The sequence below is a fragment of the Kitasatospora sp. HPM-01-4 genome (genome assembly GCF_051374625.1).
In the GTDB taxonomy this organism is placed as follows: domain Bacteria; phylum Actinomycetota; class Actinomycetes; order Streptomycetales; family Streptomycetaceae; genus Kitasatospora.
Map to the genome: position 1 here is coordinate 7888632 of NZ_JBPQGP010000005.1, position 56863 is coordinate 7945494.

Annotated in this window: 49 protein-coding genes and 1 pseudogene (2 of these 50 only partly in view); 31 read left to right on the forward strand and 19 right to left on the reverse strand. The window is 72.1% G+C overall.

All coding sequences use genetic code 11. From position 1 onward, the window contains the following. The 3 genes from ACSMTC_RS34095 to ACSMTC_RS34105 form a co-directional block, all read left to right on the forward strand. Window positions 1-302, forward strand: the final stretch of a protein-coding gene (locus tag ACSMTC_RS34095; RefSeq protein ID WP_436563599.1) for a polyketide synthase dehydratase domain-containing protein. Its footprint begins 1252 nt before the window's first position; the window shows 302 of its 1554 coding nt (coding positions 1253-1554); its start codon lies beyond the left edge, outside the window; its stop codon occupies window positions 300-302. Then, window positions 223-1299 carry an SDR family oxidoreductase gene (locus tag ACSMTC_RS34100; protein ID WP_436563600.1) on the forward strand — a complete coding sequence of 359 codons (1077 nt, stop codon included), beginning with the start codon at window positions 223-225 and terminating at the stop codon, window positions 1297-1299. Before ACSMTC_RS34095 ends, ACSMTC_RS34100 begins: the two co-directional genes overlap by 80 nt. Window positions 1300-1511: 212 nt before the next feature. After that, window positions 1512-2561, forward strand: coding sequence for a beta family protein (locus ACSMTC_RS34105; protein ID WP_436563601.1), 1050 nt, complete (start codon window positions 1512-1514; stop codon window positions 2559-2561). A 94-nt stretch (window positions 2562-2655) separates the two neighbouring features. Here the strand turns inward: ACSMTC_RS34105 and ACSMTC_RS34110 are convergent. After that, a pseudogene (locus ACSMTC_RS34110) lies at window positions 2656-2865 on the reverse strand (hypothetical protein); the annotation flags it as partial. Between the two features lie 219 nt (window positions 2866-3084). Beyond that, a complete protein-coding gene (locus ACSMTC_RS34115) occupies window positions 3085-3888 on the reverse strand; it encodes an exodeoxyribonuclease III (protein ID WP_436563602.1) in 804 nt (267 codons plus the stop codon). Between the two features lie 266 nt (window positions 3889-4154). Between ACSMTC_RS34115 and ACSMTC_RS34120 the strand changes: the two genes are divergently transcribed. Continuing rightward, entirely contained in the window at window positions 4155-4952 is a 798-nt protein-coding gene (locus ACSMTC_RS34120) for a GntR family transcriptional regulator (protein ID WP_436563603.1), read from the forward strand. Window positions 4953-5009: 57 nt separating this feature from the next. On the opposite strand, the gene ACSMTC_RS34125 is transcribed toward ACSMTC_RS34120, so the two are convergent. Beyond that, window positions 5010-6182, reverse strand: a complete 1173-nt coding sequence (locus ACSMTC_RS34125; RefSeq protein ID WP_436563604.1) for an ROK family protein — start codon at window positions 6180-6182, stop codon at window positions 5010-5012. Between the two features lie 318 nt (window positions 6183-6500). Between ACSMTC_RS34125 and ACSMTC_RS34130 the strand changes: the two genes are divergently transcribed. Together ACSMTC_RS34130 and ACSMTC_RS34135 are read left to right on the forward strand one after the other, a co-directional pair. Continuing rightward, on the forward strand, window positions 6501-7196 hold the full coding sequence (locus tag ACSMTC_RS34130; RefSeq protein WP_436563605.1) for a class I SAM-dependent methyltransferase: 696 nt from the start codon (window positions 6501-6503) through the stop codon (window positions 7194-7196). Between the two features lie 63 nt (window positions 7197-7259). Next, window positions 7260-7685 (forward strand): GNAT family N-acetyltransferase, encoded by a 426-nt coding sequence (locus ACSMTC_RS34135; protein ID WP_436563606.1) that lies wholly within the window; start codon window positions 7260-7262, stop codon window positions 7683-7685. Window positions 7686-7761: 76 nt separating this feature from the next. Here the strand turns inward: ACSMTC_RS34135 and bioD are convergent, their stop codons facing one another. From bioD to bioB, 3 genes are read right to left on the reverse strand one after another with little or no spacing between them, the layout of a single operon-like run. Continuing rightward, entirely contained in the window at window positions 7762-8523 is a 762-nt protein-coding gene (bioD, locus tag ACSMTC_RS34140; protein ID WP_436563607.1) for a dethiobiotin synthase, read from the reverse strand. Then, window positions 8520-9839 carry an adenosylmethionine--8-amino-7-oxononanoate transaminase gene (locus ACSMTC_RS34145; RefSeq protein ID WP_436563608.1) on the reverse strand — a complete coding sequence of 440 codons (1320 nt, stop codon included), beginning with the start codon at window positions 9837-9839 and terminating at the stop codon, window positions 8520-8522. The genes bioD and ACSMTC_RS34145 overlap by 4 nt, the downstream gene beginning before the upstream one ends. Before the next feature lie 14 nt (window positions 9840-9853). Further along, window positions 9854-11062, reverse strand: coding sequence for a biotin synthase BioB (gene bioB, locus ACSMTC_RS34150; protein ID WP_436563609.1), 1209 nt, complete (start codon window positions 11060-11062; stop codon window positions 9854-9856). 189 nt (window positions 11063-11251) lie between these two features. On the opposite strand from bioB, the gene ACSMTC_RS34155 reads away from it, so the two are divergent. Continuing rightward, window positions 11252-12133, forward strand: coding sequence for a hypothetical protein (locus ACSMTC_RS34155; protein WP_436563610.1), 882 nt, complete (start codon window positions 11252-11254; stop codon window positions 12131-12133). Between the two features lie 99 nt (window positions 12134-12232). Here the strand turns inward: ACSMTC_RS34155 and ACSMTC_RS34160 are convergent, their stop codons facing one another. Beyond that, window positions 12233-14731, reverse strand: coding sequence for a DEAD/DEAH box helicase (locus ACSMTC_RS34160; RefSeq protein WP_436564893.1), 2499 nt, complete (start codon window positions 14729-14731; stop codon window positions 12233-12235). 322 nt (window positions 14732-15053) lie between these two features. Here ACSMTC_RS34160 and ACSMTC_RS34165 point away from each other — a divergent pair, with 322 nt between their 5' ends. From ACSMTC_RS34165 to ACSMTC_RS34190, 6 genes are all read left to right on the forward strand, one after another. Then, window positions 15054-16115, forward strand: a complete 1062-nt coding sequence (locus ACSMTC_RS34165; protein WP_436563611.1) for an aldo/keto reductase — start codon at window positions 15054-15056, stop codon at window positions 16113-16115. After that, window positions 16112-16399, forward strand: a complete 288-nt coding sequence (locus tag ACSMTC_RS34170) for a putative quinol monooxygenase (RefSeq protein ID WP_436563612.1) — start codon at window positions 16112-16114, stop codon at window positions 16397-16399. The genes ACSMTC_RS34165 and ACSMTC_RS34170 overlap by 4 nt, the downstream gene beginning before the upstream one ends. A 133-nt stretch (window positions 16400-16532) precedes the next feature. Continuing rightward, window positions 16533-17375, forward strand: a complete 843-nt coding sequence (locus tag ACSMTC_RS34175) for a nitrilase-related carbon-nitrogen hydrolase (protein WP_436563613.1) — start codon at window positions 16533-16535, stop codon at window positions 17373-17375. 12 nt (window positions 17376-17387) lie between these two features. Continuing rightward, complete coding sequence (hydA, locus tag ACSMTC_RS34180; protein ID WP_436563614.1) at window positions 17388-18788, forward strand: dihydropyrimidinase; 1401 nt, start codon at window positions 17388-17390, stop codon at window positions 18786-18788. A gap of 8 nt (window positions 18789-18796) precedes the next feature. Beyond that, window positions 18797-19813: a TIGR03842 family LLM class F420-dependent oxidoreductase gene (locus tag ACSMTC_RS34185; protein ID WP_436563615.1), complete on the forward strand. Its 1017-nt coding sequence runs from the start codon at window positions 18797-18799 to the stop codon at window positions 19811-19813. Between the two features lie 305 nt (window positions 19814-20118). Then, complete coding sequence (locus ACSMTC_RS34190; RefSeq protein ID WP_436563616.1) at window positions 20119-21021, forward strand: ABC transporter substrate-binding protein; 903 nt, start codon at window positions 20119-20121, stop codon at window positions 21019-21021. Between the two features lie 92 nt (window positions 21022-21113). Here ACSMTC_RS34190 and ACSMTC_RS34195 read toward each other — a convergent pair whose 3' ends face one another. Beyond that, window positions 21114-22046: a cyclase family protein gene (locus ACSMTC_RS34195; RefSeq protein WP_436563617.1), complete on the reverse strand. Its 933-nt coding sequence runs from the start codon at window positions 22044-22046 to the stop codon at window positions 21114-21116. 239 nt (window positions 22047-22285) lie between these two features. Between ACSMTC_RS34195 and ACSMTC_RS34200 the strand changes: the two genes are divergently transcribed. The 6 genes from ACSMTC_RS34200 (at window position 22286) to ACSMTC_RS34225 (ending at window position 30615) form a co-directional block, all read left to right on the forward strand. Further along, entirely contained in the window at window positions 22286-25108 is a 2823-nt protein-coding gene (locus tag ACSMTC_RS34200) for a SpoIIE family protein phosphatase (RefSeq protein WP_436563618.1), read from the forward strand. A gap of 125 nt (window positions 25109-25233) precedes the next feature. Then, complete coding sequence (locus tag ACSMTC_RS34205; protein ID WP_436563619.1) at window positions 25234-26772, forward strand: sugar ABC transporter ATP-binding protein; 1539 nt, start codon at window positions 25234-25236, stop codon at window positions 26770-26772. Beyond that, window positions 26769-27836 (forward strand): ABC transporter permease, encoded by a 1068-nt coding sequence (locus ACSMTC_RS34210; protein ID WP_436563620.1) that lies wholly within the window; start codon window positions 26769-26771, stop codon window positions 27834-27836. The genes ACSMTC_RS34205 and ACSMTC_RS34210 overlap by 4 nt, the downstream gene beginning before the upstream one ends. After that, a complete protein-coding gene (locus tag ACSMTC_RS34215) occupies window positions 27833-28975 on the forward strand; it encodes a substrate-binding domain-containing protein (protein ID WP_436563621.1) in 1143 nt (380 codons plus the stop codon). The genes ACSMTC_RS34210 and ACSMTC_RS34215 overlap by 4 nt, the downstream gene beginning before the upstream one ends. A gap of 141 nt (window positions 28976-29116) precedes the next feature. Then, on the forward strand, window positions 29117-29710 hold the full coding sequence (locus ACSMTC_RS34220) for an isochorismatase family protein (protein ID WP_436563622.1): 594 nt from the start codon (window positions 29117-29119) through the stop codon (window positions 29708-29710). A gap of 239 nt (window positions 29711-29949) precedes the next feature. Beyond that, window positions 29950-30615 carry a TNT domain-containing protein gene (locus ACSMTC_RS34225; protein WP_436563623.1) on the forward strand — a complete coding sequence of 222 codons (666 nt, stop codon included), beginning with the start codon at window positions 29950-29952 and terminating at the stop codon, window positions 30613-30615. A gap of 90 nt (window positions 30616-30705) precedes the next feature. Here the strand turns inward: ACSMTC_RS34225 and ACSMTC_RS34230 are convergent, their stop codons facing one another. After that, window positions 30706-32325, reverse strand: a complete 1620-nt coding sequence (locus ACSMTC_RS34230; protein ID WP_436563624.1) for a purple acid phosphatase family protein — start codon at window positions 32323-32325, stop codon at window positions 30706-30708. Between the two features lie 531 nt (window positions 32326-32856). On the opposite strand from ACSMTC_RS34230, the gene ACSMTC_RS34235 reads away from it, so the two are divergent. From ACSMTC_RS34235 to ACSMTC_RS34250, 4 genes are all read left to right on the forward strand, one after another. Next, a complete protein-coding gene (locus tag ACSMTC_RS34235) occupies window positions 32857-34758 on the forward strand; it encodes a PEP/pyruvate-binding domain-containing protein (protein WP_436563625.1) in 1902 nt (633 codons plus the stop codon). Window positions 34759-34795: 37 nt separating this feature from the next. Next, entirely contained in the window at window positions 34796-36151 is a 1356-nt protein-coding gene (locus ACSMTC_RS34240; RefSeq protein ID WP_436563626.1) for an ATP-grasp domain-containing protein, read from the forward strand. 29 nt (window positions 36152-36180) lie between these two features. After that, on the forward strand, window positions 36181-37311 hold the full coding sequence (locus ACSMTC_RS34245; protein WP_436563627.1) for a nucleotide disphospho-sugar-binding domain-containing protein: 1131 nt from the start codon (window positions 36181-36183) through the stop codon (window positions 37309-37311). A gap of 227 nt (window positions 37312-37538) precedes the next feature. Then, the gene (locus ACSMTC_RS34250) at window positions 37539-38873 is read left to right on the forward strand and encodes a DUF418 domain-containing protein (protein ID WP_436563628.1); all 1335 of its coding nucleotides are present in this window, start codon (window positions 37539-37541) and stop codon (window positions 38871-38873) included. A 105-nt stretch (window positions 38874-38978) separates the two neighbouring features. Here ACSMTC_RS34250 and ACSMTC_RS34255 read toward each other — a convergent pair whose 3' ends face one another. From ACSMTC_RS34255 to ACSMTC_RS34265, 3 genes are read right to left on the reverse strand one after another with little or no spacing between them, the layout of a single operon-like run. After that, window positions 38979-39464 carry a GerMN domain-containing protein gene (locus tag ACSMTC_RS34255; RefSeq protein ID WP_436563629.1) on the reverse strand — a complete coding sequence of 162 codons (486 nt, stop codon included), beginning with the start codon at window positions 39462-39464 and terminating at the stop codon, window positions 38979-38981. Continuing rightward, window positions 39461-40999 (reverse strand): HAMP domain-containing sensor histidine kinase, encoded by a 1539-nt coding sequence (locus ACSMTC_RS34260; RefSeq protein ID WP_436563630.1) that lies wholly within the window; start codon window positions 40997-40999, stop codon window positions 39461-39463. Before ACSMTC_RS34260 ends, ACSMTC_RS34255 begins: the two co-directional genes overlap by 4 nt. Beyond that, window positions 40996-41691 (reverse strand): response regulator transcription factor, encoded by a 696-nt coding sequence (locus ACSMTC_RS34265; protein ID WP_436563631.1) that lies wholly within the window; start codon window positions 41689-41691, stop codon window positions 40996-40998. Before ACSMTC_RS34265 ends, ACSMTC_RS34260 begins: the two co-directional genes overlap by 4 nt. Before the next feature lie 184 nt (window positions 41692-41875). Between ACSMTC_RS34265 and ACSMTC_RS34270 the strand changes: the two genes are divergently transcribed. Next, complete coding sequence (locus ACSMTC_RS34270; protein ID WP_436563632.1) at window positions 41876-42757, forward strand: polysaccharide deacetylase family protein; 882 nt, start codon at window positions 41876-41878, stop codon at window positions 42755-42757. On the opposite strand, the gene ACSMTC_RS34275 is transcribed toward ACSMTC_RS34270, so the two are convergent. Then, a complete protein-coding gene (locus tag ACSMTC_RS34275) occupies window positions 42730-43065 on the reverse strand; it encodes a hypothetical protein (protein ID WP_436563633.1) in 336 nt (111 codons plus the stop codon). The genes ACSMTC_RS34270 and ACSMTC_RS34275 overlap by 28 nt on opposite strands. A gap of 7 nt (window positions 43066-43072) precedes the next feature. Further along, complete coding sequence (locus ACSMTC_RS34280; protein WP_436563634.1) at window positions 43073-44560, reverse strand: hypothetical protein; 1488 nt, start codon at window positions 44558-44560, stop codon at window positions 43073-43075. A 400-nt stretch (window positions 44561-44960) separates the two neighbouring features. On the opposite strand from ACSMTC_RS34280, the gene ACSMTC_RS34285 reads away from it, so the two are divergent. The 3 genes from ACSMTC_RS34285 (at window position 44961) to ACSMTC_RS34295 (ending at window position 48626) form a co-directional block, all read left to right on the forward strand. Next, window positions 44961-45746, forward strand: coding sequence for a hypothetical protein (locus ACSMTC_RS34285; protein WP_436563635.1), 786 nt, complete (start codon window positions 44961-44963; stop codon window positions 45744-45746). Between the two features lie 209 nt (window positions 45747-45955). Further along, window positions 45956-47140 carry an 8-amino-7-oxononanoate synthase gene (locus ACSMTC_RS34290; RefSeq protein ID WP_436563636.1) on the forward strand — a complete coding sequence of 395 codons (1185 nt, stop codon included), beginning with the start codon at window positions 45956-45958 and terminating at the stop codon, window positions 47138-47140. 148 nt (window positions 47141-47288) lie between these two features. After that, window positions 47289-48626, forward strand: coding sequence for an alpha/beta hydrolase family protein (locus tag ACSMTC_RS34295; protein ID WP_436563637.1), 1338 nt, complete (start codon window positions 47289-47291; stop codon window positions 48624-48626). Window positions 48627-48791: 165 nt separating this feature from the next. Here the strand turns inward: ACSMTC_RS34295 and ACSMTC_RS34300 are convergent, their stop codons facing one another. Next, window positions 48792-49430, reverse strand: a complete 639-nt coding sequence (locus tag ACSMTC_RS34300; RefSeq protein ID WP_436563638.1) for a GNAT family N-acetyltransferase — start codon at window positions 49428-49430, stop codon at window positions 48792-48794. A 193-nt stretch (window positions 49431-49623) separates the two neighbouring features. On the opposite strand from ACSMTC_RS34300, the gene ACSMTC_RS34305 reads away from it, so the two are divergent. Continuing rightward, the gene (locus ACSMTC_RS34305; RefSeq protein ID WP_436563639.1) at window positions 49624-50136 is read left to right on the forward strand and encodes a GNAT family N-acetyltransferase; all 513 of its coding nucleotides are present in this window, start codon (window positions 49624-49626) and stop codon (window positions 50134-50136) included. A 202-nt stretch (window positions 50137-50338) separates the two neighbouring features. On the opposite strand, the gene ACSMTC_RS34310 is transcribed toward ACSMTC_RS34305, so the two are convergent. Both ACSMTC_RS34310 and ACSMTC_RS34315 read right to left on the reverse strand, forming a co-directional pair. Beyond that, complete coding sequence (locus ACSMTC_RS34310) at window positions 50339-51472, reverse strand: IS630 family transposase (protein WP_436559288.1); 1134 nt, start codon at window positions 51470-51472, stop codon at window positions 50339-50341. Between the two features lie 86 nt (window positions 51473-51558). Continuing rightward, window positions 51559-52071 carry a DinB family protein gene (locus tag ACSMTC_RS34315; protein WP_436559289.1) on the reverse strand — a complete coding sequence of 171 codons (513 nt, stop codon included), beginning with the start codon at window positions 52069-52071 and terminating at the stop codon, window positions 51559-51561. A 195-nt stretch (window positions 52072-52266) separates the two neighbouring features. Between ACSMTC_RS34315 and ACSMTC_RS34320 the strand changes: the two genes are divergently transcribed. Continuing rightward, window positions 52267-53220: an IS481 family transposase gene (locus ACSMTC_RS34320; protein ID WP_436561805.1), complete on the forward strand. Its 954-nt coding sequence runs from the start codon at window positions 52267-52269 to the stop codon at window positions 53218-53220. Here ACSMTC_RS34320 and ligD read toward each other — a convergent pair. Then, window positions 53217-54239 (reverse strand): non-homologous end-joining DNA ligase, encoded by a 1023-nt coding sequence (ligD, locus tag ACSMTC_RS34325; protein ID WP_436563640.1) that lies wholly within the window; start codon window positions 54237-54239, stop codon window positions 53217-53219. The two genes, ACSMTC_RS34320 and ligD, sit on opposite strands and share 4 nt — an antisense overlap. A gap of 78 nt (window positions 54240-54317) precedes the next feature. Between ligD and ACSMTC_RS34330 the strand changes: the two genes are divergently transcribed. Then, a complete protein-coding gene (locus tag ACSMTC_RS34330) occupies window positions 54318-55379 on the forward strand; it encodes an ATP-dependent DNA ligase (RefSeq protein WP_436563641.1) in 1062 nt (353 codons plus the stop codon). On the opposite strand, the gene ACSMTC_RS34335 is transcribed toward ACSMTC_RS34330, so the two are convergent. Then, window positions 55349-56401 (reverse strand): helix-turn-helix transcriptional regulator, encoded by a 1053-nt coding sequence (locus ACSMTC_RS34335; RefSeq protein ID WP_436563642.1) that lies wholly within the window; start codon window positions 56399-56401, stop codon window positions 55349-55351. The genes ACSMTC_RS34330 and ACSMTC_RS34335 overlap by 31 nt on opposite strands. A 188-nt stretch (window positions 56402-56589) precedes the next feature. Here ACSMTC_RS34335 and ACSMTC_RS34340 point away from each other — a divergent pair, with 188 nt between their 5' ends. After that, window positions 56590-56863, forward strand: partial view of a DUF3224 domain-containing protein gene (locus ACSMTC_RS34340; RefSeq protein ID WP_436563643.1) — the 5' portion only. 131 nt of this gene lie beyond the right edge of the window; only the first 274 of its 405 coding nucleotides appear in the window; the start codon lies at window positions 56590-56592; the stop codon falls past the right edge of the window.

Consider the following 56863-nt stretch of genomic DNA (forward strand, 5'->3'; position numbering starts at 1 on the left):
CAGGCCCACCCGGGCGCGACCGGCTGGCCCGCATCGCGGCGAAGGAGCACGTGGCCCGCCGCCTGGCCGTGCACCCCGGCCACGTCGAGATCGACAACGAGCTGCGCACCGCCCGCACACCGGCCGACCCCGCCGGCTCCATCCCGGCCAGCACCATTCCGCTGGACGTTCGCTGGGACCGCGACACCGCCACCGTCACCGACGGACCGAGGAGAAACGCGCGTGAACGGACCGACGATCCTGCTGACCGGCGGCTCCGGCGTTGTCGGCTCCGCTCTGCTCCAGCACCTCCAACACCGTGACGTCGTCACTCTGACCCACCGCAAACCCCTCACCGGTGACACTGTCCGCGGCGACATCACCCGTCCCTGGCTCGGACTGGACCCCACCGACTACCGGGCGCTGGCCTCCCGCGTGGACGTCATCGTCCACAGCGCCGGCTCCGTCGACTTCGGCGCGGCCCCTGACCGGCTGCACGACCTCAACGTCCGCGGCACCGGTCACGCCCTGCACTTCGCCGCCGACGCCGGCGCCCGGCTGCTGTACGTCTCCTCGGCCTTCGTCGCCCGCACGGACGCCTTCGCCCGCATCGAGCAGCAGTCCAACGGCCGGACCATCACCCTGGGCGCCTACGCACGCTCCAAGACCACCGCCGAGACGATGGTCCGCGAGTCCGGCCTGCCCACCACCATCGCCCGCCTCTCCACCGTCATCGGGGACTCCGTCACCGGCCGCATCGCCCGCCTCCAGGCCTTCCACTACCTGGTCGGCCTGGCCATGAACGGCATGCTTCCCTTCCTGCCCGCCGAGCCCGGCACCTGCGCCGACCTCATCCCCCAGGACACCGCCGCCGCATCCCTCGCCGCCCTGGCGACGAGCGATACCGGCACCGACACGGGAGCCGACGAGCACTGGATCACCGCGGGCCCCGCCGCCCTGCCGATCAGCCGCGTCATCGACATCGGCCTCCAGGTCGCCGATGAACGGCTGCGCCGCGACCCGACCCGGACCCAGATGACCGCCGAGGTGTTCAAGCCCCTCCTGGTCAGCCCGCAGGCCAGCGCCGCCGTCATCGACATGGTGCTCGCCCAGACCGGGCCCCAGGCCCAGCCGAGCCTGATCAGCCACCTCACCGGTCTGATGGCCGCCTTCAACGGAGCCGACCCCTTCCCCACCTCCCTCGGCGCCATCCCCGGCGGACCACCCGCCCCGACCGAGACCACCGCTGAATCCGCCCTGACCGCCATGTGCCACCACCTGGCCGGCCTGCCGAAGGAAATCTGGAACCCGTCCTTCTGACCTGGCACCACATCCCTCGAAGGAATAGGGCGGCTGTTCCGGTGTCCCGTCTCCACCGATCTGGTTCGCATCAAGGGGCGTGACCTTGGTGGTGCACGCAGACCCCGCTGCGCCGTTTGCGCGCCCTGGTGTGACGGCGGCGATCGCCGCACACTGGCGAGGCGACAGCAACCACGGGTAGCGCACGCACGACCGTCAGCAGGGGGATGCCGATGGAGTACGTACCGATCCTGCGCGGCAAAGCGGGCGAATTCATCGCCCTACGCAACACCAGTGCCGACGTGCAAGCACACATCCGCCCGCTCCTCGAAGTCCACCCCGACCAGCGCCTGGCCGACGTTGTGCGGACCTTCGCCAGACACGCCGGCGAGCACCTTCCCGCAGACCTCACCGTGACCGTCGACTGTGGGCAACTCTGGCAGCACGGCGCCGTGGGGACCGGCTTCCGCGGCCACGCCATGCTGTGGCTCAGCGACTTCTTCAAGGACTGGCTCCACACGCTCATCCCTGCCTTCCGTACCACCGACCCGGCCGGCTCCCTCGACGAGATCCGTCAGACCCAGCTCGCACATGGCGCAGGAGGTTGCCTGCGCATCGACCTGTACCACCTGCCCGACGGCCCCAGGGCACTGACCGAAGACGTGCTCGGCGCCCTCAATTCCGTAGCGCTCAAGCCGCAGGACACCGACCTTCTCCTCGACGCCGGCTACCTCCCCGACGGCGACACGGTCACCGCCCTCGTCCCACGAGCAGTCGAGGTCCTGACCTGGGCACGCACCCTGCCCTGGCGCCACATCGCCCTCGCCGGCGGGGCGTTCCCCCCGACACTGCGCCGCGTCGCACCCCACGTCCTCACCGCTCTGCGCCGCTACGACCTGGACCTGTGGGAGCACGTCGCCCGACGAGCCGCAGGCCCGCCGCCCGACTTCGGCGACCACGGCGTCACCCACCCCGACCCGCCGGCCCCCACCCGCGTGCGAGCCGCACCCGCCAACCTGCGCTACACCAGCGGACGCCACTGGCACGTCGTGCGAGCCGTCGGCGCGGCAGGTGTCGACACGCTTCGGGTGTGCCGCCAACTCGCCCAGGCCGACGTCTGGTGCAACACTCACACCAACCTGTCCTGGGGAGACGGTGAGATCCGCATCCGCGCCAGCGGCCTCGCGGACGGCCCCGGTGGCCCCAGTCAGCGACGCGCCTGGGAGACCTCCCATCACCTCGCCGCCGTCACCCGATCCATCGCCGAGCGGGGCAGGCCTTGACCCTGCCGCCGGCACCTGGGGGCCGACGACAGCGCGGCCATGGCCGCGCTGCTCAGCCGCGGACCTGTTGGCGCCCGGCAAGTGTGGTGGTGAGTTAGACCGTTGCCAGGTACCACCAGAAGATCCAGTCGAGGAACGCCGGGTCGTAGTCCTCCTGCTGGGTGGCGTCGTGGTGACGGATCTCGAACTTGTTGGCGATCATGAACAAGACGCCGTCGTCGGGCTTTCCGAGCTCTGTGCGGATCAGGTCGCGTCGCTCTTCCAGGATGCCGGCCAGGGCGATGATCGCTGAGCTGTCGGGCTCCCACAACTCAGGGCAGGAGTGGCGTGCCGGTGTCGAGCCGAACGCCGTTTTCCGTAGCTCCAGCGCGATCGTTTCAGCGGCCGGGGGCGGCGCTACCGCAGTCGGATGACCGGCGTCAGCCGGTTTGTGAACGAAGGCGCTGACCGCTGCGCGCGGGCATGGCGCTGATCGGCGGCCGAGCTGTCGGGCATGAGAGCAGCTCGGCCGGCGCAGCCGGCGTCAGACCTTGAGGTCGTAAGCCACGGTGACGGGAGCGTGGTCCGACCAGCGCTCAGCATGCGTCGCAGCCTTCTCCGTCACAGCCCAGAGTGCCCGCTCGGCCAGCCCCGGCGTTGTACAATGCAGGTCGATTCGCCAGCCGGAGTCGTTGTCGAAGGCGCGGCCGCGGTAGGACCACCAGCTGTACGGGCCGTCCTGGTCGGGGTGCAGGCGGCGGACCACGTCCACGTAGCCGGCCTCGTCGAGGACCCGGGTCAGCCAGGCGCGCTCCTCCGGGAGGAAGCCGGCGTTCTTCTGGTTGGCCTTCCAGTTCTTCAGGTCGGCGGGCTGGTGGGCGATGTTCCAGTCGCCGCAGACCACGACCTCGCGGCCCTCCGCCGCCGCCCGCTCGCGCAGCCGGACCAGGTGCACCAGGAACTCCGCCATGAAGCGTTCCTTCTCGTCCTGGCGCTCGGTGCCGACCTCGCCGGACGGGAGGTAGAGGCTGGCCACCGTCAGGCCCGGCAGGTCGATCTCCGCGTACCGGCCCGAGCTGTCGAACTCCGCCGAGTCGAAACCGATCTTCGTACGCTCAGGGGCCCGGCGGGAGAGCACGGCCACCCCGGCCCGGCCCTTGGCGGCGGCCGGTGCCCAGACGGCGTGCCAGCCGGGCAGGTCGCGCAGTTCGGCAGGCAGCTGCTCCGGCTCGGAGCGCACCTCCTGCAGGCAGACCACGTCCGCCTCGGTGGCCGCCAGCCACTCCAGGAAGCCCTTCTTGGCGGCGGCCCGGACGCCGTTCACATTCACACTAGTCACCACGATCACCGGGGAAGGGTATCCGTCCGGTTGGTGTACGGGCGAACCGTCGCCCCCGCTCCGACCTGCCGGAATCCCGCTTCGAACGGCCCGGATGAAGGTCTGATGAGAAGGACGTGTGCGGTGTCATTGGTCTTGACCATCTCCTCGGGAACCCCCTAGGGTCGCTTACTGCAAAGACCTTTAATAAAGAAGGACTGATAAAGCCTGCCCCTCCCACCTGCCACGACACCGGGCACGGGGCCGCTGTGACGTCCTTCAGGGCGGAGGACACGGTGGGGCAAGGACAGCCGACGGCAGTACCGGAGCCCAAGTACTGGCACCTGCGCACGGTGCTGCTCCGCACCATCGACGCGGAGTTCTCCACCGGTCAGGTCATCCCGAACGAGCGTGAGCTGTCCGCCCGCTTCGGCGTGGCCCGGGCCACCCTCCGGCAGGCGCTGGACCAGCTGGAGATGGAGGGCCGCCTGGTCCGCCGCCGCGGCATCGGCACCCTGATCGCCGCTCCCCGCGTCGGCATCCCGGTCGCCACTCCGGTCGGCGGCCCCGGCGAGAGCGGCCCCGGTGCGGTGAGCGGTCTCACCTGGCGCACCGTGGACTGTGTGAGCGCCCCCGCCTCCGCCCGGCTCGCCGCGGCGCTCGGCATCCCGGAGGGCGAGACCGTGCACACCGTGCGCCGGTTGCGGCTGGTGCAGGGGCAGATCATGGCCACCGAGTCGCTGCACGTGCCGGAGTCGGCCGTGCCGCACCTGCCCGCCGTCCCGCATGTCGTCGGCGGCGCCGCCGAGCAGGACCGGGCGAAGTCGGTGCTCCGGCAGCTGGAGCGGCTCGGCGCGGACGGCCAGTCCCGCTCGGTCGAGCTCGGTGTCGCGGAGGCCGAGGAGGCCGCGCTGCTGGAGCGTCCGCCCGGCACCCCGGTCCTGGTCGTCACCACCCAGTACGCGGCGGCGGACCGCCTGGTCGCCCTCGCGGTCTCCACCTACCGGGCCGACACCTGCAGGCTCACCTTCGGCGAGACCGGCAAGGTCGAGGTCACCCCGGTCCGGGCGGGTGCGGTCCGCAGCGCCTCCTGAGAGCCGGAAGGACGGACGGGGGCGGGGCTCCGCCTGATCGCCGGCGTGCGCCGCCCGTCAGCGTGAAGCCGCCCCCGGCGGGTCGACCGCGAAGAGCTGCTCCTCGGCGTGGTCGAGGGCGACTCGCAGCGCCCCCATGGCGACCACCTCCTCGCCCAGCGCCGCCAGTGCCACCTCCGGTGCGCGCAGGCAGTAGAGCGCCAACTGCTCGCGCAGCGGCTCCAGTACACCGCCGAGGCCCGCCGCCCAGCCGCCGACGACCACCAGCTCCGGGTCGAGTGCCAGCACCAGCGCCGCGACGTCGTGCACCAGCCGCCGCAGGAACCGGTCCATCGCCACCCGGGCGACCTCGTCGCCCTCGCGCGCCAGCCGGAGCACCCGGGCCACCGCCGCCTCGTCCAGCGGATCCAGCGGCTTGCCGGTGGTGGACAGCAGCCGCTCGGGCGTGGCCTCCTGGCCGAGCAGGTGCAGTGCGCCGATCTCCCCGGCCGCGCCGCCGAAGCCCCGGTGCAGTCTGCCGTTGATCAGCGAACCCGCGCCCGGGCTGAGTCCGGCCATCACGAAGACCACATCGCCCTTGCCGACGGCGGCTCCCTGCCAGTGTTCGGCGATGGTGGCCAGGTTGGCGTCGTTCTCGATGATCACCGGGCAGCGGAAGGAGCGGCGCAGCCGGGCGCCGAGGTCCAGCCCGGTCCAGCCGGGCATGGCGGTGCCGAGCCGGATGACGCCCTCGCGGTCCACGATGCCGGGGGTGCCGACGGCGACCGCCCAGAGGCTGTCGCGCAAGACGCCGTTGTCGCGCAGGATGTCGGCGACGGGCGCACGGACCGCGGCGAGGCGGTCATCGGCCTCCAGGGTCTCGTCGATCTTCCTGGCCCTGCTGTCGAGCACCTGGCCGGCCAGGTCGGCGAGCACCACCCGGACGGCGTGCACGCCGATCTCGATGCCCAGCACGTGTCCGGCCTCGGCGCGGAAGCGGAACCAGCGGGCCGGGCGTCCGCGCTGCCGGGTGCCCGGGGGCCGGTTGGCGGGGGAGCGGTCGACCTCGGCGACCAGGCCGGACACCATCAGGCCCTCGATCACGCCTTCGACGGTCGGCCGGGACAGACCGGTGTCGCCGACGAGTTGGGTGAGCGTGACCGACCGGCCGCCCCGCAGTGTGCGCAGCGTGACCGCCGCATTGATCCGTCGCAGCAGGGAGGAGTCCCCTCCGGTGAGCCGATCCGCCAAGTCCCTGCCCTTTCGCGTACGCGCGACAGCTCTGGCGCGCGGTGCCGAGTGCCGCGCGGACCCCCGGCCGTCCCGTGAGCATCAGCCGACCGGACGGCGCGACACGGGGCTACGACGCCGGAGGGCGTGAGCCGGATGCTACTCGGCAGGCACCGCTCTGGCGAGCGTTTCCGCAGCTCATGGCGGCTTCGGTATCGAACCGGTACGTACCGGGTGAGGATCGGGTGTGCGACGGGAGCAGGCGCCCGCGCTCCGGCCGTGCAGGCCGCTCGGGCGGTAAGGTCTCTCCACTTGCCGTTGCGAGCAGATGGGAGCGCCATGTCAGGCGTCACCGCGACCACCCGGGCCGGTACGGCTTTTGTGCTGGAGCAGACCAGTCTCGGTCCCGTGCCGTTCGTGCCGGAGATCCGGCTGCACCAGGCCGAGGAGGCCATCGAGCTGTGGGAGCGGACCGAGGCCGCCAAGGGCGAGGCCGGACTGCCGCCCCCGTTCTGGGCGTTCGCGTGGGCCGGGGGAGTCGCGGTCGCCCGCTATGTCCTGGACCACCCGGAGGCGGTGGCGGGGAAGCGGGTCCTGGACGTGGCCGCCGGATCGGGCGTGGTCGCGATCGCGGCGGCACTGTGCGGGGCAACCGCCGTACGGGCCGCGGAGATCGACGACTACGCGGTGGCCGCGATCGCGGTGAACGCCGGGGTGAACGGCGTCTCGGTGACCGCCGAGTGCGCCGACCTGCTGGACGGCGACGGCGGCGAGGCCGAAGTCGTGCTCGCCGGGGACGTGTTCTACGAGCGGGCGATGGCCGCCCGCTTCCTGCCGTTCCTGGAGCGCGCGCACGCCAGGGGTGCGCTGGTGCTGGTCGGCGACCCGGGTCGGGCGTATCTGCCGCGGGAACGGTTCACGGCCCTCGCCTCCTACCAGGTGCCCGTGATGGCGGATCTGGAGGACAGGGCGGTGAAGGCGACCACGGTGTGGCGGCTCGGCGGTGCGGTGCCGCTGCCCGCGCAGGCCGAGTGAACGGCCTGTCCGCCCAGCGGAATTCACCGCGCCCGAACGGCCTCCACTGCTAGACCGGGTGCCATGACCGACATCGAGATCCGCTGTGCCACCATCGACCGGATACCCGAACTGCTGGCCTTCTGGGCACGTGCGGCGGAGGGCCGGAGCATCAGCGACGACCCGGACGGCGTGGCCCGCCTGATCACCCGTGACCCCGGGGCCCTGCTGGTGGCTGAGCGGGACGGAGCCGTGGTCGGCACCGTCATCGCCGGGTACGACGGCTGGCGCTGCCACCTCTACCGCCTCGCCGTCGACCCCGGGCAGCGCAGGCAGGGCATCGCCACCGCGCTGCTGGCGGCGGCCGAGGAGCGCTTCACCGCGCTGGGCGGGCGCCGCGCCGACGCGATGGTGCTGCTGGCCAACGAACGGGCGCAGCACGCCTGGAAGTCGGCCGGTTACGGCCCCGAGAAGCACTGGCGGCGCTGGGTCAAGCCGCTCGTCGACTGACGCATCGCCCGGCACGCCGGAAGCCGTCCGCTGTCCCGCCACCCGAAGACCGGGTGACGGGACAGCGGACGGAGCGTCAGAAATCCACCCGGTGCCTGGCGGTGAACTCCGCCGCGTCCCAGCTGCCGCCGAGGGCGGGGGCGAGCGCGAGCCGCGCGTGGTGGCGGAAGGGGGTGCCGCCGCCGTCGGCGATGCCCTGGGGGAGCGCGCCGAGCAGCGGGGCCCCGGCGGATGCGGGCAGGTCGGCGAGGTTGCAGCAGCAGGCCAGGTCCGGCTCGGCGGGCCAGGCGCCGACCACCACGCCGGCCGGTTCCAGGTCGCGGGCACGCATCGCCTCGGCGCTGAGCGCGGTGGTGTTCAGGGTGCCGAGACCGGCGGAGGCCACCAGCAACACCCTTGGATCCAGGCCGAGTTCGGCCGTGGCGACGGCCATGTCGGCAAGGGTGCGGCCCTCCTCGTCGTAGCGGACGAGCAGGCCGCCCGCGCCCTCGACGAGCACCAGGTCGTACCGCTTCGCGAGATCGGCCACCGACTCGGCGACCTGCTTCGGGCCCACCGTGGGCATCCCGGCCCGCCTGGCGGCGGTGTCGGGGGCCAACGGCTCGGGGTAGCGGGCGAGTTCGACCCCGTGGACCGGTCCGGCCAGGCGGCGGACCTCGGCCACGTCCCCGGGCTCGTCCGGGCCGACCCCGGTCTGGCCGGGCTTGAGCACCGCGACGGTGCGTCCCGCGGCCAGCGCCAGTGCGGCCACCGCCGCGGTGGTGACGGTCTTACCGACCTCGGTCCCGGTGCCGGTGACGAACAGGACCCCGTCGATGGCATTCACGTCGTCGCTCACCCCGCCACCGCCGCGGCGGTCACTGCGGCGCAGATCCGCGCCAGGTCGTCGTCCCCGGTGATGTACGGGGGCATGGTGTAGATCAGGTCGCGGAACGGCCGGAGCCAGACGCCCTCGCGGGCGGCGGCCTCGGTGGCCGCGGGCAGGTCGACCGGGTGGTCCAGCTGCACCACGCCGATCGCGCCGAGCACCCGTACGTCGCGTACGCCGGGCAGCTCGGCCGCGCCCGCGAGGCCGCCCCGCAGTCCCGTCTCGATTCGCTTGACCTCCTGCCGCCAGTCCTGGCGCAGCAGCAGGTCGATCGAGGCGCCCGCGACCGCGGCGGCCAGCGGGTTGCCCATGAAGGTCGGCCCGTGGGCCAGGACCGGCATCTCGCCCTTGCTGATGCCGCTGGCGACCTCGCTGGTGCACAGGGTGGCGGCCAGCGTCAGGTACCCGCCGGTGATGGCCTTGCCCAGGCACATCACGTCGGGGGAGATCCCGGCGTGCTCGGCGGCGAACAGCGCGCCGGTCCGGCCGAAGCCGGTGGCGATCTCGTCGAAGACCAGCAACACGCCGTGCCGGTCGCACAGTTCGCGCAGCAGGCGCAGGTACTCGGGGGAGTGGAAGCGCATCCCGCCCGCGCCCTGCACCACGGGCTCCACGATCACCGCGGCCAGTTCACCGGCCTCGCGCTCGATCAGCTCGGCGAGCCGCGCGGCGTAGCCGGCGTCCAGCGGGGCGTCGAACCCGGCCGGCGGCTCGTCGGCGAAGACCTGGCGCGGGAGTACCCCGCCCCACAGGTGGTGCATCCCGCCCTCGGGGTCGCAGACCGACATGGGGTGGAAGGTGTCGCCGTGGTAGCCGCCGCGCCAGGTGAGCAGCCGGCGCTTGGCCGGGCGGCCGAGCGACTGCCAGTACTGCAGGCACATCTTCATCGCGACCTCGACGGACACCGAGCCCGAGTCGGCCAGGAAGACGTGCTGCAGCGGTTCGGGGGTGATCTCGACCAGTCTGGCGGCCAGCCGGACGGCGGGCTCATGGGTGAGCCCGCCGAACATCACGTGGCTCATCCGGCCGAGCTGGTCGCGGGCGGCCCGGTCCAGCTCGGGGTGGCCGTAGCCGTGGATCGCGGACCACCAGGAGGACATGCCGTCGATCAGCTCGCGGTGCCCGCCGGCCGGTTCGGCGAGCCGGAGCCGCACCCCGGACGCGGACTCGACCACGTACGGGGTGGAGCTGCCGGGCATCGGCGAGTACGGGTGCCAGACGTGCTCCCGGTCCAGGGCGATGAGCCGGTCGACCGGGAGCGGGGTGTCGGGGGAGAGTGGTGCCATGGGGGTTCCGGTCCTCAGGCGTTCGGCGCCAGCTCGGTACCGGCACCGCGGCGCCGCACCCGGACCAGGTCGGTACGGGTCTCGTCGGCCGTCTCCTCGGCCGTCTCCTCGGCGGTGGCGTCGCCGCACGGGGCGCAACCCTCGGCCGCCTCGGCGGTGGTGTCGCCGCACGGGGCGCAACCGCCGCCCGAGCCGCAGGAGTTGCCCTCCGCGACGTCCGCGCGGTGGCGGGGCAGCGTCATCTCACCGGTGCCCTCGACCACGAAGCCGGCGTCCTTGATCATGTCGAGGTCGGACTGTCCGGCCTGTCCCTCGCTGGTCAGGTAGTCGCCGAGGAAGATCGAGTTGGCGATGTGCAGGCCGAGCGGCTGCAGCGTACGCAGGTGCACCTCGCGGCCGCCGGCGATCCGGACCTCGATGTCCGGGCAGACGAAGCGGACCATGGCGAGGATCCGCAGGCAGCGCTGCGGGGTGAGGTTCCACGTCTTGGCCAGCGGCGTGCCCTCGAACGGGATCAGGAAGTTGACCGGCACCGAGTCGGAGCCCAGCTCGCGCAGGGCGAAGACCACGTCCACCAGGTCCTCGTCGCTCTCGCCCATGCCCGCGATCAGGCCGGAGCAGGCGGAGAGACCGGCGCCGTGCGCCTTTTTGACGGTGTCCACCCGGTCCGCGTAGGTGTGGGTGGTGGCGATGTCGCCGTAGGTGCCCTCGGAGGTGTTCAGGTTGTGGTTGTAGGCGTCCGCGCCGGCCGCGCGCAGCCGCTCCGCCTGGTTGTCGGAGAGCAGGCCGAGACAGACGCAGACCTCGACGTTCTCGTTGGCCTCCTTGACCGCGGAGATGGTGGTGGCCACCCGCTCGATGTCACGGTCCGTCGGACCGCGCCCGCTGGCCACCAGGCAGACCCGCTTCGCGCCACCGGCCAGTCCGGCGGCGGCGGCCTCGGCGGCCTGCTCCGGCTTCAGCCAGGTGTACTTGAGGATCTCGGACTTGGAGCCGATCCGCTGCGAGCAGTAGCTGCAGTCCTCCGGGCAGAGCCCGCTCTTCATGTTCACCAGGTAGTTGAGTTTGACCCGGCGTCCGAACCACTGCCGGCGTACCCGGCCGGCTGCCGCGACCACGTCCAGCAACTCGTCGTCGGTGGTGGAGAGAACTGCGAGCGCCTCCTCCCGGGTGGGGAGTTCCCGGCGCAGGCCCTTGGCGGTGAGGGTGTCGAGCAGATCCATGGCCCTGATCCTGCCTGGACGACCTGCGCTCGCGCTACAGGAAACCCACCAAGATGGCCCGCCGGGCGTGTGCGAGTTGTCACAATGCCGTCAGTCCTCGCTCCCGGACGAACCGGGCAGGTCGGCGGGGGCGGGCAGGCCGGCGGGCGGATCAGGCGATTGAAGGTCCGTCTGCTTAGAATCGGCGCCATGACCACGCAGGGGGAGCGCGATCCGCGTCCGGTAGGCCAGCAGGACGGTAAAGCCGTCCACACCCATCGGGGTGGAGGACGCCGGCCCGTACTGGTGTGGTGCGCGCTGGTGGCCGTGGCGGCCACCGGAGCGGGCTGGATGGCGACCAGTTCGAGCAAGGGCGACCTGATACCCGGCCTCGGCCGGACCAACTCGGACGTCGGCAAGACGCTCCCGGCCGGCGCGGCCGCCTCCGGTGAGCCGTTGACGGAGGCCCAGGCGTTCACCGCGGACCACTACTTCCCGCCGCAGCGCGTGGTCGAGCAGGACGGGTACAAGGCCCGCCGCAGCGCCGACCGGGACGGCGACGACTGCGCCGAGACGCTTCTGGACGCCAGCCACGACGTGCTCCGTGACACCGGCTGCCAGGGCTACCTCGCGGTCGGCCTCAACCAGGTGGACCAGCCGGTGATCACCAGTCTGACGGTGCTGCGGTTCGCCGACGAGGCCTCCGCCCGCAAGGCGCTCGACGCCCTGAAGGACGACCCGGACACGATCGCCTTCCTCACCCCGGAGACCGCGGACGGGTTTGCTCCCGCGCCCTCTCCCAGCGCCCCGGCCGCCACCCAGTCCCCGAACCCGAGCGGATCGCCGTCGTCCGCACCGTCGCAGAGCCCGCAGCCGTCCCAGAGTGCGCTGCCGCCCCAGAGCCCGGCCGGCGGCCCCGCCGCGCCCAAGCCGCTGACGGACAGCCGGATCGAGGTCGTCGGCCACTACCTGACCGTCACCAGCTCGCGCTACGCCGACCTCCGCACCACCGGCACCACTCCCGACCCGGCGCTCGACCGGGCCACCCGAGCCGCCTCCTTCACGGCGGGCTCGGCCTTCCTCTGGATGTGAGCCCGTCCCGACGGGCGAGCCCCAGGACAGGGGCCACGCCGGCCGGCGGGTACCCCCGCCCGGGGCGGCGCAGCCCCCCGCGCCCCCGCAGGACGCCGCTCAGCCGCCCAGACGGTCCACGGCGGTGACCCGCAGGACCGCGCGGCCCTCCTCGTCCGAGCCGTACAGGTCGACCTCGGCGCTGATGCCCCAGTCGTGGTCCCCGTTCGGGTCGTCGAAGATCTGCCGGACCCGCCAGGCGCCCTCGTCCTCGTCCTCCTCGATCAGGAGCATCCGGGGCCCGCGCGCGTCCGGTCCGGTACCGAGGTCGTCGTACTCGTCCCAGTACCCGTCCATCGCGTCCGCCCAGCGGTCCGCGTTCCAGCCGTACTCGCCGTCCAGCTCCCCGAGTTCCTCGTAGTGCTCCAGCGCGCAGAGCTCCACCCGGCGGAACATCTCGTTGCGCACCAGCACCCGGAAGGCCCGGGCGTTGGCGGTGACCGGCGCGGGCTTCTCGTCCAGCCTGACCTCGGCGGCCTGCGGCGTGGTGGGGTTGGCCAGCTGCTCCCACTCGTCCAGCAGGCTGGAGTCGACCTGGCGGACCAGCTCGCCGAGCCAGGCGATGACGTCCTTGAGGTCGTCGGTCTTGAGGTCCTCGGGGACGGTCTGCTCCAGCGCCTTGTAGGCCCCGGCCAGGTACCGCAGCACGATGCCCTCGGTACGGGCGAGCTCGTAGAAGCCGACGTAGTCGGAGAAGGTCATCGCGCGCTCGTACAGGTCGCGGATCACCGACTTGGGCTGCAGCGGGTGGTCGCCGATCCACGGGTGCGCCCGGCGGTAGACGTCGTACGCGTGGCCGAGCAGTTCCTCCAGCGGCTTGGGGTAGGTGATCTCCTGCAGCCGCTCCATCCGCTCCTCGTACTCGATGCCGTCGCGCTTCATCTCGGCGACGGCCTCGCCGCGCGCCTTGTTCTCCTGCGAGGCGAGGATCTGGCGCGGGTCGTCGAGGGTGGCCTCGACCACCGAGACCACGTCCATCGCGTACGAGGGCGAGGTGGGGTCGAGCAGTTCGAAGGCGGCCAGCGCGAAGGTGGAGAGCGGCTGGTTGAGCGCGAAGTTCTCCTGCAGGTCCAGGGTGAGGCGGACGGTCCGGCCCTCGGCGTCGGGCTCCTCCAGCCGCTCGATCACACCGCCCTCCAGCAGCGAGCGGTAGACGGCGATGGCGTTGCGGATGTGGCGGCGCTGCGCGGGGCGGTCCTCGTGGTTGTCGGTGAGCAGCTTGCGCATCGCCTCGAAGGCGTTGCCCGGGCGGCCGATCACCGAGAGCAGCATGGCGTGGCTGATCTTGAAGCGGGAGACCAGCGGCTCGGGGTCGGCGGCGATCAGCCGCTCGAAGGTCTCCTCGCTCCAGCCGACGAAGCCCTCCGGCGCCTTCTTGCGCACCACCTTGCGGCGCTTCTTGGGGTCCTCGCCGGCCTTGGCGAGCAGCTTCTCGTTCTCCACCACGTGCTCGGGTGCCTGCGCGACCACCTGGCCCACGGTGTCGAAACCGGCCCGGCCGGCGCGTCCGGCGATCTGGTGGAACTCCCGGGCGCGCAGCACCCGCACCCGCTGGCCGTCGTACTTGGACAGGGCGGTGAACAGCACGGTGCGGATCGGCACGTTGACGCCCACGCCGAGCGTGTCGGTACCGCAGATGACCTTCAACAGGCCGGCCTGGGCGAGGCGTTCGACCAGGCGGCGGTACTTGGGCAGCATGCCCGCGTGGTGCACGCCGATGCCGTGCCGGACGTAACGGGACAGGTTGCGGCCGAACTTGGTGGTGAAGCGGAAGTTGCCGATCAGGTCGGCGATGGCGTCCTTCTCCGCCTTGGAGCACATGTTGATGCTCATCAGCGACTGGGCCCGCTCGACGGCCTCCTTCTGCGTGAAGTGCACCACGTAGACCGGCGCCTGGCCGGTCTTCAGCAGCTCCTCCAGGGTGTCGTGCAGGGTGGTGCGCCGGTACTCGTAGAAGAGCGGCACCGGGCGGGTGGCGGAGCGGACCACGGCGGTCGCGCGGCCGGTACGGCGGGTCAGGTCCTCCTCGAAGCGGCGCACGTCGCCGAGGGTGGCGGAGATCAGCAGGAACTGCGCCTGCGGGAGTTCCAGGATCGGGATCTGCCAGGCCCAGCCGCGGTCCGGCTCGGCGTAGAAGTGGAACTCGTCCATCACGACCTGGCCGATGTCGGCCCGCTCGCCGTCGCGCAGCGCGATCTGCGCCAGCACCTCGGCGGTGCAGCAGATGATCGGCGCGGTCGGGTTGACGCTGGCGTCGCCGGTCATCATGCCGACCTGCTCGGTGCCGAACATCTTCACCAGGTCGAAGAACTTCTCCGACACCAGCGCCTTGATCGGCGCGGTGTAGAAGGTCCGCTTGCCCTCGGCCAGCGCGGCGAAGTGCGCGCCCGCCGCGACCAGGCTCTTCCCTGAGCCGGTCGGGGTGGCGAGGATCACGTTGTTCCCGGAGAGCAGCTCGATCAGCGCCTCCTCCTGGGCCGGGTAGAGGGTGATGCCCCGCTCCTGCACCCACTCGACGAAGGTCTCGTACAGCGCATCGGGAGTGGCAGGGCTCGGCATCAGGTCCAGGAGGGTCACGTCGCTATCTTGCCTGCTGGTGATCCTCCCGGGCAAAGCGTTCGGCGCAGCCGACCGGCGGGAGCGGGGCGGCCCCGCCCGGGCCGCCCGGTTCCACGGCGTACGCGATCAGTGCCCGGCCGGGGTCGCCCGGCGGCCGCGGCGTCCCGCACGCCGGCCCCGGCCGGCCCGTGCGGACCGTCAGCGCGGACGGCGCGGCATTCGGCCTGGCCCTGCCGGATCCGGGTAAAGAACGGACCTGGAACAGCCGATCCGGCAGAGGCAGGCTTGTTGCCGTGAGCCCACCGAACGCGAATGGAGCGACATGACCGACACACCCCTCGTCCCGCTCGGCAGCACCGATATGACGATCAGTCGGATCGGCTTCGGTGCCTGGGCCATCGGCGGCGCCGACTGGCGCTACAGCTGGGGCGCCCAGGACGACAGCGAGTCGATCGCCGCCATCCACCGCGCCGCCGACCTCGGGGTCAACTGGATCGACACCGCCGCCGTCTACGGCCTCGGCCACTCCGAGCAGGTGGTCGGCCGGGCGGTGGCCGGGCTGCCCGAGAGCCGCCGCCCGTACGTGTTCACCAAGTGCGGCCTGGTCTGGGACGAGAACGACCGGCTCGCCTCGCCGCGCAAGATCATGAAGCCCGCGAGCGTCCGCCGCGAGCTGGAGGACTCGCTGCGCCGGCTGGGCGTCGAGCGGATCGACCTCTACCAGGTGCACTGGCCCGGGGACGGGCAGCCGCTGGAGTGGGGTGCCGGGGGCGGTGCCGACCAGGGCGGCGGAACTCCGCTGGAGGAGTACTGGCAGCTGATGGCCGACCTGAGGGCCGAGGGCAAGGTCCGCGCCATCGGGCTCTCCAACCACAGCCCCGAACAGCTCGCCGTCGCCGAGAAGACCGCCCACGTCGACTCGATCCAGCCGCAGTTCTCCCTGCTCAGCCGGGACGCGGCGGCCGAACTGCGCTGGGCGGCCGACCACCGGACGGGCGGCATCGTCTACCAGCCGCTCGGCTCCGGGCTGCTCACCGGCGCCTTCTCCGCCGAGCGGGTCGCCGCTCTGGACCCGGCCGACTGGCGGCGCGGCCACCCCGACTTCACCACCCACCTCGACCGCAACCTCGCCCTGGTGGCCGCGCTGCGCCCGATCGCCGAGCGGCACGGCACCACCGTCCCCGCCGTGGCCATCGCCTGGACCCTGGCCTGGCCGGGCGTCACCGGCGCCATCGTCGGCGCCCGGCGCCCCGCCCAGCTGGACGACTGGGCCTCGGCCACCACCCTGAACCTCACCGCCGACGACCTGTCGGAGATCGCGGCCGCTCTCGACCGCACCGGAGCCGGCAGTGGCCCCGTCCACCCGGAGGAAACCACCCGATGATCCTGATCGCCGAACTGACCACCAGGCCGGACCAGGCCGAGCGCCTGCGCACCATGCTGGAAGGCATGATCGAGCCCTCGCTGGACGAACCGGGATGCATCGGCTACCAGCCGCTGGTCGACCCGAACCACCCCGAGCGGATGGTGGTCCTGGAGGAGTGGCGGGACGAGGAGGCGCTCCAGGAGCACTTCGCCACCCCGCACTACCGGCACGCCAAGGCGGTCCTGGACGAGATCCTCGCGGAGCCCGCCGTGCTGCGCCGGCTGGCTCCGACGGAGGTCTGAGCCCACCGGATTCCGCGGCCGGAGCAGTACCGAAGGGAAACGGCTTCCCGGCGTTACAGCGTGGCACTACACGTGGCGCCGGGAAGCTCCTAGTCTCAACGGTCTACAGCACCTTCGTCGAAGGAGTAGACCGATGAGCCGAGTCGTTCGAGCAGCTCTCTTCCAGACGGCCTGGACGGGAGACTCGGAAACGATGATCGCGGCCCATGAGCGGGCGGCCCGGGACGCGGCCGCGCAGGGCGCCCAGATCATCGGCTTCCAGGAGGTCTTCAACGCCCCGTACTTCTGCCAGGTGCAGGAGCCGGAGCACTACCGCTGGGCCGAGCCCGTCCCGGACGGTCCGACCGTGCGCCGGATGCGGGACCTGGCGCGGGAGCTGGGGATGGTGATCGTCGTCCCGGTGTACGAGATCGAGCAGTCCGGCTTCTACTACAACACCGCCGCCGTGATCGACGCCGACGGCAGCTACCTCGGCAAGTACCGCAAGCACCACATCCCGCAGGTCAAGGGCTTCTGGGAGAAGTACTACTTCAAGCCCGGCAACCTCGGCTGGCCGGTCTTCGACACCGCCGTCGGCAAGGTCGGGGTCTACATCTGCTACGACCGGCACTTCCCCGAGGGCTGGCGGGCGCTCGGCCTGGCCGGCGCCGAGATCGTGTACAACCCCTCCGCGACCAGCCGGAGCCTGTCCTCCTACCTCTGGCAGCTGGAACAGCCCGCCGCCGCCGTCGCCAACGAGTACTACATCGCCGCGATCAACCGGGTCGGCGTGGAGGAGTACGGCGACAACGACTTCTACGGCACCTCGTACTTCGTCGACCCGCGCGGCCAGTTCGTCGGGGAGACCGCCTCCGACAAGGACGAGGAGCTCCTGGTCCGCGACCTCGACCTGGACCTGATCGAGCAGGTCCGCCAGCAGTGGGCCTTCTACCGGGACCGCCGCCCCGACGCCTACGGCCCGCTCACCGAGGCCTGAGAGGAGCGGACCGTGAACCGCACCGTGATCCGCGGCGGCCTGGTGGTCACCGCCGCCGAGGAACTGCACGCCGACGTCCTGATCGAGGGCGAGAAGGTGGTCGCGCTGGCCTCCTACGGCAGCGCCGCCGCCGAGAGCTGGACGGCCGAGAAGGTGCTCGACGCCCGCGGGCTGTACGTCATCCCCGGCGGCGTGGACGCCCACACCCACATGGAGCTGCCGTTCGGCGGCACCTTCGCCTCCGACACCTTCGAGACCGGCACCAGGGCCGCAGCCTGGGGCGGCACCACCACCATCGTGGACTTCGCCGTCCAGTCGGTCGGCTCCTCGCTGCGCGAGGGCCTGGACGCCTGGCACGAGAAGGCCCAGGGCAACTGCGCGATCGACTACGGCTTCCACATGATCCTGGCCGACGTCACCGAGCACAGCCTGGCGGAGATGGACCTGCTGGTCGCCGAGGGCGTCACCTCGTTCAAACTCTTCATGGCCTACCCCGGCGTCTTCTACAGCGACGACGGGAAGATCCTGCGCGCCATGCAGCGCGGCGCCGACAACGGCGGCCTGATCATGATGCACGCCGAGAACGGCATCGCCATCGACGTCCTGGTGGAACAGGCCCTCGCGGCGGGCAGAACCGACCCCCGCTACCACGGCGAGGTCCGCCGCGAGCTCCTGGAGGCGGAGGCCACCCACCGCGCGGTCAAGCTGGCCCAGGTGGCCGGCGCCCCCCTCTACGTCGTACACGTCTCCGCCGCCTCGGCGGTCGCCGAGATCGCCGCGGCCCGCCGCCAGGGCCTCGACGTGTTCGGCGAGACCTGTCCGCAGTACCTCTTCCTGTCCACCGACAACCTGGCCGAACCCGGCTTCGAGGGCGCCAAGTACGTCTGCTCCACCCCGCTGCGCCCGCGCGAGCACCAGGCCGAACTGTGGAAGGCGCTGCGCACGGGCGACCTCCAGGTGGTCTCCACCGACCACTGCCCGTTCTGCTTCAGCGGCCAGAAGGAGCTCGGCCGCGGCGACTTCTCCAAGATCCCCAACGGCCTGCCCGGCGTGGAGAACCGGATGGACCTGCTCCACCAGGCGGTCGTCGAGGGCCGGATCTCCCGCCGCCGCTGGATCGACATCGCCTGCGCCACCCCCGCCCGGATGTTCGGCCTCTACCCGCGCAAGGGCACCATCGCCCCCGGTGCCGACGCCGACGTCGTCCTCTACGACCCCGCGGCCCGGCAGACCATCTCCGCCGAAACCCACCACATGAACGTCGACTACTCCGCGTACGAGGGGAAAGAGATCACCGGCAAGGTCCGCACCGTGCTCTCCCGGGGCACCGTCGTCATCGACGGCGACGCCTACCTCGGCCGGGCGGGACACGGACGCTACCAACCGCGCGCCACCTGTCAGTACCTCGCCTAAGGAGACCAGTGGACATCGGACTCGTGCTCCAGACCGACCCGCCCGCGCAGCTGCTCGTCGAGCGGATGAAGCGGGCCGAGGCGGCGGGCTTCACCCATGGCTGGACCTTCGACTCGGTGGTGCTCTGGCAGGAGCCATTCGTCATCTACAGCCGGATCCTCGCGGAGACCAGCCGCCTGACCGTCGGCCCGATGGTCACCAACCCCGCCACCCGCACCTGGGAGGTGACCGCCTCCCTGTTCGCCACCCTCAACGACATGTACGGCAACCGCACCGTCTGCGGCATCGGTCGCGGCGACTCCGCGCAGCGGGTGGCCGGCCGCCGCCCCGCGACCCTGGACCTGCTCTCGCACGCCATGCACGCCATCAAGGAGCTCGCCGAGGGCCGTGAGGCCCGGGTGGACGGCACCGTCGTCCACCTGCCGTGGGTCAAGCCCGGCTCCCGGCTCCCGGTCTGGATGGCCGCGTACGGTCCGAAGGCCCTCGCCCTGACCGGTCGCCAGGCCGACGGCTTCATCCTCCAGCTCGCCGACCCCTTCCTCACCGAGTGGATGGTCAAGGCCGTCCGAGAAGCCGCCGCCGAAGCCGGCCGGGACCCTGCCTCGATCACCGTCTGCGTCGCCGCCCCCGCGTACGTCACCGAGGACGACTCGCCCGCCGCGCTGGCCCATGCCCGGGAGCAGTGCCGCTGGTTCGGCGGCATGGTCGGCAACCACGTCGCCGACCTGGTCGCCCGCTACGGCGAGCACTCCGGCCTGGTCCCCGACGCCCTCACCGACTACATCAAGAACCGCCACGGCTACGACTACGCCCACCACGGCCGGGCCGGGAACCCCGACACCGCCTTCGTCCCCGACGAGATCGTCGACCGCTTCTGCCTGATCGGCCCGCCCCGGGCCCACCTGGAGCGCCTCGCCGAACTGCGCGCCCTCGGCGTCGACCAGTTCGCCGTCTACGCCATGCACGACGCTGTGGAGTCCACCATCGACGCCTACGGCGAGAGCATCATCCCCGCGCTCGGCTGACATGGACCGGGCGGCCCATCCGGCGCGGGGTGGGCCGCCCGACCGCCGGCCGGTCCGGGAGCAGCGGCCGGCCGGGTCCGGCCGGGCATGACGAAGTAACCGCCGGGCTGCGAACATTTGCTGAACGTCTGTCGGGCACGGTCGCTATAGTCTGACCGGCTCCGCCTTCGGACGCTGCCGGGGCCCGCCCCCGGCCGCCTCGGTGGGCGGGATGCCGTTTCACCGGAACGGGGCCGGTGGGTGCGGTCGACGAGGCCGGTGGTCACCATGCCCCGACGTGCCTCCACCACCCGGGAGTATCGAAGATGACCGCCTTCACCAGCCGCTGCTGCGGTGCCGTAGCCGCCGTCAGCGCCGGAGCCCTGCTGCTGAGCGCCTGTGGTTCGAGCAGCAGCAGCGTCTCACTGCACGACCAGCTGCCCGAGGCGATCCGGAAGGCCGGGGCGATCGAGGTGGGCGCGTCGCTCACCGCCGCCCCGGTGGTCTTCAAGAGCCCGGACGGACTGCCGGACGGCCTCGATCCCGATCTCGCCGCCGCCCTGGGGCAGGTGCTCGGCGTCAAAGTCGACTTCCAGGACGTCGGTCCCTTCGCGAACGTGCTCCCCGGGCTGCTGAGCAAGAAGTACGACATCGCGATGTCCGGGATCACCGACACCCGCGACCGCGAGCAGGGCGTCGACAACAACAACAAGCACATCAACGACGGTGTGGACTTCGTCGACTACTTCATGGCCGGCTTCGGGACGGTGGTCCGGAAGGGCAACCCCAAGAAGATCTCCACCCTGGACGACCTGTGCGGCAGGACGCTGGCGGTGAAGAAGGGCACCATCCACGACGACTTCGCGGCCAACCAGCAGAAGGCGTGCGAACACTCCGGCAAGCCGCTGAAGGTCGTGGAGGCGGACGCCGACGAGAAGGCGCTGGCCGCCCTGCGCGACGACGAGGCGGACGCGTACCTCACCGACTACCCGAAGGCGCAGTACAGCGCCCAGACCGTCGACGGAGGCCAGACCTTCGAGCTCGCCGGTTCCCAACTGCAGCCCCGCCCCTACGGGATAGCCGTCCGCAAGGACGAAAGCCAGCTGCGGGACATCCTGGTGAAGGCGATGAACACGATCGTCAGGAACGGCACCTATGACGGCCTGCTCGCGAAGCGGCAGCTCTCGGCCGGTGCGGTCCAGGACTCCGTGGTCAACGGCAGCAGCTGAGCAGATCCGGCAACTGGCCCTTCTTAAAGGATGATTGACGTTCAGTCAGTTCTCCTTCGGTGCTGGGGGAAGCGGGCTGCGGGCCTCGACCGTCAGAAGACGGCGAGCGGATTGACCGGAGAGCCCGTGCCCCCGGGGATGTTCAGCGGGGCGGCGACGAAGAGGAACTCCCAGCGGGAGAGACGGGCGCAGGTCTCGGCCAGCGGCTCCAGGTCCATGTTGTCGATCAGGGGCAGCCCCATGGTGGTGACGGCCAGCACATGGACCGGGGAGTGGACGCCGGGGACGGGGCTCGGACGCACGTCGCTGTCGCCGTCGCCGCCCAGCACCGAGGCCCGCGACCCGTCCAGGACGGACATCGCACCGGGGTGCAGCCCCGCGCTGAGGCCGTCCGGATCCCAGGGGCCCAGCCGCCGTCTCCGGGCGAGGTGGCCCGTGCGCACCAGGACGGCGTCCCCGGGACGGAGCGGGCTGCCCTGCCGCTCGGCGCAGGCGGTCAGCTCCGGGCCGCCGATCGCCGTCCCCGGCTCCAGCCAGTCGAGGCCGCGCAGCCGAGCCACGTCCAGCAGCACGCCCCGACCCACCAGCCCGGGCAGCAGGTCGGTCACCGCGCCGTAGGAGGCACCCCGCGAGGAGAGCACCTCCCGGGCCGGCACTCCCGCGAAGAGCAGTCCGCGGTAGGCGATGTGGCAGAGCGCGTCCAGGTGCGTCTGTGCCTTCCCGTGGTAGTCGGCGGCGATGAAGTCCTTGTGCACGGTCGGCTCGGGCGGCGTGACGTCCGCCAGTTCGGTCATCAGGTGCAGAGCGGGCCGGCGGTTGTCGGGCCCCGCGACGCAGTCCCACGGCCGCCCCATGGCGACGACCTCGCCGGTGCGCACCAGGCGGGCCGCCGCCGCACGCGCGGACCGGGGCGGAGCGGGGAGGCGGTCGCGGCGCAGCCGCTCGAAGAGCGCGTCGAACTCCGCGCGTTCCATCGCCGGACCGCCATCGGCGGGCCGCTCGGGTGGGAAGGCAGAACCACTCATGGCGCTCCTTGGACCGACCGGCCATAGGCCCCGCGTCCCCCGTACAGCCGATGATGCGGTGGCGGTCGGCAGGGTGCCACCGAGGGCCGCGCGCCGCCGTGGCGGCGCGGTGCGGGTGGTGGCTGCTCCGCGGCCGGGGCGGGCGCCGTGCCACGGCCCGGGCGGTCGTGAGGAATCCGCCTCGTGGGCGAAGTCCTAATATTGCTTCGAAGGGGGCAGCCCCTCGGAGTGTGAGTGCCGTGGCGATCGTGACAGGTGCCGACGAGGTGGGCACAGGCCCCACCCGCGTCCGTGAGCGGTTCCTGCACAACGGCTCGGTCGAGGGCGGGGTGCGTGACCTGATCCTGAGCTCCTGGCAGCGCTCCCAGCTGCTGGGGCTCTCACCGGACCGGATCGAGCTGCCGTACCGGCCGGACTTCGAACCGGACGGCCGGCTCATCCGCGCGGCCCGGCCCGTGCTGGAACGGCTGGCGGCCAGGTTCGCGGGCAGCCCGATGAACGTGGCGCTCTCCGACGGCGCCGGCATGGTGCTGCAACGCCGCTTCGGCGATCCGTCCATGGCCAGGAGCCTGCCCGAGTTCCAGAGCACCCCCGGCTTCGTGTTCGCCGAGCGGTACGGGGGGACCAACGGTATCGGCCTCGCCCTCGCCGAGCGGCGGCTGTGCCACGTCTACGGGGCCGAACACTTCGCCGAGCGGTCCCAGACCAACGGCTGTACGGCGATCCCGGTCCGCGACCCGCTCAGCGGGCGCATCGAGGGCGTCCTCTGCCTCGGCTTCCCGAGCAACTACGCGGACCCGGCGCTGGACACCGTGATCCGCAAGGCGGCCGCCGTCATCGAACGGCGACTGCTGCAGCAGAGCTCGGCGCGGGAACGCGCGCTGCTGCGGGCGTACCTCGACTCCGGGCGCCTGGTGCGGAGCGGTGAGCCGACCGCGGACGGGCAGCGCCTGATCGGGGTGGACGAGCTGGCCCGGAGCGGACTGGACCACCGCGACCAGGCGGTCCTCACGGAGCGGGCCGCCGAGCTGATCTCCCGGGCCCAGCGGGCCGCCGTCGAGGTGACCCTCTCCCGAGGACGCCGGGTCACCCTCGTGAGCCGCCCGGTGACGAGCCGGTCCGGGGTGGAGGGCGTCGTCATCGAGGCGGTCCTGCACGGCGACACGGTGCGGCCGCGGCTCGACGTCCCCGGCCATGCCGGCGGGCGGCTCGGCCCTTCGGAGGGTGCCACCCCGCCCGTTCCGGCGGCCGGGCGCCCCGGAGCCCCCGCCGGTGCCGGCGAACGCGGCACCGCCACCGGGCTGCTGCTCGTGGGCGAACCGGGAGTGGGCAAGTACGCCGTCGCGGCCCGCCGACGCCTGGAGCTGCTGTCCGAGGCCAGCGCCCGCATCGGCACCACCCTGGACGTGACCCGCACCGCCGGGGAACTCGCCGAGATGGCCGTCCCGCGCCTGGCCGACTACGTCACCATCGACCTGCCCGAGGCCGTGCTGCGCGGCGAGGAGTCCGCCGATCCGCGCGGCGACCTCCGCCGCACGGTGGTCCACGGCATCCGTGACGACTGCCCGTTCTACCCGGTGGGCGAGCGGGTCGACCTGAGCCCCACCACCCCCCAGGCGCGGTGCCTGGTCAACGGGCAGGCGGTACTGGAACCCGATCTGAGCACGGCCGCCGGCTGGCTCGCCCAGGACGCCGAGGCGGGCGAGCGCATCCTCGCGGCGGGCGTCCACTCCCTGATCACCGTCCCGCTGCTCGCCCGCGGCCTCGTCCTGGGCGTCGCCAGCTTCTACCGGGCGCAGGACTCCGCGCCCTTCGGCGACGACGACCGCTCGCTGGCCCAGGAACTCGCCACCCGCGCCGCGGTCTGCATCGACAACGCGCGGCGGTACACCCGCGAGCACACCATGGTGCTGGCCCTGCAGCGCAGCCTGCTCCCGCGCGGCCTGCCCGAGCAGAACGCCGTCGAGGTCGCCCACCGCTACCTGCCCGCCGAGTCCGGTGTGGGCGGCGACTGGTTCGACGTCATCCCGCTCTCCGGCGCCCGGGTCGCCCTGGTGGTCGGCGACGTGGTGGGCCACGGACTGCACGCCGCCGCCACCATGGGGCGGCTGCGCACCGCCGTGCACAACTTCTCCGAACTGGACCTCGCCCCTGACGAACTCCTCACCCACCTGGACAACCTGGTGGGCCGCCTCGACCGGGAGCACGACACGGAGCCCGCCGCCGGCAGCGCGGGCGTCATCGGGGCCTCCTGCCTGTACGCCGTCTACGACCCGACCACCCAGCGCTGCACCCTGGCCCGGGCCGGCCACCCGCCACCCGCGGTGGTCCATCCGGACGGCACGGTGACGCTCCCCGAGCTCCCCGCCGGGCCGCCGCTCGGCCTGGGCGGCCTCCCCTTCGAGACCGCCGAGATCGACCTCCCCGAGGGCAGCCGGCTGGTCCTCTACTCCGACGGACTCATCGAGGACCGCCACCGCGACGTCGACACGGTCCTCGGCCGGCTGTGCGGCGCGCTGGCCGACCGGGACCGCTCTCCCGAGGACACCTGCCGCGCGGTCCTGGACGCCGTGGTGCCCGAACACCTCGTCGACGACGTGACACTGCTCGTCGCCCGCACCCGCGCGCTGCCACCCGACCGGATCGCCGCCTGGGACGTGCCCGCCGACCCGGCCGGCGTCGCCGGGATCCGAGCCGCCGTCACCCGCAGGCTGAGCGACTGGGGTCTCGAGGAGGTCGCGTTCGTCACCGAACTGCTGCTCAGTGAGCTGGTCACCAACGCCATCCGGTACGGCACCGAGCCCATCAGGGTCCGCCTGGTCCACGACCGCACCCTGATCTGCGAGGTCTTCGACGCCAGCAGCACCGCCCCGCACCTGCGCCACGCCGCCACCACCGACGAGGGCGGCCGCGGCCTGTTCCTGGTCGCCCAGCTCGCCCGGGCCTGGGGGACCAGGTACACCCCTCGCGGCAAGGTCATCTGGGCCGAGTGCGCCCTGGACTCGCCCGCGGGCGAGCCCGACCTGTCCGCGAGCTATCTGGCGGACATTCCCGCCATCTAGCGGCGCGCCCGCCCGAAACAGTGTGTCGGCGGTGCGGCCGCGGGGGCCCAGCTGGTAGGAACGGTGCACCGCGAGACGGCGAGATCCGGCGGGAAGGCCTCGGCGGCCGGACCCAGGAGAGATCCATGCATGACGCTCCCGACACCCCGGCGGGCCCGCTCGTGCGCATCCGGGGTCTCACCAAGCGGTTCGGCGGCACCGTCGCCCTGGCCGGCGTCGACCTCGACCTCCACCGCGGCAGCGTGCTGGCCCTGCTCGGCCCGAACGGCGCCGGGAAGTCCACCCTCATCAAGATCCTCGCCGGGGTGCACCACGCCGACGAGGGCGAGGTGACGGTGGCCGGCCACCCGCTCGGCACCGAGGCCGCCACCCGGACCATGTCCTTCATCCACCAGGACCTCGGGCTGGTCGAGTGGATGACGGTCGCCGAGAACATCGCCCTGGGAACCGGCTATCCGCGCCGGCACGGACTGATCTCCTGGCGGCGGACCCGGCAGCGCTGCGCCGAGGCCCTCGGGGTCGTCGCCGGACACCTCGACCCCGATGAGCCGATCGCCCACCTCGCCCCCGCCGAGCGCTCGCTGGTCGCCATCGCCCGCGCCCTGGCGAGGCGGACCGAGCTGATCGTCCTGGACGAGCCGACCGCCGGGCTGCCCGCCGCCGACTGCGCCCGGCTCTTCGGCGTACTGCGCACCCTGCGCGACCGGGGACACGGCATCATCCACGTCACCCACCGCCTCGACGAGGTGTACCGGGTCGCCGACACCTTCGCCGTGCTGCGCGACGGCCGCCTGATCAGCTCGGGACCGCTGGCCGGCCACAGCCCCCGGTACCTGGTGCGCGACATCGTGGGCCGGGAACCGGCCGGCCACCGGCGCGCCCCCGCCCCCGCCGACGCCCCGGTCGTCCTGCGCCTGGACGGCGTCCGAACCGGGCAGGCCGGACCGGTGAGCCTTCGGCTGCGCGCCGGCGAGATCCTCGGGATGGTGGGCCTCACCGGCGCCGGCCACCTCGACCTGGGCCGCGCACTGGCCGGCGCCCGGCCGATCCTGGCCGGACGCGCTCTGCTCGACGGACGGCCCTACGCTCCGCGCTCCGTCGCCGAGGCGGTCGCCGTGGGCGTCGGCCTGGTGACCGGAGACCGCCAGGAGGCAGGCTGCGCGGCCGAGTTGACGGTGCGTGAGAACCTGCTGGCCAACCCCCGGGCAGGCGGCGTCCCGGCGCTGCACTGGATCAGCCCCCGGCGCGAGCGCGCCGAGGCCACCGCCCTGATCGACCGCTTCTCGGTGCACCCCAGGGACAGCGAGGCGCCGATCGCCACCCTGTCCGGCGGGAACCAGCAGAAGGTCATGGTCGGCCGCTGGCTCCGGGTGCGCCGGCGGCTGCTGGTCCTGGAGGAGCCGACCGCCGGCGTGGACGTCGGCGCCAAAGCCGAGATCCACCGTCTGCTGGACCAGGCGCTGGCCGCGGGCCTCGCGGTACTGCTCAGCTCCACCGACTTCGAGGAGGTCGCCACCGTGTGCCACCGCGCGCTGGTGTTCGTCGGCGGGAGAGTGACCGCCGAGCCGGCCGGATCGGCCCTCACCGTCAGCGAGTTGACCCGCGCGGCCTCGGCGATGCCCGCTGTCACCGGCGACGACGACCCGGGCACGACCGACCGATGACCGCACCCCCCTCGCGATCGCCCTCGCGCCGTTCCCGGCGAAGCCGCCTGCGGGGCCACCACCTGATCGGCAGCTACGGCCTGCCGGCCCTCGCCGCCCTGCTGTTCCTGGTCTTCTCCGTCGTGCTGCCGGACACCTTCCCCACCCTGGACAACATCTCCTCGATCCTCTCCAGCCAGTCGATCCCGGCGATCCTCGCGCTCGGCGCGACGATCCCCATCACCACCGGCAGGTTCGACCTGTCCATCGGCTACGGTCTCGGCCTCGCCCACGTCGTGGTGCTGTGGCTCATCGTGGACGGCGGCTGGCCCTGGCCCCTCGCCTGCCTGGCGGTGATCCTGGGCGGGACGGCCTTCGGGGTCCTCAACGGCCTCGTCGTCGAGTACGGCAGGATCGACTCCTTCATCGCCACGCTCGGCACCGGCAGCATCCTGTACGCCTTCTCCGGCTGGATCACCGGCGGCGCCCGGATCGTCCCCGGTGCGGGCGGCCTGCCCACCGCCTTCACCGACCTGTACGACTCCAGGTTCCTCGGCCTGCCGGTGTCCGCCTCCTACGTTGCCGTCCTCGCCGCGGCGCTGTGGCTGCTGCTGGAACGGCTGCCGCTCGGCCGGTACCTGTACGTCATCGGGGCGGGGGTCCGCACCGCCGAACTGGTCGGCATCCCCGTCCGCCGGTACAGCGTCTACGCCTTCGCCGGGTCCGGACTGGTCGTCGGCTGCGCGGGTGTCCTGCTCGCCGCGGAGCAGCAGATCGGCAACCCGAGCGTCGGCATCGACTACTTGCTGCCCGCCTTCGTCGGCGCGCTGCTCGGCTCCACCGCGATCCGGCCCGGCCGGGCCAACGCCCTGGGCACCGTGGTCGCCGTCGCCGTGCTGGCCGTCGGCCTCGCCGGAATCGGCCAGCTCGGCGCCGACTTCTGGGCCGTCCCGCTGTTCAACGGCGCGGCCCTGCTCATCGCCGTCGGCCTGGCGGGCTACTCCGCCCGGCGCCGACTGCGGGCCGGCGCAGCCAGGAGCGGCGGGTCGCCGGCAAACGGCGATGCTCCCCGGGACCTGCCGTGAACCGCGGGACCGCCCGCCGAGGCGTGGCTCTGCTGGCCGCGGCCGCCGTCCTCGCCGGCTGCCAGCGCGGCGTGTCGACCGGTGCCGGACCCGGCACCGCGGGGCCGACGGGGGCCGGCTGCCCGGCCGCGCTCGCCAGGGCCAGGGCGGACGTCCGGCAGGCGGAGCGGACGGACACCTCCTGGAAGGGCCCCACCAGCGGCCCGGCGGCGGTCCCCGGCAAGACCGTCGTCTACGTGGCCCAGACCATGACCAACCCCGGTGTCGCGGGCGTGGCGAGGGCGATGGCCGAAGCGGCGACGGTCATCGGATGGCGGGTCAGGGTGGTCGACGGACAGGGCACACCCGTCGGCGTCCAGGCGGCGTTCAACCAGGCGATCGACCTCAAGCCCTCGGGCATCGTCATCGGCGGCTTCGATCCCGCCCTGACCGCACAGCAGTTGGCGAGGGCCGAGGCGGCGCACCTCCCGCTGGTCGGCTGGCACGCGGTTCCCACGCCCGGCCCGAGCAGCAGTCCCAGGCTCTTCAGCAACATCACCACCAGCGTCGCGGACGTCGCGCGGATCAGCGCGGACTGGGTCATCGCCGAGTCCGAGGGCAACGCCGGAGTCGTGCTCTTCACCGACGACTCGATCCCGTTCGCCAAGAACAAGTCCGGCCTGATCAGGGACGGACTCGCCGACTGTCCCGGGGTCAGACTGCTGGCCGCCGAGAACATCCCGATCCCGGACGCGAGCAGCCGCACCCCTCAGGCGGTCTCCGCCCTGCTCGCCCGCTTCCAGAGCCGGTGGACCTACTCCGTGGCCGTCAACGACCTGTACTTCGCCGATGCCGCACCCGCCCTGCGGGCGGCGGGCAGACCGGGCGACGGCGCCCCGTACAACATCGGCGCGGGCGACGGCGACCCCTCGGCCTTCCAGCGCATCGAGAGCGGGCAGTTCCAGGCCGCCACCGTCCCCGAGCCGCTGGCCCAGCAGGGCTGGCAGATCGTCGACGAGTTCAACCGGGCCTTCTCCGGCGACCCCGCCACCGGATACGTCGCACCGGTGCACATCACCACGGCCGCCAACAGCGCCGGGGCCACGTCCTGGGACCCGCCGGGCTACCGCGAGGCGTACCGGAGGATCTGGGGGAGGTAGACGGCCTGCCTTGGCAGGGCGATGCGGTCGGTCGGGGCAGGGCGATGCGGTCGGTCGGGTGAATGACCGGTCCGTGCCGTGCCCGGCCGCGGCGGGACGGGCACGGATGGGGGCCCGGACCCCGTGTGGAGAGGCGTTGCCGTGAACCGTGCACTGATCGTCGTCGATGTGCAGAAGGACTTCTGCGAGGGAGGCAGCGTCCCGGTGAAGGGCGGCGCGGACCGGGCGAGCGCCATCGCCGACCTGGTCCGGCGCTCCGCCCGAGGTGAGTACTCACACGTCGTCGCCACCCGCGACCACCACATCGATCCGGGCGGCCACTTCTCCGACCACCCGGACTACGTGAACTCCTTCCCCGTGCACTGCGTGGTCGGCAGCGAGGGAAGCGCCTTCCATCCGAACTTCGCGTCCGTCGCCGACTCGGACGTCGTCGACGAGGTCTTCTACAAGGGGGCGCACTCGGCCTCCAAGAGCGGCTTCGAGGGATCGGCCGAGGACGGCACGCCGCTGGCCGACTGGCTCCGGGCACGGCACATCAGCGACCTCGACGTCGTCGGCATCGCCACCGACCACTGCGTGAAGGCCACCGCGCTGGACGGCGCGCGAGCGGGCTTCGCCGTACGCGTCCTGCTCGACTACACCGCCGGTGTCGCCGCCGACAGCACCGACAGCGCCCTCGGCGAGATGCGCCGGGAAGGCGTCGCGCTGACCGGCGAACCCGTCGTCCTCGACTGAGACCGACCCCGTGCCCCCGCCCGGTCCGCCCGGCGTGCGGAAGGGGCGTGCCGTCCAGCCGGTACGCGGTGCGGCGTGCTCGGCGAGTCCTGTTGACCGGCCGTCATCCCAGGCGGTTACGTAGGCCGCGTGGCTACACAAGGTAGTCGAAATATCGACGGTGTGTCATATCCGCAGGTTATCGGGCATGCCGGCTCGTTCGAGGGAGCAGCGTGAAGGTTCGTAGCATCCTAACCACCGTGGCCGCGGGCGCGGTCCTGTTCACCGGTTCGCTGCCCGCCGCCGCCCAGGCGCAGACACTCCGGGCCGAGCGCGGTGCGATGCAGGACACCGCCAGAGCCAGACTCGACAGGTCGCTGGCGGAGTGTTCGACCGAACTCGTCGACGGGGACAAGCGACTGGGCCCGCTGCGCCTGCCCGTCCTCGGCCTGGTAGGAAAGGAGGTCACCGGGTACCGGTCCACCGACGACCTGGGCTCGCAGCGGTTCCTCGACCTGTACTGGCGGGACGGCAACTGGATCTACCCGGCGCAGGACGGATACGTCCTCAACCCGGACGGCACGCCGCAGAAGACCGCGGTCACCCTGCAGAAGGACCAGGACATCGACCGCTACGGCGGCGAGGGCGGCAGCTTCCTCGCACCCGAGGGGCTGCCCTACGCACAGCGGTCCCTCCCGCCGCAGAGCCTGGTCGGCACCCCGGCGGCCGGCTGCAACTACCACGACTACCGCGTGCTCAAGCCGTTCAAGCTCTACACGGGACCGATCGCCCCGTGGTTCGCCCAGCCCGGCCTCGGCACCCAGTACCAACTGGACTACCACCTCGTTCCCGGCGCCCCGTCCGGCAAGGGGGAGTTCAATGTGAAGTGGCTGGTCGACAACCAGTACCTGGGGCGCATCATCTGACGGCGGCCCGGTCGGACGGAAGCGGGCGGACGGCCCGGACCGGTACTGCCGGCCCGGCCCGTCCGGCCGTCCCGCCGTGTGGTGCCGGGGTCAGCCGCGGGCGTCGGAGCGCTGCCGTTCCAGGGTGAAGGAGTCGACGGGGGTCAGGTCGCCGTGGGGGCCGTCGAAGGTGTAGTAGGTGACCCGCATCCGGGTGCGGCCGGTCCGGCGGTCGCCGGGGTCGACGTCGAACGCGGCGAAGCCGTGGTTGTGCCGGCGGTCTTGGACCGAGGCCCAGGGAGCGTCCTCGGTGACCCAGACCGGATCCCGGTGGTTCGGCAGGAAGTTGCCCACCTGGCTGCTCAGGGAGACGATGACCCGGCCGTATGGCCGGTCGAAGAGGTCGCTCTCGGAGGTGGCGAAGTTGCCGCCGGCGCCGATGACCATGTGGACGGTGCCCCGGCCGGTGTCGATCACGTCGGTCCGGGTCGAGACCGGGATCGGGGTGCGGGTCTCGTTGGGGAGGGCTCCGCGTACGGGGTGCGAGCGCTCGTAGTGGTGCTCGTGGCCGCTGACGACGAGGTCGACTCCGTAGGTGTCGAAGAGCGGGCCCCAGGAGCTGCGTACGCCCAGGTCGCTCCCGCTGCCGGACTTGGTGCTGGAGACCATCGGCTGGTGCATGCAGACGACGATCCAGTCGATCGAGCGGTCTGCTCGCGATGCCATCAACTCCCTTTCGAGCCAGTTCCGTTGGGCGCCTCCGGAGTAGCCGTGCACATAGCTGTCGCCGGCGTCCTGGATCGCGACGTCGTCGTTGGCGAGGGAGACGAAGCGGACGGCGCCGACCGTGAAGGCGTACCACATGCCCCGGGTCTCCTGGTCCAGGGAGGCGGCGGAGCGGGGCAGTTCGAAGTACGTCTGGTAACCGGCCACGCCGATGGGGCCGTTGCCCTGCTCGTTCTCGTGGTTGCCCACGCACGGCATCCAGGGGCGCAGCCGGGCGGAGCGGCTGTTGCTGATGAACCAGTCCGCCCAGGTGGCGGTGCGGCTCTGTCCGAAGCGGGGGCCGGCGGAGGCGTAGCAGAGGTCGCCGTTGACCAGGTTGAACAGCGGGCCGACCCGTTCCACGGCGGCCACGATGTCCGCGGAGGCGGCCGAGCCGACCTGGCTGCTGGTGTAGAGCGGGAAGCCCCCGGTCGGCGAGGGGACGTCGGGCGGCAGGGTGACGGTCCGGCGGAGGTTGGACGTCGCCTGGTCGCCGAAGCTGGTGAAGGTGAAGGCGGCGCGGCCGCGCGGGCCGGTGGTGAAGGAGCCGGTCTCCGGGGCGGCGCCCTCGTGCGCGGCCGTGTACAGATAGGTGGTGCCCGGGCGGAGCCCGGTGAGGCGGGCGTGGTGGACGTACACCTCCTCCTTGGTGAAGGCGTCGCGGTACGTCCTGGTCTCGGCGGCGACCACCCGGCCGAGTCCGCCGTCGGGTGAGCCGAGCCGGACCTGCGGCTGCCGCACCGACTGCGGGGTGAGCCAGGAGACGGTCATCTCGGTGGCGGGGTCGGTGCCGAACTGCAGGTGGAGACCGCTCACGCTGGGCGCCCCGAGCCGGTGCGGGAGGGTCTGGAGCAACGGGCCCGGCGAGGAGGCCGGTTCGGCACAGGCCTCGGTGGCGCCGCCCACCACCAGGGCGGCGCCCGCCGCCGACGACCCCTTGAGCACCGATCTTCGTGCGATCGCCATGAACGTCCCCTCCCCGGCGGGATGTCGGTGGCGAGCACAGTACCGGCGCGAGTGCGGCGGGAGTAGGTCTTCGACGCACTTTGTGGCACTGAACATGACATGCCGTCAGAGCGGCTGCGGATCGGGTCAACGTCCTTCCGGCGCAGGGGATCGTGCAGAAATCAACATTCCGAAAATCCCGGACCGTCCGGCCGTCCGGGCGCCTCCTTGCTGTGACCTTTGCCACAACTTGACCTGCGGGCGTGGGTTGTCGGCGGGATTTTTATGGCTGAACCAATCCAAATTGACCGGAAGTCGTATGACTATTCGTCAAAAGTTCAGATTGGATGGCAATATGTGCGTAGCCGTACCACCCTTCTGACCTGGTGCACACTTCCCGTGTACACGATGACGAATGGCTGAACTGTGCGCATTCACCGTCCGGATCGCAATGCTGCGACCACGTGGCCCCGCCTCGTAGACGAAGAACTCACGCTCCCGGAGTTTTCCCGACTAGCCGGAGAGGTCGGGGGCTACCCCTATGTGAAAATCGTGCTCGACCGCACCGAGTCGGTGCTCCACTTCATCGACAGCGCGGACGGCACACTCCACGTCCGCTACATCGGGTGCGAGATACTCGGCATGTCGATCGACGAGTTGGCCGGCCGCCTCGATTCCTTCAACGACGACGTCTACCGAAATCCCGACCGCCGCTTCTATCTCGGCACGCTCGCGCTGCACACCCGGCAGGACCCGGAGGGCGGCCAACAGGCTCCCGGTTTCCTGTCGTTGGAGACCGTGGACGTCGACACCATGTCCCAGGACATGCTGCGGTTCTTCTACCACTGCGTACGCGACCACATCGACTCCTCGGTGCCGCTGTTCCTCAAACCGGCCAACCACCTGCAGGAGGGCTACGTCGCGGACATCCCGGTGTCCGAGATACCCAGGATCCTGGCCCACGAGCTCTACTCCACGGCCTCCTTCGTGCCGTTGAACCCCGGCAGGGCCCACGGGCGGCTGCGGGTGTTCCGGTCCGAGGAGGAGTACCGGGCGGCCGTCGAACCGCTGGAGTGGCACGACATCATCGTGATGCCCCGGGTTCCCGAGGACATCCCCCGGGTGTCGGGCATCATCCACACCGAGCACACCACCCCGCTCTCCCACATCAACGTCATGGCCGCCGGGTGGCGGATCCCCAACTCCGTCAGGATCGGTGTCATCGACCGGATCGACGGCGCAGGGCTCGACGGCCGGTGGGTCGACTACGGGGTCGACACCGACGCCGCCGACCTCGTCCTGGAAGCCGCCGAACGGCGCCACGACGGCGAGGAGCCGCCACGACCCGCGGCCGAGCGCGTCACCGTGGACCTGCCCGACCTCACGCCGACCCCGATCGCCCCGCTGTCCGACCTGCGCGCGGGCGACCACGTCCGGTTCGGCACCAAGGCCGCCAACCTCGGTGAGCTCCACGACCTGCTGCAGCACGGATCACCGCGCTGGCTGGGCTACTACCGCGTCCCCCGGCCGCCCCGGGACAACCTGCTGCGGTACCTCGCGCGGCAACTCGACCTCCCGGAGACCGCCGCCGACACCGAGCTGACGGCCGCCGTGGCACACCTGGTGAAGGAACACACCCAGGTACCGCGGGGGATCGTGCTGCCGTTCTCCCTCCAGCAGCGCTTCCTCGACTCCTCACCGGAGCTCAGGGAAGCGCTGGACCGGCTGAACAGCGCACTGGAGTCGGGCACTTCGCAGACCGAGCGGCTCTGCGCGGAACTGCAGCGGCTGATCCGCGACACCCCGCTGCCACAGGAGATCCGGGCCGAGATCGGCCGCGCGATCGACCGCCACCTCTACGGCGTCCCGGTCCATGTGGTCCGCAGCTCCTCCAACGCCGAGGACCTGCCCGGCTTCTCCGCCGCCGGACTCTACGAGTCGGTGGCGCACGTCACCGGCACGGACGCGGTCCTGGACGCCGTCAAGGAGGTGTGGGCCTCCCTGCTGTCCGCGCGCGCCGTACTCCTGCGGCACCAGGCGGGCATCCCGCTGGACCACTGCCGCATGGGTGTGATCGTCCAGGAGCAGGTGGGCGCCACCACCGGCGGTGTGCTGGTCACCTGCAACCCGCTCAGCCCGCAGGACTTCCGCGACGTCTACCTCAACGTCTCGCAGCGCTCGGTGACCGAGGTGGTCACCGGCGAAGGCGCCCCGCTCCAGTACCTGTGCAACACCATGGAGGGCACCAGCCGCACGGTCTCGCTCGGCTCCGCCGCCGCCGACCTGCCCGCCGCGACCAGGGAGGTCCTCCGCCGGCTGGCCCTGATCAGCAGGCTGCTGCAGTCGCACTTCTCGCCCGACGACGGTTTCACCGCCCCGGTCGACATCGAGTGGGCGGTCGAGGGCGACCGGATCAGCCTGCTGCAGCTGCGCCCCTTCCGGACCGCCGGGTAGTGCCGGGCCAACTGAACCACCGTCAGGAGAAGGTACGTTGAACAGGATTCTGTACGTCTACGTCAAGGGCGGAGCACCGCTGGAGTACGCCTTCCCGCGTATCGCCGCCTGCGGGGAGCTGCACGTCCTCGCACTGGCACCGCTGCCCGCCATCGCGGAGGAGGTGTGGCGGCCCAGCTGTACCAGCATCGAGGAGGTGGCCGACGCGCCGCGCGGCGACGAACTGGTCGAGCTGATCGTGGAGTACGCGAAGTCCATCGGGGCCGACGCCGTGCTCACGCTCTCGGAGTTCGCGGTGCTGGCGGTCGCGCACGCCGCGAGCCGGCTCAATCTGGCCGGTGCCGGCGCCGGGATCCTCCGCGCCAGGGACAAGCGGCTGATGCGGGAGGCCTGGGCCGCCGCCGGAGTACCGATACCCAGCTTCCGCCGGGTCGACAGCATCGCCGACCTCAGCGCCGCACTGGCCGAGTTCACCCCGCCGCTGCTGCTCAAGCCGGCCTGGGGCGCCGGTTCGGTCGCCCAGATCGTGCTGAACTCGGCCGAGGACGCGGCCGGGGCCTGGGAGGAGATCGAGCGCGGACTCCAGGCCGGCAGCCGGGTCGGCATGAACGAGCTCTACGCCCCGGACACCGACCGGGACCGGCTGGTCGAGGAGATCGCCCAGGGCTCCACCGAGGGCTGGTACCAGGAGCCCGGCTTCGGCGACTACGTGAGCGTGGAGGGCATCGTCGCGGACGGGGTCTACCACCCGCTGTCCATCACCGCCAAGCTGCCGACCGTGCCGTCCTTCGTCGAGGTGGCGAGCACCTCGCCGTGCGTCATGCCGGTGCCCCTGCAGCGCCGGATCGAGGAGGTCTCGCGGCAGGCCGTCGACGCGCTCGGGCTGGAGAACTGCGGCACGCACACCGAGCTCAAGCTGATGAAGGACGGCGAGCTGGTGGTCATCGAGACCGCGGCCCGGTTCGGCGGCCTGCTGACGACCAGGCAGGTCCACGAGGTGTTCGGACTCGACCCGATCGGCATGCTGGTCAGGCAGCTGCTGGGCGAACGGGTGGAGTACCCCGAGGCCATGCTGACCGAAGGCGTCAGGGCGGCCGCCTCGGTGGCCGTCGTCCCCGCCGACGCGGCAGGCGTGCCCTGGCGGACCAGGCCGGAGTGGAACCCGCAGGCCGTGGACTGGCAGCGCCTGCTCTCCCCGGGCAGCACCATCGAGGCCGTACCCGCCTTCGCCATGCCGACGGGCCGGCCGGTACCGGCCTTCGACCCCGCCGCGGGCTCGCGGAACTGGCTCGGCGTCTACCTGCTGAGCGCCGTCGACGCCGAGACCCTGCACCGCGACTGCAACGCGGTGCTCGACGGTCTCGAAGCCGCCCTGCACCGCGCCGCCGGCTGATCCCGCCCATTCACCCTCCGAGGTTCCTCATGCGAGTACTGTTCGCCGGCGCGCCAGGTGTCGGCCATCTCTTCCCGCTGGTCCCGCTGGCCAGGGCACTGCGCGAGCTGGGCCACGAGGTCGCGGTGACCTCGATGGACGGCGGGGAGACGGTCGCCCGGTCAGGGCTGCCGTTCCTGCCGCTGGCCCCGGGAGTCGACTGGCGCAAGGAGATCCGGGAAGCCGGCCGGATCCGGCGGCCCGAACTGCTGCAACGAGTGGTCGAGACCAACGCGGCCGACCGCGAGGCCTTCGTACCGCTGGCCGCACACGTCAACAACGCGGTGGCCGACGCGACCGTCGAGCTGGCCTCGAGCTGGCGGCCGGACCTGGTGGTGTACGAGTACCTCTTCCCGGTGGCCCTGCTCGCGGCGACCAGCCTGGGCGTCCCCGCGGTCCAGCACGACCTGGGGTTCGTCCGTACCCCGAGGCTGCGAGAGCTGATGCTCGCCGAGATGGCGGAGACCTTCGCCCGGCACGGTGTCGACCGGCTGCCGGGGCAGGTGCACACCATCGACCTGGCGCCACCGAGCATGGCCGGGGGAGAGCTGTACGGCTGGTCGATGCGGCCGGTCGCCTACAACGGGGAGGCCGCACTGCCCGACCACCTGGCCGTGCCCACCGACCGCCCGCGCGTGGCGGTGACGCTGGGCACCGAGCCGCCCAGGATCGACGGGCTGACCAGGATCGAGCGGGTGGTCGCGGCGGCCGCCGAGGTCGACGCGGACTTCGTGCTCGCCACCGGCGAACTCGACCTCAGCACCCTCGGCGCGCTCCCGGCCAACGTCAGCTCGTGCGGCTGGGTGCCGTGGCGGGCACTGCTGGACACCTGCGCGGCCGCGATCCACCACGGCGGCAGCGGCACCGCACTCGCCGCACTGGACGCGGGCATCCCGCAACTGGTGCTGCCCGACGGGTCCGACCGCTTCATCAACGCGGACGCGGTGCGCGAGCGCGGAGCCGGGCTGAGCGCGAGCGCCGGGGAGGTCGACCCCGCGCTGCTGGACCGGCTGCTCACCGACGAGGGGTCGGCCAAGGCCGCCCGCGAGGTCAGCGCCGAGATCGCGGAGATGCCGGGCCCGGACGCCCTGGCGGCGCGGCTGGCCGGTCTCGTCGGCTGACACCGGTCCCGCGGGCTGACACCGGTCCCGCGAGGCTGACGCCGGCCTCGTCAGCCGGCGTCAGCCTCGTCGTCCGGCTCCGGTCTCATCAGCCGGCGCCGGCCGACGACCGGCGGGCGGCGGTGTGCGGTGACAGGCGCTGTGACGAAACGGTCATCGTCCGATAGAGGTGGGCTGATACCGGCTTCCTAGCGTGATGGCTCCTGACGTCGTTCGAAGGAGTTGTCGTGATTACCGAGTCGGTGGCGGAACGGACGCCGAGGGCGTCCCGGCGCCGGGACGCCGCGCAGCAGACGCCGATGGGCCGTCTGCTGGCCGTGGACGTCCTGAGGGCGCTGGCCGTCTTCGGGATGGTGTGGATGCACTTCGTGCCCACGGGGTGGCTGGAGGCGACCCCCATGGGGCACGAGTGGCCCGGGCCGCTGGAGTGGCTGAACGGCTTCCTGGACACCCGCGCTCGCAGCGTCTTCTTCCTGCTGGCGGGTGTGTCGGTGGCGCTGCTGAGCGGCGGCGCCGCCCCGCTCGCCGGCGCGGCGATGCGCCGGGCCCGGGCGCGGATCGCGGTCCGGGCCGGGGTGCTGTTCCTGCTGGGCCTGTGCCTTGAGCAGGTGTCGGGCGTGGGGAACATCATCACCGCGTACACCGGGTGGCTGCTGTTCCTGATCCCGTGGACCCGACTGCGGGCGCGGATCCTGTTCGCGGCCTCCGGCGTGCTCGCGCTGGCGGTACCGGTGTTCCAGATCGCCAAGGCGAACTGGGGCCAGGACTGGTCGTTCCTGCCGCCGGTCGGCCCGGGCGCCCCGCAGCTGCCCGAGGGCCTCGCGGTGCTCGCCCACCCCGGGGAATGGCTCGCGGTGTTCCAGTCGTACCTGTTCGACGTGGACACCTTCTACGCCCTGCCGCTGCTGCTGGCGGGCCTCGGCATCGGCCGCCTGAACCTGCGCGAGCGCGCGGTGCGGGTGCGGATGGCCGTCACCGGTACGGCGGTCGCGGTCGGGGGCTGGCTGGCCTCGTGGCTGATCCTGCACCCGCTCGGCCAGGGCGCGGCGATCGACCGTTTCACCACCGCGCTCATGGCGCCGCCGCCCCCGCCGCCGGCCGCGTCGGACGGGCCCTTGACCGGGCCGCCGCCGATGCCGGAGATGCCCCCGATGCCCAAGGTCCCCTGGGCCGAACTGTGGGCCATGTCCAAGCCCGGCCCGGGCATCGCCGAGTACAGCGCCCTCCAGATCGGCTGGACGGTCGGCGTGTCCCTCGCCCTGCTCGGCGGCCTGCTCCTGCTGACCGAACGCCAGGTGTGGCGGCGGACGCTGTGGCCGCTGGCCGCGACTGGCGGAATGGCGATGACCTGGTACTTCGTCCAGGACGTCATCACCAACCGCTTTCTGGGCAAGGGCCCTGGCGGCATCGGCCACGCCCCGCAGTCCCTGATCCCGTACGTGGTGTACACCGTGGTGGCGCTTGCCGCCTCGGTGCTGTGGCGGCGGGTCTTCCGGCGAGGCCCGCTGGAGGAACTCGTCCACCGGACCACCGCCGCCGCGGTACCCCGCCGCGACTCCTGACGCCGGAAGGCAATCCCGATGACAGGGCCCGGACCCCGCCGCGATGGCGTGGGCCGGGCCCTGTCGTCTTCGGCATCACCGGCATCACCGGGAGCCCTTTCGGACTCATCCGGTGCGGTGCAGGTCGCACTGCTGGAAGACCGGTGCGGGGGCGTCGCTACTGACCAGGGCGATCCGGGGGACGGTGGCGGTGGGGGCCGGGGCGTCCTCGGCGGTGCAGACCAGCTGCTGGATCGCGGAGGGGCTCAGTGAGGCGGTCTGCCAGGACAGGCGCAGGGTGACCGTGCCGCCCGCGCTGGAGGCGGTGACCCGGCCGGAGCCGGGCAGGTCGCTGTAGAGGCCGGTGTGCCGCTCCGTCTGGTCGGGGCCGGCCATGAGGGCGTCCAGGGTCTGCTGGAGGCTCTCGCGTTCGGTACCCGGCCGGATGGTCAGGCGGATTCCCTGCGGGCTGAGGAAGTACAGCCGGGTTCCGGGCTTGATCCCGGTGGCCGGCCCGCCCGTCCTCACCGCGCCGCCGGTGTCGGGGATCGAGCAGCCGCAGGCCGTGAGGAGCAGCGCCGCCGCGGCGACCGCGGGTCGACGGATCGTCATGGGGAGTCCTTGGTGAGCGGCCCCGGCCCGAGCGGCAGGACGAGGGTGAACACTGCGCCGCCGTCCGGGGCGTTGGCGGCCTGGATCGTCCCGCCGTGCAGGCGGGCGTTCTCCTGGGCGATGGCCAGGCCGAGCCCGCTGCCCTCGGATCGGGTGCGGGCCTTGTCGGCCTTGTAGAAGCGGTCGAACAGGTGGGGCAGTTCGGCGGGTGGGATGCCCGGACCCCGGTCGGTGACGGTCAGAACCAGGTCGGCGTACGGCTGCGGACCGCCGGTGGTGAGGGTGAGGCGGACGGGCGGGCGGCCGTGGCGCAGGGCGTTGCCGACGAGGTTGGCGACGATGACGTCGAAGCGGCGCGCGTCCAGGCGGGCGGGCAGGGCGGTGGGGAGGTCGAGTTCGATGATCTGGCTCCAGCCGCGCAGGTCGAGGGTGTCGCGGACGGCTGCCGAGGCGTCGACGTCCTCGGTGCGCAGTGGGGCGGCGCCGGCGTCCATGCGGGAGATCTCGATCAGGTCGTTGACCAGGCGGGTGAGCCGTCCGGTTTCGGAGCTGATCATGCGCAGGGCGCTGGCGGTGTCGGCAGGCAGGTGTTCGGCGTCCTCGTCGAGGATGTCGGTGACGGCGACCATGGCGGCCAGCGGGGTGCGCAGTTCGTGGGAGACGTCGGCGGCGAAGCGCCGGGCCTGGGCCTCGACGGCCCGCAGTTCCTCGATCGTGCCCCGCAGGGTGCGGGCGGTGTGGTTGAACGTCTTGGACAGCTGGGCGAGTTCGTCGTGGCCGGACACGGCGAGGCGGGTGTCCAGCTGCCCCTGCGCGAGGGCGTAGGCGGCGTTTCTCAGGGCGCGGATGGGGCGCAGGACCTGGCGGGCCGCGAGCAGTGCGAGGACGGCGGCCAGGACGGCGGCGAACACGCCGGCCCCGGCGGCGGCGGCCAGCAGCGCGCTGGTGGCGGCCTGCTCACGGTCCAGGGGCAGGAGGGCGTAGACGCTCAGCCCGGACGGGTCGCCGGCCGTGGCAGCGGGGCCGGTGGTGGCGTAGGTGACGGGCACGCCGACCGCGAGCCACGGGTGCCCGTCGGCGGTGAACCGCTGGAAGGAGCTGTGGCCCGCGCCGACGGTGTTCTGCAGGTCGGCCGGGACGGGGACGGGACCGGTCCACTCGGAGCGGGCGGTGCCGTACCGGGTCAGGACGCGCCAGTCGCGGAAGCCGCCGGTGCCCGAGAGTCGCACGGACAGGCGGTCGAGCTCGGCCTGGGTCGGCGGGAAGGGCAGGGCGGGCGCGAGGACGTCGACGCGTCGGCGCAGCTCGTCCAGGGTGGTGCTCTGGGTCAGGTTGAGGGTGGAGTCGGTGGCGGCCTGATAGGTGAGCGCCGAGGTGGCCACGGCCGTCAGGGCGGCGATGGCGACGAACGCGGCGAGCATCCGCGGACGCAACCCCATCGCGGCCCGCCACCACCGGACCGGACGGCCGACGGCCGCGTCGGTGGCGCCCGGCCGGCCGGTGCGCTGCCGGGACGTGGACGGTGGAGTGGTCACAGCGGTCCGAAGCGGTAGCCGAAACCGCGTACGGTCTGGATGTACCGGGGCGCGGACGGACTGTCCTCGAGCTTGGCGCGCAGCCGGTTCACCCCCGCGTCCACCAGGCGGATGTCCTCGCTCCGGGACAGCCCCCACACCGCCTCCAGAAGCTGCTCACGGCTGAACACCCGGCCCGGCGCGGCGGCCAGCTCCAGCAGCAGGCGCAGGTCGCCCGGGGCCAGCGGGAGCGGGACGCCGCGCTTGGCGACGGTCAGCGCGGCGCGGTCCAGCACCAGGTCGCCGTGCACCTCCCGCACCGCGCCCGTCCCGGGCGCGGAGCCGGGCGAGGCGGTGGTACGACGCAGCACGGCTTTGATCCGGGCATCGAGTACCCGGGACGGTGCCGGCTTGACCACGTAGTCGTCCGCCCCGCACTCCAGGCCGAGCACGGTGTCGATGTCGTCCCCTCGCGCGGTCAGCATGATCACCGGAATGCTTCCGTCCGCGCGCAGCCGCCGGCACACCTCGAAGCCGTCGATCCCGGGCAGCATCAGATCCAGCACGACGATCTCCGGCGGCTCCCTGAGAGCCTGCTCCAGCCCGTCCTCGCCGGTGGCGGCCATGCGCACCTCGTGGCCCTGGCGACGCAGGCCCAGCGCCAGCGCCTCGCGCACCGAAGCGTCGTCCTCGATCAGCAGTACCCGTGACATGTCAACCAGTATCCGGTCCGCCGGCACTGGGAGGGGCCGTGGGAGGCGGGGGCGGCGAGGTTGTTGCGAAACGCTCATACGCAGCTCACAGGCCGGGGAACCGCGTGGCGGACGGTGGTTTCCACCGTCTTGGCCGACTCGGTCGAAGAGCCGCGTCCCCTGCTACCGCGCGAGGAGCCCCGCCATGAGCAACCGCCCCGACCACACCGGCCACGACCGGACCGCAGCCGCCACCGCTCCCGGACCAGGGGCGGCCGCCGTACCCGAGGCGGCGGCCGTGACCGCGGGGGGCCGCGCACGCCGCCACCCGGTACTGCGCACCGTCGTCACGGGCGTGGTCCTCGTCGGGCTGCTCGCCACGGCCGGCCGGCTCCTGGAAGCCCCGGAACGGCCGCAGCTGACCGGAGCCCCCGTCGTGCCGCCCTCCACGAGCACGCCGGACCCGAGCCTGCCCGCGCCGCTGGTCGACATGAGCGTCTCCCGCAGCTCCGAGGACGCCGGCAGGACCGTCAACATCACCCTCGACGACGGCCCCGATCCGCGGTGGACGCCCAAGATCCTCGACGTCCTCGCCCGCAACCAGGTCAAGGCGGTCTTCTGCATGATCGGCCCCAACGCCAAGGCCCACCCCGACCTGGTCAAGCAGGTCGTCGCCGCCGGCCACCGCCTGTGCGACCACAGCGTCAGCCACGACACCGCCATGGACCACAAGAGCGTCGACTACCAGCAGAAGGAGATCCTCGACGCCAAGGAGATGATCGACCAGGCCAGCGGCGGCGAACCGGTCCACTACTACCGTGCCCCCGGCGGCGCCTTCACCCTCGAAAGCCGCCAGATCGCCGCTGCCCACGGCATGCGCCCCCTCGGCTGGAACGTCGACACCCGCGACTGGGAGCGTCCCGGCTCCGACAAGATCCTCGAATCCGCCAAGGTACAGGTCCGCCGCGGCCCCACCGTCCTCATGCACGACGGCGGCGGCAACCGCGCCCAGACCCTCGAAGCCCTCGAAGAGTTCCTGCCCTGGCTCAAGGCCAACGGCTACACCTTCAGCTTCCCCGAGCACTGAACCCGCCGGGCGACGAACCGCGGCCCCTGTCCGAGCGGCCCGATCGGTGGCGCGTCACCGAGCTGGTCACCGCTGGCACGCTCGGCGTGGTCGTCCGGACTCGTCATGCGCGAAGGGCGGGGCTGGTGCGGGGTTCGCGCACGCAGAGCCCGGGCCGACCAGTCGAACACCGGTGCAAGGCTCTGCGGGGCGGGCCAGCCGTTGATCACCGTGAGCAGTCGCAGGTACCGCTCCCGGCGAGGGTCGCTCGCGCTCCACAGCCAGTCCAGCAGCCGCCGGAGCGCCGAGCCGTCGGGGCGGCAGAGCATGCCGCACTCAGCCGTCGAGTGCCACCACCAGGCGGCGCATCACGGCCAGGGGCAGACCCGGGTTGGCGGCGGCCTCGTGGGCGAGCTCCTCGTCGTCGAGGAGTGCGGTGAGCCGGTGCTGCGGCAGGTTCGGGTGCCGGGTGGCATCGGCCCGCACCGTGGGGTCGGGGTCGGCGGACAGCCGCTCCGTGATCTCCGGCCGGATCCGCGGGTCGAGGAGGGCGAGCCTTCGGAGCATCGGGTCCGCGGCCTCGGCGTGGCCGGCCAGTCCCTCGGTGGGAAAGTCCGGGCGGTCTGTCAGGAGCCAGCGTCCGTGGCCGGTGTAGTCCAGGAAGCTGTGCAGCAGCAGTTCGGCGGGGGCCTGGGGGTGGTTCTGGGCGAGCAGCACCCGTACCCCGAGGTCCGGGTCGCGGGACAGGCGCTCCACCAGGTCCGGCGGCAGGCCGCGGTCCTGTGCGGCCAGGCGGCGCAGCAGGGGGTGGTCGCTGAGGGCGCGGCGGCGGGACTGCCCGGGGTCGTGGTGCCAGGCGGGGAGATCGCCGGGGCCGAAGTCCCGGTCTGAGTCGACCCGGTAGTCGATCGCGGCGCGTTCCTCCTCGGTGAGCGCGGGGTGCACCGAGATCCGGGTGCGGACCGCGGGGTCCGGGTCGGTGGCGAGGGCTTGCCGCTGTGGTGCCGTCAGCTCCGGTCGGCCCGCGACCGTCTCGCGCACCCGGGCGTTCGGATGGCGGGCGAGCAGCGCCAGAACGTCGAGCGGGAGGCTCGGATTGCCGGCGATCATCGACAGGTCCTCGGGGCCCGCCGGGGCGGTCAGTACCTGTGCCACCGTCCGGCGGGAGAGCGCGCCGTGCATCAGCAGGTGGGTGCGCGCGTGACAGGACCGGTCCGGCAGTTCGCGCTCCACGTACTCGGGGTCGAGGAGACTGTGCCTGCTCCGGGCGTGCTCGCGCACCTCCTGGTCCGGGTCGGAGAGCAGAGCCGACCGTTCCGCCGCCGTCAGTTCCTGCCACCAGGTGCAGGCGTAGGCCCTGACCTTCGGCTCCGGGTGCGAGGGGAAGGTCCACCGCGCCGACCTCGGGACCTGGCGGTAGAGCGAGCCGAGATGTTCGGCCTCGTACGTGGTGAGGATGCGGACCACCGTGTGCTCCGGGAGCTCGCTTCGCGCGCCGGGGCGCGGTCCGTCGGCGAGCCGGGCGCGCACCAGCCAGTGCGGGTCGTCCACCAGTCGTGCGCGCTGGGCGGGTTCGATGTGCGGGTTCGCGGCGAGACTGCCCCGAGTGCGGTGGTCGGGGTGGACGACCACCGCGTCCACCACCTCCGCCGGGAGCTCCCGGTCCCGGCAGAGGGTCGTCCGTACGACGGCGGGGCCGCGGTCGAGCAGGCTGAGCAGCACATCGGTCGGGGCCGCCGGGTTGAGCGCCACCCCGGCGAGCCGGCGGGCCGGCAGATCGGCCGCCGCCCAGACCGCCTCGGCCGTGCGCGGGCCATGGCTCATACCGACTCTCCCTGATCGAGCGAAGCGCCGAGTCTAGCCTCGAGCCTCGAGCGGGGAGCGGGGAGCGGGGAGCGGGGACGGTGGTGGCTCGGGTGTGCACCGGTCGGTCGGCAGGACCGGCGAGGCGTTCGGCACCACGGAGCCTGTGGATGACCGTGTGGGGGACGGCCGTTGGGGCGGCCTCCTCGGCCGGACTCCGGCCGGGCGTCGCCGCCGCGAAGGCGCATGCCGGGGCGACCGGTGCCGACACCTTCCAACGCACCGCGAGTTTAGGGAGGTTGACAGCGGCCGGTACCGGACGGCGGCGGTGCGGATCGGTGAGCGGGCGGACCCTCCGTTCCCGGGGGAGTGCCGGGCGCTATGGTCCGTACCGACAACGGAGATCGAGGAGGGGCCGGGTATGACCGAGGAATCGACGGGGGAGACGCAGGGAGCCGGGCGGCCGGAGCGGGGTGCGGGTTCGCTGGGACGGCGCAGGCTGCTCGGCGGACTGGCCGCGGCCGTCCCGCTGCTGCTGACGGGGTGCTCCTCGCACAACGGCAAGGGCAACCACAACGGCAAGGGCGACAAGGCCTCGTCCGAGGCGGGCCCGTCGGGCGCGGGTGCGTCGGGTACGGGCACGGCCGCGGCGGCCGCGCCGTCCGGCGGCTCCGCCGGGGACGTGTTCGTGATGATCATCAGGCATGGTGAGAAGCCCGACGGAAGCCATCCCGGGATCGACGACGACGGCCACCGGGACAGCCACTCCCTGACCGAACGCGGCTGGGCCCGGGCCAAGGCCCTGCCGCAGCTCTTCGACCCGCCGCAGGGCCAGCCGCTCAAGCCCGGCCTGGCCCGCCCGACCAGGATCTTCGCCGCGACCGACCAGGGCCCGAAGGCCGGTGCGCACCGGATGCGGCAGACCGTCACCCCGCTGGCCAAGGCGCTCGGCCTGCCGGTGGACACCGACTACGCCGAATCCCAGGAGGCGGCCCTGGCCAAGGCCGTGCTGGGCATCTCCTCACCGGTCCTGATCTGCTGGGAGCACTCCCGGATCCCGCACATCGTCAAGGCCCTCGGCGCGGACGGCTCCGGTGCACCGGCCACCTGGCCGGACCGCTTCGACCTGGTCTGGGCCTTCACCCGGACCGCCGGCAAGTGGACCTTCCACGAGATCCCGCAGCATCTCCTCGACGGCGACGCCTGACGCCCGGGTACGCCGGCCGCAACGGCATCCGGTCGGGGGAGCCCGGTGCACTCCGCCCACGCGGCGGTACTCCTCCGGCACCGGTGCGGCACGACACCCCGTCGTCTCCGTGACGCCCGGTACCCGATCGGGTGGCCGCGCCGCCGGGCCCGCGCATGTGCGGCGACGCACATTGCCCGCCCGCCACCAGGGATGACAGAGTGCGGACCATGGTCACACCCTTCGTTCCAGAGCAGCAGGTCCTCGCCCCGGACGCCGTCTTCGACTGGCTCGACGAGGCGGCCGAGCTCCGCGCCCGCGCCGGGTTGACCCGTACGCTGCGCAGCCGTCCGGCCGAGGATCCGGTACTGGACCTGGCGAGCAACGACTACCTCGGTCTGGTCCACCACCCCGCCGTCACCCGGGCCGCCGCCGACGCCGCGCTGCGCTGGGGTGGCGGCGCCACCGGCTCCCGCCTGGTCACGGGTACCACCGCGCTGCACACCGAACTGGAGCGGGAACTGGCCGAGTTCTGCGGCTTCGAGGCGGCGCTGGTGTTCTCCTCCGGGTACGCGGCCAACCTCGCCGCGCTCACCGCGCTCACCGATCCGGACACGCTGATCGTCTCCGACGCGTACAACCACGCCTCGCTGATCGACGGTTGCCGACTCTCCCGCAGTGACGTCCACCGCGCCCCGCACAGCGACCCGGCAGCCGTCGCCGAGGTGCTCGCCACCCGTACGCATCGCCGTGCGCTGGTGGTCAGCGACTCCGTCTTCTCGGTGGACGGCAACGCGGCCCCGCTCGCCGGACTGGCCGCCGCCACTCGTGCGCACGGTGCCGCGCTGCTGGTGGACGACGCACACGGGCTCGGCGTGCTCGGCCCCGGCGGCAGCGGAGCTCCGGCCGCCGCCGGCCTCGCCGGGCAGCCCGACGTGGTCGCCACGGTCACCCTCTCCAAGTCGCTCGGTTCCCAGGGCGGTGCCGTGCTCGGTCCCCGGAGGGTCATCAGACATCTCACCGAGACCGCCCGCACCTTCATCTTCGACACCGGCCTCGCCCCCGCGGCCGTCGGCGCCGCGCTCGGCGCACTGCGGCTGCTGCGCGCCGAACCGGAGCGCGCCGGCCGCGCCCGCGAGGTCGCCCGCACCCTGGCGGACCGGCTCACCGCCGCCGGTCTGCGGGCGAGCACGCCGGACGCCGCCGTCGTCTCGGTCCACGCCCCGGGGCCGGAGGCGGCCGTCCAGTGGGCCGCCGACTGCCGCGCCGCCGGTCTCGCGGTCGGCTGCTTCCGCCCTCCGTCCGTCCCGGACGGCATCTCCCGGCTCCGCCTGACGGCTCGTGGTGACCTGACGGACGTACAGATCACCAGGGCGGTCGACATCGTGAGCGCGACGGCACCCGTCCGGGGGTAGCTCCGGCCCGTACGAACGGCGTGACCGGGGCAGGTCTTCCGGGTGCGGCCTGTAGCCAGGTGCAGGGCAGGGGGTGGTGCAGACCGTACCTGAAACAGTGGAGGCTGCACTATCGATCGGCTGGCGGCTGCTCAGCAGACTGGATGCCATGATCCGAAAGCTGATCCTGCCCTCCGCCCTGGTCCTCTCGCTGGCCGCGCCGGCCGCCCTCGCCGACGCGTCGGCCGCCGTCGCCACCCATCGGCTGCCCGGGCTCCAGCCCACCGCTCAGCGGGCCCCCGCTGAGCGGCAAGGCGTCGCCGTCCGGCCCGTCGCCGGTCAGCCGGCCGGTCAGCCCGCCGGCGAGCGGGCGCGACTCACCCTGCCCCGGCCCACCGGGCCACACGAACTCGGTTCGGTCTCCCTGCACTTGGTCGACACCTCGCGGCCCGACCCCTGGGTGAGCACGGTCCCGCACCGCGAGCTGATGGTCAGCGTGGTCTATCCCGCCGTCCAGGCGGACCACTACCCACCGGTCCCGCAGCTCGACCCGGGGGTGGCCGCGGCCTTCGACACGTTCACGGGCAGCCGGAACTACGGCGTCCCGGTCGGCACGGTGGACTGGGGCGCCACACTGACCCACGCACACCGGGGCGCACCGGCCGACACCCGGGGCGGGCCGGTGCCGGTGGTGCTCTACTCCCCGGGCGCGGGGGATCCGAGGTCCTGGGACACCACCCTGGTCGAGGATCTCGCGAGCCGGGGCTATGTGGTGGTGACCATCGACCACACCTATGAATCGCCGGCCGTCCGCTTCCCGGACGGCTCGGTGCGCACCACGGTCCTCACCGACGATTTCGTCCAGAAGACGATCAAGGACGGGGGGATACCGGCGCTGGGCCAGAAGCTGCTGGACACCCGGGTCGCGGACACCCGCTTCGTGCTCGACCAGCTGGCCACGTCCGGTGTCCTGCCACCGGACGTGGCCAAGCTCGCCGACCTGCACCGTATCGGCATGTTCGGCCAATCGGCCGGCGGCTACACGGCCGCCGAGACCATGCACGACGACAAGCGGATCAAGGCCGGCGTCAACATGGACGGCATCCTGGGTAACAACCAGGACGACGGCGGCCCCAACCTCGCCCCGGTCGCGGTGGACGGGCTCGACCGACCGTTCCTGCTGATGGGAAGTCAGCGCAGCGATCACTACACCGTCCGCGCCTGGGAGGCGTTCTGGGACAACACCCCCGGCTGGCACCGCGATCTGCACCTCCGCGGTACCACGCACGGCTCCTACACCGATGCCGAGCAGCTGATGCCGCAGATCGCCCAGCAGACCGGGATGTCCGCCGACGCGGTCCAAGCACAGATCGGCTGGGCGCCGCCGGGCCCGGTGCTGACCGCTCAACAGACCTATCTCGCGGCCTTCTTCGACCGCTGGTTGAAGCAGCGCGACAGCGGCCTGTTCGACCGGCCCGCCTCCTCGCCGGGCACCTTCATCCCGTAGGGGAGTCAGTCGCGATCATCAACTCATCAGCTTTGTCGGCGAGTTGAAGCCCTGGAGCTGCGTCCTGCGGCCCGCCACTTCGTGAATTCCGCTCCTTTCCCGCGAGGTCACGTCATGACCAGGTCCGCATCCAGTCCCGGCGGCACCACCATCCTGCGAGGAGGCTCAGCCCAGGTGGTGTACCAGCAGGGCTTCAGAGCCGACAGGCCGGTACCCGGCGGCCTGGAAGGCGCGGACGCTGGTGACATTGCCCGGCGTCTGCTGCGACCAGAGGTGCTCGCCCTCCGGCAGCAGGTGCCGCGCCGCCACCGCGAGCGCCCGGCCGAGCCCGCGTCCCCGAGCCTGCGGATCGACTTCGACCGCCACCTCCCAGCGGCCGGCCACTCCCCGCCCGAGCACCAGCACCCCACCCGGCACGGACCAGGCCCTGACATCGTCACGGAAGAGCAGCGCGCGGGCGATGCGCGGATGCTCACGGTCCTCGATCGGCTGTACGGGGATGGGTGGTTCGCCAGGCAGCCGGTCGGCCACGGTCAGCAGATCGATGGTGTTCATCGCACGGCCGGTCCGCTCGGCGAATTCGCTCAGGAAGAACGGCGACATCGGCGCGGCCAGCGGATCGGCAGGGGCGATGGCGATCGCCTTCCGGACCCACTCCGGGTCCTCCTGCGTGAACACCACCGCATGGGCGCTGAACGCAATCACGCCCTCTTCGCGCTCGTTCGGCTGCGGAACCACTGTTACCGACCCGTCGGCGGGCGGGAACATCCCACCGGCGGCCTTGGCCAAGATCTTTTCCAACATGCCATCACCCTACGACCTGCGGAGACGTCTGCCGGACGGGGTGGCTCAGTCGGGCGTCGCGACTCAGCTGGACGGCGGCAAGACCTGATCAGGTTACGGCAACATGGCTCCGGAAAGAAAAGTTGACGATCCGCCAGATATCCGATCGGCGCTTCGGGGGTAGGGCGGTGACGCTGCGAGGGGCGAGGCCGGGATGTTGCTTCGGGATGTTCAGCTCGGTGATGTCGACGCGTATGTGCGGATGCGGTGCGACCCGGTGATGATGGCTGATCTCGGCGGCCCGCAGGACCGGGAGTGGATACCCGAGAAGGTCCAGCGAGACATCAGGCTGGTGGAGGAGGAAGGAGCATGGATCAAGATGATCGTGCCGGACGAGAGCAGGCCGGAGCAGGTGGCGGGCTCGGTGACCCTCTGGTCCCACGAGGGGGACGGTGCCCGGATCTCCGAAACCGGCTGGATGGTGCTGCCGGAGTTCCAGGGGCGCGGGATCGCCAGACAGGCCGAGCGGATGCTGCTCGAACTGGCCCGTGAGGAGGCGGACCGCTGGGGGCTCGTCCATGCCTACCCGGCGGTGACCAACGGCCCGTCGAACGGGGTCTGCCGCTCGCTCGGCTTCCGTCCGGTCGGCGAAAAGGAGATCGATGTGCGTGGCGCCATGACGCGCTGCAATCACTGGGTCATCGACCCGCGCGTCGATCTGATCTGAGTTCCACGGTCCGCCGACCCGAGGGCTCTCGGTCCGTCCACCGGGGCGCCGTCGGTCCATGGGTCAGGTGTCCGTCGGTCCGGGTGCCGTGGGCCGGTTGCCGCCGGTCCGTTGCCCCGACCGTCACCGGTCCGCCGCCCCGGTTGCCGTGGCTCGCAGATCCGAGCTCTGCCGGTCACCGACCGGAAGCACTAGTGCCGCATCAGGCAACGTTCGCCCTGTTGACGATCTTGCGTAGGCGTTCGTCGGTGGCGTGCTTGTTCCGCCAGATGATGTAGCGGCGGATCATGCTGCCCTGCTCCTTGTGGCTGGCGTGGTCTGTGCCGTCGAGGGTGAAGTAGCGCAGGGCGGTGAACTGGGCCTCGATGCGGTTCAGCCATGAGGAGTTGGTGGGGGTGTAGGCGATTTCGACGTTGTTCGCTTCGGCCCACTTCGCCACCCGGCGGCAGCGCTTGGTGGTCAGGTGCGGGGAGTAGTTGTCGCAGATGATCGCGATCCGCACGTCGGCCGGGTACAGGCTGCGTAGGTACCGGCAGAACTCCAGGAACTTGGAGCGGTTCTTGGTCTTCTTGATGTGGCCGTAGAGCTTGTCCTTGGCAAGGTCATAGGCGGCGAACAGGTGCCTCACCCCGTGCGGGCGGGTGTAGGTAGCCCGCCGCCTCGGCCGCGGCTCGCGGTCGGGATCCTTACCCTTGCCGCCGCGCTCGGCCCACTGCCGGCCAGGGTGTGGCTGGAGGTTGAGCGGGCCGAACTCGTCCAGACAGAAAATGACTTCGGGCTCGCCCTCCTCGGGTATGACCTCGCCGTCGGCGATCGCGTAGAGGTGCTCGACGCGGGCCTTCTTCGCTTCGTAGTCGGGATCCTTCGAGGTCTTCCAGGTCTTCACGCGTTGAAAGGAGACGCCCTCCTCGCGGAGCAGGACCCGAAGGCCCTCGTGGCTGATGTCGTCGACCACCCCCTCGGCGACCAGGAAGTCGGCCAGCTTGGCCAGGCTCCAGGTCGAGAACGGCAGGCCGTGCTCGGCCGGCTTGGACTTGGCGGTCTTCTTGATCTCGCGGCGCTCGGGAAGGGTGAAGGTCCTCGGCCGACCACCCTTGTACTTCGGGTAGAGCGCCGCGAAGCCGTCGACGTTGAAGTCGTGGATCACGTCCCGGATCCGGTCCGCGCTGGTGAAGGTCACCTCGGCGATCTTCGCCACGGGCATACCCTGAGCCGACAGCAGAACCATCTGGGCCCGCCGCCAGGTCACCACCGACCCGGTGCCCCTGCGGATGATCCGCAGCAGCCGCTGTCCCTCATCGTCATCGATCTCGCGCACGCGCACACGTTCAGCCACCCAAGCACCCTGACACGACGCGCCGCCCGGCACGGAACCCGGCGGCGCATCACCTCACAATAGGTCGGACCCTAACTGATCTGGTGTCATACACCAGTGGTGCCGTCGATGCGCTCCCGAAGCAGGTCGGCGTGGCCGTTGTGGCGGGCGTACTCCTCGATCATGTGGACGTAGATCCAGCGGAGGTTGACGTCCTGCTCCATGAAACGGCCGGTGTCGGTCAGGGCACGGGCGGCGCAGAGCTCGCGGGCATGGGCGATCTCCGCGTGCCAGGTGGCCAGAGCGTCGTGCAGTGTGGCGCCCTCGGCCAGTTCGAAGCCGCCGTCGGGGCCAGAAGGGTCGGCCCGCGGGTCGTAGATGGGCAGGGCCTGTTCTCCGGCGAACACTCGGCGGAACCAGTTCCGCTCCACCTCCGCCATGTGCTGGACGAGGCCGGTCAATGTGAAGCCGGACGGTGGCACGGACGCGACGATGGCTTGCTCATCGTCCAGGCCCTCGCACTTCATGGCGAGGGTGGCGCGGTGGAAGTCAAGCCAGCTTTCGAGCGTGGTGCGCTCGTCGGCGTTCAGGGGCGGCAAAGGGCGTTCGATGGCGCTCATCGGACGATTATCACCAGCGGCCGAAGCCATGGACAGGCAGGGCCTCCGGCAGGGCGAACGTTGCCTGATACGGCACTAGTTGTACTGACCACGGAGGTTGGTGACAGGGCTCACGGCGTGGTGATCTTGAAATGAGTGAGGGCCTTCTGGCTCGGTGTGGATTGCGACATCTGCACCTCAGCCAGAAAGGCCCTCATGCCACACCGTAACGCACCGCTGACCGAGACCGGACGCCTGCGCCTGGCCCGCTGCGTAGTCGACGACGGCTGGCCGTTGCGGCGGGCCGCCGAGCGCTTCCAGGTCTCGCCCACCACGGCCAAGCGCTGGGCGGACCGCTACCGCATGCTCGGCGAGGCCGGTATGAGCGACCTCTCCAGCCGCCCGCACCGCAGCCCTCGGCGGACCCCGTCGCGCACCGAGCGGCGGATCATCAAGGTCCGCGTCCTGCGCCGCTGGGGCCCGGCCCGCATCGCCTACCTGCTGAAGCTCAACCCAGCCACCGTGCACCGCGTCCTCACCCGCTACAGGCTCGCCCGCCTGGCCCACCTGGACCGCGCGACCGGCCGCGTGGTGCGGCGCTACGAGCACAGCGCGCCAGGCGAGTTGGTCCACGTCGACATCAAGAAGCTCGGCAACATCCCCGACGGCGGCGGCCACAAGATCCTGGGCCGTGAGGCCGGCCGCAACAACCGCTCCAAAGCCGGCTACAGCTACCTGCACAACGCCGTCGACGACCACTCCCGCCTGGCCTACAGCGAGATCCTGCCCGACGAACGCAAGGAGACCGCCACCGCCTTCTGGGCCCGGGCAAGCGAGTTCTTCGCCCGGGCAGGGATCACCGTCCAGCGCGTGCTGACCGACAACGGCTCCTGCTACCGCTCCCGGACCTGGCGCGATGCCCTCGCGGCCGAAGGCATCACGCACAAGCGAACCCGGCCCTACCGGCCCCAGACCAACGGCAAGGTCGAACGCTTCAATCGCACCCTGCTCGACGAATGGGCCTACGCCAGGCCCTACCGCACCGAACAGGAACGCCGCGACGCCTACCCCGCCTGGCTCCACACCTACAATCACCACCGCGGACACACCGCACTCGCAGGCAAACCACCCGCCAGCCGCGTCCCCAACCTCACGGGTCAGAACAACTAGTGCTCGCGCTTACGCGCCCGGCTCGGCTGGACGCGAGCCGGCTCACCGGGCATCTTCGGGTGGTCCGGCGGGTAGGGCAGATCGCCGAGGCCCTCGTCACGGGACTGTCTGGCCGACAGTTCGAGCAGTGACTCCAGTGAGAACGCGTGATCGTCCAGGTCGGCGTGCAGATCGCCCAGTTCGGCGAACCGCTCGGGCAGGGTCCGTAGGTCGAAGTCGGTCGGCGTGACCTCGTCCAGTTCCTCCCAGCGCAGCGGGGCCGAGGCGGTGGCCTCCGGCCGGGCACGGAGCGAGTAGGGGGAGGCGATGGTGCGATCGCGGGCCATCTGGTTGTAGTCGACGAAGATGCGCTCGCCGCGCTCTTCCTTCCACCACGCGGTGGTGACCCGGCCGGGCAGCCGGCGTTCGAGCTCCCGCCCGAGGGCGATCACCGCGTGCCGGCAGTCGGTGAAGCTCCAGCGCGGCTCCACGGGGACGTACACATGGAGCCCGCGTCCGCCGGAGGTCTTGGGCCATCCGCGCAGGCCGTGTTCGTCCAGCAGGCCGCGCAGTTCGTGGGCCGCCCGGACGGCGTCGCGGAAGTCGGTTCCGGGCTGGGGGTCGAGGTCGATCCGCAGCTCGTCCGGGTGCTCGGTGTCGGTACGGCGGACCGGCCACGGATGGAAGGTCAGACAGCCCAGGTTCGCGGCCCAGAGCACGGCGGCCTCTTCGGTCGGGCAGATCTCGTCCGCCGTACGCCCGCTGGGAAAGGCGATCCGTGCGGTCGGCAGCCAGTCGGGCACGTTCTTCGGGGCGCGCTTCTGGTAGAAGAACTCGCCCTCGATACCGTCCGGGAAGCGTTGGAGTGTGGTCGGCCGGTCGCGCAGTCCGCGCAGCACGCCGGGCGCGACCGCCAGGTAGTACCTGGCCACGTCCAGCTTGGTGAAGCCGCGCTCCGGATAGTAGACCTTGTCGGGGTTGGACAGCCGCACCGTCCGGCCGTCCACTTCCAGTTCCACCGCTCGTGCCGTTCCAGCCATGGGCCCACGCTAGGCCGAGCGGGCTCCGCCCGCCGTGTCCGGCACGCGGGCGGGCAACCGGCCCGCCACTATCGGAGCATGGACCTTCCCGTGATGCCTCCGGTCTCGCCGATGCTCGCGAAGGCGGTGGACGAGATCCCGGCCGGTATGCAGTACGAGGCGAAGTGGGACGGCTTCAGGGCCATCGTCTTCCGGGACGGTGAGAAGGTCGAGATCGGCAGCCGGACCGCCAAGACGCTCACCCGCTACTTCCCCGAGCTGGTCGTCGCGTTCAGCACCGACCTGCCCGAACGCTGTGTGGTGGACGGCGAGATCGTGATCGCCCACGACGGCCGGCTGCACTTCGAGGAGCTGTTGGAACGGATCCACCCGGCGGCCAGCCGGGTCCGCACCCTGGCCGAGCGCACTCCGGCGTCCTTCGTCGCCTTCGACCTGCTCGCGCTGGGTACCGAGGCGCTGGTAGAACTCCCGCTCGCCGAGCGGCGCGCAGCCCTGCTCACGGCACTCGACCGGGCCCGGCCGCCGGTCCACATCGCCCCGGCCACCACCGACCTGGGCCGGGCCCGCGACTGGTTCTCCCAGTTCGAGGGCGCCGGGCTGGACGGTGTCGTCGCCAAGCCGCTGGACCAGCCGTACCGTCCGGGCCAGCGCACCATGTTCAAGGTGAAGCACCAGCGCACCGCCGACTGCGTGCTGGCCGGCTACCGCGAACACAAGAGCGGCCCGGTGGTCGGTTCGCTGCTGCTGGGACTCTACGACTCCACCGGACACCTCCAGCACGTGGGCGTCAGCGCGGCCTTCTCGGCGGCCCGCCGGGCCCAACTCGCCGAGGAGCTCCAGTCGTTGCGGATGGACGACATCGCCGGACACCCCTGGGCCGCCTGGACCGATGAGGCCGCGCAGGCGTCCTCCCGCCTCCCCGGCGCGGTCAGCCGCTGGACCGGCACCAAGGACCTCTCCTGGGTGCCGCTCCGCCCCGAGCGCGTCTGCGAGGTCGCCTACGACCACATGGAAGGCACCCGCTTCCGCCACACCACCCAGTTCCGCCGCTGGCGCCCCGACCGCGAGCCGGTCGACTGCACCTATGACCAGCTGGAGGAACCGGTCTCCTACAACCTCACGGAACTGCTGCACCCCTGAGCCGGGCGGTCCCCCCGGTCCGGCCCGGGCGCTCCCTCGCCGACGCCGGACACCGGACCGCCCCCGTACCGGCGGGCCAGCTCCGCCACCGTACGGGCGACCGCCTCCCGGAGCTCGGGCGGGCCGAGGACCTCCGCCTCGGCACCGAGCCTGAGCAGGTCGCAGACCGCGACAGCCTCGGTCTCGACCGGCAGTTCGACCCGCACCCAGCCGTCCCGGTCCGGGGGCCCGGCCTGCTCCAGGGCCCGTGCACCCACCGCACCGAACTGCGCGGGCAGCAGCCGCTGCGCCCGCGGCGAGAGGCGCAGCAGCGCGGTGCCCTGGTAGCGCGCGTCCTCCAGCCGCCGGGAGGACCGGGTCCAGTAGTCGCCGAGGTCGAACCCGGCCGGGCGCTCGAAGGACTCAGCCGTCGCGTCCACCGCCAGGAACCGGGACACCCGGTAGGTCCGGACGGTTCCGGCCGCCCGGGCCACCAGGTACCAGATCCCGCCCTTGAGGACGAGGCCGAGCGGTTGCAGCTCCCGGTGCACCTCGCCGCTCCACCGCCGGTAGTGGGTCCGCAGCACCCGCTGCTCCCACACCGCCTGGGCGACCGCTGCCAGTCGCGGTACCGGCTCGGCGTCCCGGAACCAGCCCGGGGCGTCCAGGTGGAACCGCTCCTGGATGCGCAGGGCGTGGTCGGCGGGACCGGACGGGAGCGCGGCCCGCAGTTTCAGCTGGGCGGTGGCCAGCACCGCACCGAGGCCCAAGTCCCTTGCCGGGCCCGGCACTCCGGCGAGGAAGAGCGATCCGGCCTCGGCGTCGGTGAGCCCGGTCAGCCTCGTCCGGTACCCCTCCAGCAGCCGGTAGCCGCCGGCCGGCCCGCGGTCTGCGCAGACCGGGACGCCCGAGGCGCCGAGCGCCTCGATGTCCCGGTAGACGGTACGGATCGAGACCTCCAGCTCCTCGGCGAGCTCGGGCGCGGTCATCCGCCCGCGGTTCTGGAGCAGCAGGAGCAGGGAGAGTAGCCGGTCGGCGCGCATCGGGCCATTGTCCGCTGTGCCTGCTGCGGCTGCTGTGCCCGTTGTGCCTGATGTCCGCGGTTTCCGCTCCGCCCGACCTGTGGAGTTCCCAGGCGTCCCCCCGTACCTGACAGGAGATGTCAGGTACGGCGGACAGGCTGGTCACACACCGCGCGGACAAGAGGTCGCGGTCGATCGAGAGGACGCCCATGCCCACCCGGATCACCGGCCGGTTCACCTTCGCCGACTGGAAGGAAAGCCCCGTCGGCCCGGCCGAGGAGTACCCGCGGCTCGCCCGTGCCAGCGTCACCAACGCCTTCACCGGTGGCGTCGAGGCCGCCGACACGGTCTGCGAGTACGCCATCGCGTACGTCACCGAGACGACCGGTACCTACGCCGGGATGGAACTCCTGACCGGCAGCCTCGACGGCCGCGAGGGCACCTTCGCCGTCGAGGAGCGCGGTTCCTTCGACGCCGGAGGCA

Bases quoted from the DNA above. Each gene is read 5' to 3' on its own strand.
- ACSMTC_RS34105 (WP_436563601.1), top strand. From the start codon at position 1,512: ATGGAGTACGTACCGATCCTGCGCGGCAAAGCGGGCGAATTCATCGCC.
- ACSMTC_RS34130 (WP_436563605.1), top strand. From the start codon at position 6,501: ATGTCAGGCGTCACCGCGACCACCCGGGCCGGTACGGCTTTTGTGCTG.
- ACSMTC_RS34135 (WP_436563606.1), top strand. From the start codon at position 7,260: ATGACCGACATCGAGATCCGCTGTGCCACCATCGACCGGATACCCGAA.
- ACSMTC_RS34145 (WP_436563608.1), bottom strand. From the start codon at position 9,839: ATGGCACCACTCTCCCCCGACACCCCGCTCCCGGTCGACCGGCTCATC.
- bioB (WP_436563609.1), bottom strand. From the start codon at position 11,062: ATGGATCTGCTCGACACCCTCACCGCCAAGGGCCTGCGCCGGGAACTC.
- ACSMTC_RS34155 (WP_436563610.1), top strand. From the start codon at position 11,252: ATGACCACGCAGGGGGAGCGCGATCCGCGTCCGGTAGGCCAGCAGGAC.
- ACSMTC_RS34160 (WP_436564893.1), bottom strand. From the start codon at position 14,731: ATGCCGAGCCCTGCCACTCCCGATGCGCTGTACGAGACCTTCGTCGAG.
- ACSMTC_RS34165 (WP_436563611.1), top strand. From the start codon at position 15,054: ATGACCGACACACCCCTCGTCCCGCTCGGCAGCACCGATATGACGATC.
- ACSMTC_RS34170 (WP_436563612.1), top strand. From the start codon at position 16,112: ATGATCCTGATCGCCGAACTGACCACCAGGCCGGACCAGGCCGAGCGC.
- ACSMTC_RS34175 (WP_436563613.1), top strand. From the start codon at position 16,533: ATGAGCCGAGTCGTTCGAGCAGCTCTCTTCCAGACGGCCTGGACGGGA.
- ACSMTC_RS34190 (WP_436563616.1), top strand. From the start codon at position 20,119: ATGACCGCCTTCACCAGCCGCTGCTGCGGTGCCGTAGCCGCCGTCAGC.
- ACSMTC_RS34195 (WP_436563617.1), bottom strand. From the start codon at position 22,046: ATGAGTGGTTCTGCCTTCCCACCCGAGCGGCCCGCCGATGGCGGTCCG.
- ACSMTC_RS34205 (WP_436563619.1), top strand. From the start codon at position 25,234: ATGCATGACGCTCCCGACACCCCGGCGGGCCCGCTCGTGCGCATCCGG.
- ACSMTC_RS34210 (WP_436563620.1), top strand. From the start codon at position 26,769: ATGACCGCACCCCCCTCGCGATCGCCCTCGCGCCGTTCCCGGCGAAGC.
- ACSMTC_RS34230 (WP_436563624.1), bottom strand. From the start codon at position 32,325: ATGGCGATCGCACGAAGATCGGTGCTCAAGGGGTCGTCGGCGGCGGGC.
- ACSMTC_RS34245 (WP_436563627.1), top strand. From the start codon at position 36,181: ATGCGAGTACTGTTCGCCGGCGCGCCAGGTGTCGGCCATCTCTTCCCG.
- ACSMTC_RS34255 (WP_436563629.1), bottom strand. From the start codon at position 39,464: ATGACGATCCGTCGACCCGCGGTCGCCGCGGCGGCGCTGCTCCTCACG.
- ACSMTC_RS34265 (WP_436563631.1), bottom strand. From the start codon at position 41,691: ATGTCACGGGTACTGCTGATCGAGGACGACGCTTCGGTGCGCGAGGCG.
- ACSMTC_RS34270 (WP_436563632.1), top strand. From the start codon at position 41,876: ATGAGCAACCGCCCCGACCACACCGGCCACGACCGGACCGCAGCCGCC.
- ACSMTC_RS34275 (WP_436563633.1), bottom strand. From the start codon at position 43,065: ATGCTCTGCCGCCCCGACGGCTCGGCGCTCCGGCGGCTGCTGGACTGG.
- ACSMTC_RS34280 (WP_436563634.1), bottom strand. From the start codon at position 44,560: ATGAGCCATGGCCCGCGCACGGCCGAGGCGGTCTGGGCGGCGGCCGAT.
- ACSMTC_RS34285 (WP_436563635.1), top strand. From the start codon at position 44,961: ATGACCGAGGAATCGACGGGGGAGACGCAGGGAGCCGGGCGGCCGGAG.
- ACSMTC_RS34290 (WP_436563636.1), top strand. From the start codon at position 45,956: ATGGTCACACCCTTCGTTCCAGAGCAGCAGGTCCTCGCCCCGGACGCC.
- ACSMTC_RS34295 (WP_436563637.1), top strand. From the start codon at position 47,289: ATGATCCGAAAGCTGATCCTGCCCTCCGCCCTGGTCCTCTCGCTGGCC.
- ACSMTC_RS34300 (WP_436563638.1), bottom strand. From the start codon at position 49,430: ATGTTGGAAAAGATCTTGGCCAAGGCCGCCGGTGGGATGTTCCCGCCC.
- ACSMTC_RS34305 (WP_436563639.1), top strand. From the start codon at position 49,624: ATGTTGCTTCGGGATGTTCAGCTCGGTGATGTCGACGCGTATGTGCGG.
- ACSMTC_RS34315 (WP_436559289.1), bottom strand. From the start codon at position 52,071: ATGAGCGCCATCGAACGCCCTTTGCCGCCCCTGAACGCCGACGAGCGC.
- ACSMTC_RS34320 (WP_436561805.1), top strand. From the start codon at position 52,267: ATGCCACACCGTAACGCACCGCTGACCGAGACCGGACGCCTGCGCCTG.
- ligD (WP_436563640.1), bottom strand. From the start codon at position 54,239: ATGGCTGGAACGGCACGAGCGGTGGAACTGGAAGTGGACGGCCGGACG.
- ACSMTC_RS34330 (WP_436563641.1), top strand. From the start codon at position 54,318: ATGGACCTTCCCGTGATGCCTCCGGTCTCGCCGATGCTCGCGAAGGCG.
- ACSMTC_RS34335 (WP_436563642.1), bottom strand. From the start codon at position 56,401: ATGCGCGCCGACCGGCTACTCTCCCTGCTCCTGCTGCTCCAGAACCGC.